Here is a 54,853-nt window from a genome sequence, read left to right as displayed (position 1 = left end):
GGGCCTTGATGCGGTCCTTGTCCCAGCCCAGCAGGACCGGCACGGTGGCGATGTTCTGCGCAACGGTGCGGTGCGGGAACAGGCCGTGGCCCTGGATAGCGTAGCCGATGCTGCGGCGCAGCTCGTAGCCGGGCAGCGTGCGGTTGTCGTTGCCGTCGAGCTTGATGACGCCGGCGGTCGGCTCGACCAGCCGGTTGATCATTCGCAGCAGCGTCGTCTTGCCGGAACCGGAGGTACCGACAATGACGCAAACCGTACGCGGCTCGACGACCATGGACACGTCGTCGACCACGGTCGTCGCGTCATAGCGCTTGGTAATGCCTTCGATCTCGATCATGCCGTTTCAACCCTGCGCCTGGTGGCGGTCATTTCGATCACTGCGTCGAGGATGATGGCCGCGGCGAAGGCCAGCGCCACCGTCGGCACGGCGCCGAGCAGCACCAGGTCCATTGCGGTCTGGCCGACGCCCTGGAAGACGAAGACGCCAAAGCCGCCGCCGCCGATTAGTGCTGCGATGGTGGCCAGGCCGATGTTCTGCACCAGCACGATGCGGATGCCGGTGAGGATCACCGGAAAGGCCAACGGAAACTCGACGCCGAACAGGCGCTGGCCATCGGTCATGCCCATGCCGCGCGCTGCATCATTGGCCGCGCGGGGTACGCCGGCAAGCCCGACCACGGTGTTGGCCACCACCGGCAGCAGCGAATAGAGGAACAAAGCCACGAAGGCGGGCGCGGTGCCGATGCCTCTGATACCGAGCGCTGCGGCACCCGGAACATGCGCGGCGACCCAGCCCAGCGGCGCGATCAGCAGGCCAAACAGCGCGATCGAGGGTATGGTCTGGACGATGTTGAGCACATTGAGCACGCCGGCCCGCAACCGTTCGACGCGGTGGCACAGGATGCCGAGCGGCAGGCCGACGATCACCGCCGCCGCCAGCGACCCCAGCGCCAGTGTGATGTGCTTGGAGCCTTCGGCCCAGAAACTATCGGCGCGGTTTGCATATTCCTTGAGGATCGACAGGCTGTCCCACTGCCCCGATATCAGCAACAAGCCGATGGCCAGCGCCGCGACGACGAGCACGCCGACGCGGGCCGGTGGCGACAGGTTGAGCCTGGTCAGCACGTCGGCGAGCAACAATGTGAAGGCAAAGATCAACAGCCAGAACCCGGAAGCCGGCGAGATGCGGGCGAAGGTGTTGCCGGCCGGCATCAGGAAGGTGCCGGCGACACCGATCAGCATGGCAAGGGCGGCGAGCGCCACGACGCTTGCGGCCAGGCGCAGGACAAGCGGGGTTTTCAGCAAGGCAACAATTGCGGCCACGACGACGATCGCCAGCAGTAGCGGCCCGACTGTGGCCGGCAGCGCCTCCAGGATCGAGCGCGCCTGACCGGGAACGATACGATTGGCGCGGAAGGTGGCGAACGGAGCCAGAAACGCCGCATAGGCAACGATCGCCGCGATAACCATGCCGAGCTTGTCGAAACGCAGGGTCATGGATGCCCCCCATGAGGAGCGATTTTCCACGTTGCGCAGACTACGCTGGTGATCGGCGCAAGCCGACGCGAAGTCCGATCTCCCCCCTTGCGGGGGAGATGGCCGGCAGGCCAGAGGGGGGTGTGAAGGATCGTCAGCTTTCGAGCGTCGGCCTGTTCGGAAGCAACCCTGTCGAGGCACGCACCTGCTACCGGTTGTGAGGTCGGCGGGACAGCACCCCCCTCTGTCCTGCCGGACATCTCCCCCGCAAGGGGGGAGATCAGCAGCTTCCAGAGAGGGGTGTCTCGCACCAGCGTCACGATCAGCTATGCGCTGACTACTTCAAAAACCCGTTCTTCTTCAAAAAGTCCTCGGCGACACCCTTGACCGGCTCGCCGCCGACCTGGACGCGGCCGTTGAGTTCCTGCAGCGTGACGAGGTCGAGCTTGGCGAACACCGGCTTCAACAGCGTCTCGATCTCCGGATGCTCTTTCAGCACCGCTTCGCGGATGATCGGCGCCGGCTGGTAGACCGGCTGCACGCCCTTGTCGTCGGCGAGCACGACCAGGCCGGACGGCGCGATGCCGCCGTCGGTGCCGTAGACCATGGCGGCGTTGGCGCCGTTGGTCTGGTTGGCGGCAGCACCGATTGTCGCGGCGGTGTCGCCGCCCGAAAGCGTGATCAACTGCTCGGGCTTCAGCGTGAAGCCGTAAGTGGTCTGGAACGCCGGCAGGGCTGCCGCCGAATTGACGAACTCGGCCGAGGCCGCCAAAACGACCGTGCCGCCGCCGGCGACATATTTGCCGAAGTCGGTCAGGGTCGCCAGCTTGTTGGTCTCGGCAACCTCCTTGCGCAGCGCGATCGCCCAGGTGTTGTTGGCCGGTGACGGCGACAGCCAGACGATCTTGTTGGCATCATAGTCGAGCTTCTTGGCGGTCTCATAGGCCTTGGCGGCATCCTTCCAGACCGGATCGTCGGCCTTCTCGAAGAAGAAAGCGGCATTGCCGGTGTACTCGGGATAGATGTCGATCTCGCCGGCAGTGATCGCCTTGCGTACCACCGGCGTGCCGCCGAGTTGGATGCGGTCGGTGGTCTTGATGTTGTTGGCGTTGAGCACAAGCTGGATGATGTTGCCGAGCACGCCGCCCTCGGTGTCGATCTTCGAGGAGACGACCACCTGGGCATTGGCGGAGGCGGCCGTGATGCCAAGCGCCAACGCCGCGCCGGCCAGAATCTTGACTGAAAACATTGTGAAAACCCCTTGCTTTGGACCGAAATGCGGTGGCCGCATATGAGCATGGCTTCAACGCCCCGTCGGGGCACACGGTTTCATAACAATGGGTACAGACGCAATAATTTTGTGCGGTCGCCGCGATTTCGGCCACTGGTCTGCTGACAGCAGGGGTATTCCGATCAGGCGGCAACGTTCGGCTTTGCGGCAACTGCCTTTTCGACAATTTCGGGAGCAAGCTCCAGAACCTGCAGGAGCAGGCGGCCAGCGGGATCAGGCTTGCGCCTTCCCTGTTCCCAGTTGTTCATCGTAGATGCCGGAATGCCAAAGCGGCGCTCGAACTCCTTGACGGATTTTGCCACCTTCTTGCGGATAGCACGGATGCGTTCTGCCGGCATAGGATCGACGTTTACGGTTTCGAGCGCAAGCTCACCGCGCTTCCACGCCAAAGCTTCATTCAATCCTTCCTCAAGGGCCTTGCCGAGTTCAGTACGATCATCAGTCATCGGTCAGTTCCTTTACGAGTGCGAGCAGAGCCTTGCGGTCGGAGGCTGAGAGATCCGCCATTTCATTCTTGGCGTAAGCTGTGAGCATCAAGGCGGTATCGTCTGACAAAATAACGAAGTAAATCGCTCGTCCACCGCCGCGCTTGCCGCGACCACCAAGGCCAAAACGCATCTTGCGGATGCCACCCAGCCCCTGAATTACATCGCCGGCGAGCGGATTCGACGCAACGGCCTGTTCCAGTGCCGCCACGTCGGAAGCCGAAGCACCAATCCTCTTCAGGTCTTTCAGGTAACGTTTGGTGCGAACGATTTCCATGGCCATTACTACGCCATTGGCGCAGATCGGTCAAGTATAATACGCCAATGGCGTAATTCTTCGCAGAAATCCGTGCTGACCTAGGGATTGCTTTAACGGGCAGAAATTTTTCCCGAAGCCGTAATCTTCAATGTTACCAGGGCAAGGAAACACAGGGCGACGACGGGGAAAACCAGCCAGTTCAGCATCTCCCAGCCCCAGGCATTGTAGATGGCGCCCGACATTAGCGAGGCGAAGGCGACGGAGCCGAACAGGACGAAGTCGTGGAAGCCCTGCACCTTGCTCTTTTCGGACGGATGGTAGCTGTCGGCGACCATGGAGGTGGCGCCGATGAAGGCGAAATTCCAGCCGAGGCCAAGCAGGATCAGCGCCGTCCAGAACTGCCACAAATGCAGGCCGGACAAAGCCACCGCGGCGCAGCCGATGAGCAGGACCAGGCCGGTTGCGACGATGCGTTCGGCGCTGCAGCGATGGATCAGCGATCCGGTGAAGAAGCTCGGCGCAAACATCGCCATCACATGCCAGGAAATGCCGAGCGTGGCGTCGTCCGTCGACAGGCCGCAGCCGACCATGGCCAGCGGCGCGCCGGTCATGACGAAACTCATCAGCGCATAGCTGCCGACGGCGCAAAACAGTGCCGCGACGAAACGCGGCCGGGTGACGATATCGGACAGCGGCCGGGCGTCGCTTGACGCGACTTGCGCGTGGCCGGGAGCCTTGGCCGGGATGCGCAGGAATGACAGGATGATGGCGCCGGCCGCCGCCAGAACCGGAATGGCCACGAACGAGCCGGCAAACATCACCGGCGCCAGCAATTCGCGGGTGAAGATGACGATCTGCGGCCCGAGAATCGCGGTGATGACGCCGCCGGCCAGCACGAAGGAAATGGCGCGCGCCTTGAATTCGGGCGGAGCATTATCGGCGGCGGCGAAGCGGAACTGCTGGACGAAGGCGCCGCCGACGCCGATCACCAGCAGCGCGAAAGCGAACAGCCAGAAGCTGGCGTGGAACAGAGCCAACGTGGAGATGACGCCGCCAAGCGCGGTGACGATGGTGCCGGTCATGAAACCGCCGCGCTGGCCGAGCCAACGGATGATGGCCGCGGCCGGCAACGCGCCGAGCGCCACGCCGATGTTGAAGCCGGTGATTGGCGCCGTTGCCAGCGACTTATCGGGGCCAAGCAGATATTGCCCGGCCAGCCCGCCCATGGAAATGGCAATCGGCGCGGCCGAACCGATAATCGCCTGCGACGTCGCCAGGATGATCGCCGTGCGGCGCGCGTCCCGTGCTGCGCCGGCGACGGTGCCGGTCACAATGCGTCCTTGCCGCGCCCCTCGCCCCGCACCCGGCGCGACACACGGTCGAGCACGGCGTTGGTCAGCTTCGGCTCGTCTTCCTCGTAGAAGGCCTTGGCGATGTCGACATATTCCGAAACGATGACGGCCACCGGCACGTCGTCGCGCTTCATCAGTTCGTAGACGCCAGCGCGCAGGATGGCGCGCAACGTCGAATCGAGTTTGGACAGCGGCCAGTCTTCCGTCAGCGCCTGGCGTATGATCGGATCGATGGTCGTCTGGTTCTCGACGACGCCGGCCAGGATGGCGCGGAACCACTGCGCGTCGGCCTCCCGATAAAGCGCGCCGTCGACTTCCTTGCCGAGCCGGAACGCCTCGTATTCGGCGGTGATCTCGAAGACGCCGCTGCCGGCCACGTCCATCTGGTAAAGCGCCTGCACGGCGGCCAGACGGGCGGCGCCACGCTTGTTGGCGTGGCGTATCGCGGGCTGGCCGGGCGAAGCGGGTTCGCTCACGATTGCGCTCCCAGCTTCTCCTTGAGCGCGATCATGGTCAGCGCCGCGCGCGCGGCAAAGCCGCCCTTGTCGCCCTCCGAGCGCTTGGCGCGCGTCCAGGCCTGCGCGTCGTTCTCGGTGGTCAGGATGCCGTTGCCGATCGCAATCGCTTCCTGCACCGAGAGATCCATCAGCGCGCGGCTCGATTCATTGGCGACGATGTCGAAATGATAAGTGTCGCCACGAATGATGGTGCCGAGCGCGACAAAACCATCATAGTCCTTGCCGCCCTCGCCCATGCCGTCGAGCGCAAAAGTGATCACTGCTGGAATTTCCAGCGAACCGGGAACGGTGACGACGTCATAGGTCGCGCCGGCTTCGTCGAGCGCGCTCGTCGCGCCGTCGAGTAGCGCGTCGGCAAGATCGTCATGAAAGCGCGCCTCGATAATCAGAAGGTGGGCCTTCTTCTTCGGGCGAATGAACGCTTTGCCGTGTTGGGATGTGCCTGCCATGAATGTCTCCGGGGGTAGCCGGTGACTTAGGCCGAAGCGGTCACATTCGCAAGCTTTGTCCGACGCTCAGGCCCGGTCTAATTTCCCAGGGGGGCTCAAAGCCCCTCTTTCACCGCCTTGACCAGTCGCGCGGCGTAGCGGGCCATGGTGTCGATCTCCAGGTTGACCTTGTCGCCCACCTTGCGCTCGCCCCAAGTCGTCACGGTCAGCGAATGGTGGATCAACAGCACATCGAAACGGGCGCCTTCGACCTTGTTGACGGTAAGCGAGGTGCCGTCGAGTGCGACGGAGCCTTTTGGGGCAATGAATTTTGCCAGTTCGCGCGGCGCCTCCAGCGTGAAGCGAACGGCATCGCCTTCATCCTTCCGCTCGGCGATTTCGGCCATGCCGTCGACATGACCCGACACGATGTGGCCGCCGAGTTCGTCGCCGATCTTCAGTGCCCGCTCGAGATTGACCTTGGTGCCTGATTTCCAGCCCGACGCCGTGGTCAGCCTCAGTGCCTCTTCCCAGGCTTCGACCTCGAACCAGCGGGCGTTCGAGCCGCCATCTGGCAGCGCCGTCACCGTCAGGCAGACGCCGCCGCAGGAGATCGAGGCACCGATGGCGATCGTCGCGGGGTCATAGGCGGTGTCGATGCGCAGGCCGACGCCTTCGCTCAGCGGCTTGACGGCCGCGACGGTGCCGATATCGGTGACAATTCCAGTGAACATTTCAGATATCTCTCACCCATTCGGCATAGCTGTCTTCCCCGAAGCGCATCTCGCGCAATTTGCGGAAGCCTGCCGGGATATGGTTGGCGTCGATGGGCGATGCAATGCCGCCCTCGCCGATCGCTTCCGGTCCCTGGAACAGCACGATGCGGTCGACCAATCCCTCGGCGAGGAAGGCGCTGGCCACCTTGGCGCCGCCTTCGACCAGAACGCTGGCCATGCCGAGCGCGCCGAGATCCTCGAGCAGTTCCGGCAAGGCAATGCCGCCTTCATGGGTTTCGGTGCCGATGAAGCGCACACCGGCACGCTCCAGCACCGACCGCCGCAGCGGGTCGGCCTCCAGGCTCGCGGCGATATAGAGCGGCACCCGGTCGATGCCGGAGACCAGCTTCGAGGCTTCGGGCAGCCTGATCTGGCGGTCGAGCACGATGCGCGCCGGCGAGCGGTTCTCCAGCCCCGGCAGCCGCACGGTGAGCGCCGGATCATCCTCCAGCGCCGTGCCGATGCCGACCAGGATGCCATCGGCTTCGGCGCGCATCAGATAGACTTCGCGGCGGGCGACATCGCCGGTGATCGCGACCTGGCCGGCGCCATGCCTGCCGATCTTGCCGTCGCTGGAAAGCGCAAGCTTCAGAGTCACTTCCGGACGCTTTTTCAGGGATCGAATCAAATAGCCGGCCATCTGCTCGGCGGCTTCCTCAACCAGCACCTTTTCGACCACTTCGATGCCGGCGGCGCGCAGGATGGCATAGCCCTTGCCGGAGACGCGCGGATCGGGATCGCTGGCGGCGCCGATGACCCGCGCCACTCCGGCATTGACCAGCGCGTTGGCGCAAGGCGGGGTGCGGCCATGGTGGGCGCAGGGCTCCAGCGTGACATAGGCGGTGGCACCGCGGGCCAACTCGCCGGCTTCAGCCAGCGCCTCGGTCTCGGCATGCGGCCGGCCGCCAACAGCGGTGACGCCGGTGCCGACGATCATCGGCCCGGCGCCATCGTCGCGAACGATGATGGTGCCGACCGAAGGGTTGGTCGAGGTGCGGCCGGCATTTCGGCGCGAGAGTCTCAGCGCTGCCGCCATGAAACCGCGATCGAGAGCCTGCTGATCGGCCTTCCCTGACGTTTGGGTTGCCATGCTCAGCCGGCGTCCTCTTCGCTCTTCAGCTCGTCGCCCTTGAGCTCGTCGCCTTTGAGCTCACCCAGCACATCGTGGAAATCCTTGGCCTCACGGAAATTGCGATAGACAGAGGCGAAGCGGACATAGGCGACGTCGTCGAGCGACTTCAGCGCTTCCATGACGAGCCGGCCGACCTCGCCCGAGGCGATTTCCGTCTCGCCGGAGCTTTCGAGCTGGCGCACGATGCCGGTGACGGCGCGGTCGATGCGCTCGGGATCGACATTGCGCTTGCGCACCGCGATCTCCACCGAACGCAAGAGCTTGTCGCGGTCGAACGGCACCTTTCTGCCGGACTTCTTGACCACAACGAGATCGCGCAGCTGGACGCGCTCGAAGGTGGTGAAGCGGCCACCGCAATCGGGGCAGACGCGCCGCCGGCGGATCGCCGCGCCATCCTCGGCGGGGCGCGAATCCTTCACCTGCGTATCTTCGGACTGGCAATAGGGACAGCGCATGGAGAGCCTTCAGGTTGGCGATTCTGGCGGAACGATAGGCTTAGAGGTTTTTGCCGGGACGGCAAAGGTTCGGCAACGGCCGCTGGCGCCCTCAGAGATAGCGAGGCGGGAGGAAAATTGCCAGCCGCGCCAGATATGTCAGGGGGCGACGTCCTTGGTCGGGAAGCCGCAGGACGTTCCGAGGTTGCGGTAGGCCTTGGTGAAGCCGTCCATAGGGATGCTGGCGACGGCTTGCTTGCCGAACGTCACGTCGAGCGAGATGACCTGGCGCATGGCCCGCAACAAAGCGAGACTGGTCTTGGCCTGGTTGTCGACGGTCCAGCTCGGGCGGCCGGCATCATTGGAATAGACGGTCGCGGAAACCTTGACGCCGGGGTCACCGAAGGTCGCGGCGATCTTCTTGCCGGTCGGCAGCTCCTTGTTGGCGACGGTGAACATGATCGCCGGATAGGCATCGGGCGGCAGGGCGTCGCCAGTCGAGATCGAAAGCGTCAGCGTGCCGGCATTGCCGCCGCCATCGACAAAGGCCGTGGAGGCAGCGCAGGTCTTGTGGGAATCCTGGCCGGTGTCGAGCGCATCGATGATGGTGGTCCACCTGCCAAAGGTGTTTGTGGCGGGGATATCCGTGCCCGGCTGCGGCTGCTCCTGGGCGATCGCGCCCGACACGGCGACAGCGGCAAGCGAGCCGATGAAGGCCAGAACGGCAGGACGGAACACGCGCATCGTCAGATCTCCAACAGGCCGCGCCGCCCGAACAGCAAGCGGCGCAGAGCGCGGGATAAAAGACGATGCGCCGCTGGCGGTCAACCGAGATAGGGATAGAGCGGGAAACGATCGGTCAGCGCCACGACCTTGGCCTTCACGGCTGCTTCCACAGCCGCATTGCCTTCGTCGGAATTGGCGACCTTCAGCCCGTCCAGCACCTCGGCGATCAACTTGCCGATCTCGCGGAACTCGGCCTGGCCGAAGCCGCGCGTGGTGCCGGCCGGCGTGCCCAGACGCACGCCCGAGGTGACGAAAGGCTTTTCCGGATCGAACGGGATGCCGTTCTTGTTGCAGGTGATGTTGGCGCGGCCGAGCGCTGCCTCGGCGCGCTTGCCGGTGGCGTTCTTGGGCCTGAGATCGACCAGCATCAGATGGTTGTCGGTGCCGCCGGAGACGATGTCGAGGCCGGTTTCCTTGAGGCTCGACGCCAGCGCCTTCGCGTTGGCGGCGACACTCTCGGCATAGAGCTTGAAGCTCGGCTTCAGCGCCTCGCCGAAGGCGACCGCCTTGGCGGCGATGACATGCATCAGCGGGCCGCCCTGCAGGCCGGGGAAAACCGCCGAGTTCATCTTCTTGGCGATGTCCTCGTCATTGCACAGGATCATGCCGCCGCGCGGGCCGCGCAGCGATTTGTGCGTGGTCGTGGTCACGACATGGGCGTGCGGCAGCGGTGACGGATGCACGCCGCCGGCAACCAGGCCGGCGATATGGGCCATGTCGACCATCAGATAGGCGCCGACCGCATCGGCGATCTCGCGAAAGCGCTTCCAGTCCCAGATGCGCGAATAGGCGGTGCCGCCGGCCAGGATCAGCTTTGGCTTGGTCTCATGTGCGGTCTTTTCGATCGCGTCCATGTCGAGCAGATGGTCGTCCTTGCGCACGCCGTAGGAAACGACTTTGAACCATTTGCCGCTCATATTGACGGGCGAACCGTGCGTCAGGTGGCCGCCGGAATTCAGGTCGAGGCCCATGAAGGTGTCGCCGGGCTGCAGCAGCGCCAGGAAGACCGCCTGGTTCATCTGGCTGCCGGAATTCGGCTGGACATTGGCGAAGTTGCAGCCGAACAGCTTTTTGGCGCGCTCGATAGCGAGTTCCTCGGCGACGTCGACGAACTGGCAGCCGCCATAATAGCGCTTGCCCGGATAACCCTCGGCGTATTTGTTGGTCATGATCGAGCCCTGCGCCTCGAGCACGGCGCGCGAAACGATGTTTTCCGAGGCGATCAGCTCGATCTCGTGACGCTGGCGGCCAAGCTCGTTGCGGATCGAGCCGAAGATCTCCGGATCGGCATCTTCCAGCGTGGTTTCGAAGAAGGATTCGAACTTGTTCGACGCTGCCGCTGCAGTTGCCATGGCCTGAAATCCTTCGGTTCGGGGCATCTATCTATGCATATCGCTGCCCCGAAACCGCTGCACGGTTCCGGGCGACATGCATTGCCGCGCCATTAACACAGTTGTTTTCGCCTCGCCACGTTTGCAGCGCGAAATTTGCTGGCCGGATTGCGCCAGAGCGGCCCTGAACCGCTATTTTCGCTCCTGCCGCCCCTGCAGCAAGGCTTCGGTGAGCGTGATCTCGGTAAACAGCGCCCGCGCCGTATGGTCGTTGATCGCGCCGCTGCTTAACATGTCGCGCACGGCGATGCGCTCGGCCTCGATGCCGGCAAGCCGCATTTCGAGCTCCAGCCGCCCGGCTTCGCGGGCCTCTGCCCGGGCGTCGTCGGCCTCGTCCGAAGTGGCGATCCGGCGCCGGTAGCCGGCGACGATGTTTTCGGCGGCGGCAAGCCTGGCGCCGGGCACCTCGCCCTGGTCGTCGTCGCTGGCGCCCGCCATGCTTTCGACGCGGGCGATGGCCGCCTTGGCGGCGCCGATGCGGGCGAGACGCTCCTCGATGGCGCTGCCATCCTCGCCCGGCTCGACCAGCCCGCGCGCTATCTTCGGCAGCGCCACGCTGGCGATGGCGAGCGAACAGATGATGACGCCGGCGGCGAGGAAGATCACCAGGTCGCGCGCGGGAAAAGGCGAGCCGTCCGGCATGGCGAGCGGGAGCGACAGGATGCCGGCCAGCGTGATCGCGCCGCGCACGCCCGCCACCGAGCCGGCAAGCCGCACACGCATCCCGAACGGCTCGGCCTTGCGCTTTCCCCATTTTGCCTTGAGGCCTGCCGCGATGTCGCCGACCCAGATCCAGAGGAAGCGCAGCGCGATCAGGCACAGCGTCAGCGCAATCACCGTCGCGACCGGCTGGATGATCGGGTAATGGCCAGTCAGTTCGGGCGGCACGCGGCGAATGATTTCGGGAAGCTGCATGCCGAGCACGATGAACAGCGCGCCATTGTAGACGAAGGACAAGGTTGTCCACAGCGAGATCGTCTGCATGCGCGCCGAGACGCCGAGGAAGCGGAAGACGCCGGAGCCGCCGGTCAAAAGCCCGGCGGTGACCGCCGCCAGAATGCCTGAGGCATGCAGATGTTCGGCGACGAGATAGGCAATGAAGGGCAGCAGGACCATGACCAGAACCTGCGCCTCGGCCGGAACGCCGCCGATGCGATTCAGAAGCTGCAGGAGCCTGGCGGCGATGAACAACGCGGCGATGCCGGCCAGGATGCCGATGGCGACGGCATAAAAGAAGCTCAGCGATGCATCGGCGGAGGAAAAGCTGCCGGTCACGGCGGCGGCGACGGCGAAGCGGAACATGACCAGGCCCGAGGCGTCGTTGAGCAGCGCCTCGCCTTCCAGAATATGCATCAGCCGCGCCGGCACCAGGCTTCTGTCGACGATCGAGGACACCGCCACGGCGTCGGTCGGGGACAGCACGGCAGCGAGCGCGAAGGCGACGACCAGCGGGATGCTCGGCACCAACCAGTGCAAGGCATAACCGAAGCCGACAATGGTAAAGAAGACCAGCCCGATGGCCAGATCGAGGATCGGTCCGCGCAGCGCGATCAGCTCGCGTTTGGGCGCTCCATAGGCATCGCCGAACAAAAGCGGCGGGATGAACACCAGCAGGAAGAGTTCGGGGTCGATCTCGACATGGATGCCTTTCACCGGCCAGGCGAGCGCGGCGCCGATGGCAATCTGCAGCACCGGCAGCGGCACCCGAACCAACCGCACCAGTGCGCCGGAAAGAGCGACGAAGACCAGCACGGCGAGGATGAAGATTGCGACCTGCATGGCGCGATTCCGGCTGTTTTGAGGACCATGCGCAATTGCCGTTAGTCCGTCCAGATGGGCCTGCGGCGCAACGTCCGGCAGTGTTCATGGCCTGCATGGCTGGCGGCCACCAGTCTTCTTTCTGTTGGGATGTCGAACGGAAAAGGCCACCTTGCGGTGGCCTTTCCTGAAGGAGATCAGCCGCTTAGAGCGAAGAGGTGATCTGCAGTTCGCTGGCGCCATCGAGCGCGTAGACGTCGTCGCGGAACTGCACGACGCCCGGACCCGTCGACCAGGCCGACACATAGAGGAAGTGGACCGGAACCGGGTTGACGACCTGCACCGGCGTGTTCTCGCCGGTCTTGATGGTCGCCTCGAAATGCTGGCGGTCCCAGCCGGGTGTGTCGCGCAGGACCCATGTGACGAGGTCGCGCACGTTCTGGACACGCACGCAGCCCGAGGAATCGAAGCGCATCATCTTGCCGAACAGGCTTTGCTGCGGCGTATCGTGCATGTAGACGCCGTCGGGGCTGGGGAAGTTGATCTTCACCGAGGCCATGGCGTTGCCGGAACCCGGATCCTGGCGGAAGCGGTATTTTGCGGCATCATCCGTCGACCAGTCGACAGTCATCGGATCGACTTCGCTGCCATCAGGCGCAAACAGCCGGATGTGGCTGTCCTTGAGATAGTCGGGGTTCTTCCGCATCAGCGGAATGATGTCCTTGCGCACGATCGAGACCGGCGCGTTCCAGTAAGGATTGACGATGATCTCGTTGATCTTGGAATTGACCACCGGGGTCTGGCGGTCGATCTTGCCGACGATTGCGGTGTGGCGCAGCACGACGCGATCGTTCTCGACCGCCTCGATCTGTGCCGCCGGGATATCGACCAGCACATAACGGCTGCCCAGCGTGCCGGCCTTTTCGCGCAGGCGCTCCAGGTTGGTCTGCAGCTGACCGAGGCGGATCTGCGCCGAAACGTTCATCGCCGCATAAGTGTATTTGCCCATGGCGCCGTCGGCCGGCAGGCCATGGCGCGCCTGGAAGCGCTTGACCGCGGCGTCGACGTAGGAATCGAACGACGTCGAAATGCCGGCGCTCTGCGCCAGGTCGCCCGAAATCATCAGCCGCTTGCGCAGCGGCACCACGTCCGGATCGTCGACGCCAAGCTGCAGCTTCTTGGTCGCCGGCACCTCGCCCCAGCCGCCCTGGGCGACGATGTTCTGATACTGCGCCACCGCCTGTTCGGTGAAGGCGACCGTCTGCAGGCTGAAGATCGGCAGCGTCGAGGCGACCTTGCCGCCTTCCGAGGCGCGGGCGTCGAACTGGTCGTCCCAATTGCCGCGGGCCGAAGATTTCAGGATATCGTCGATGACATCCTGCGCGCTGGCGGCATTGGCAACCATGGCGACGGCGAGCGCGGAGGCTCCAGAAAGGAAAAAGCGGCGGCTGGTTCTCATGGACGTTCCAGACATTCTTGTCGTGTTTGGCTTGTAGCGTTTGGCTGTTGCAGCGTTCGGCTACGTGCTCGATGTTGGGCGATATCGCCCGCACTTTAAAGTTGGCACTGTTAACAATTAGCCAACCATGACCTGCGTCACCTGGCCGTCAAAAGCGGACGGCGATGCGACCTTACAGGCGCGCGAACAGCTTTCGCCGCCGCATACCCACACCCCTCGCTTCCACCGCGAATATGGCGGCAACGTGGCTTTGCGCCGAATTGGAAGCGCAGGCGGCTCGAAAAAGAAAAGGCCGGTGCTTTTCGGCACCGGCCTGTTGGCTGAGACTTGCCTCCGGCCGCGCTTCTTCCGGCGCAGCTGCTATTCAATGGCCCGCTGATTACATCCTGTAGGCAATCGTGTCGTTCCAGAAGCGGTCGAGGCGCTGCAGCGCGCGGTTCATCTGCTTGAACTCTTCGCTGTTGATGCCGCCGACCTGTTCGATCGAGCCGACATGGCGCTCATAGAGACCGGCGACGACTTCCGCCACTTCATTGCCCTTCGGCGTCAGCGAAACGCGGACCGAACGGCGGTCGATGCGCGAGCGCTGGTGGTTGATGAAGCCGAGATCGACCAGCTTCTTCAGATTGTAGGAGACGTTCGAGCCGAGATAGTAGCCACGCGAGCGCAGCTCGCCGGCGGTCAGTTCGGAATTGCCGATATTGAACAGAAGCAGCGCCTGGATGGCATTGATGTCGGAACGGCCGTTGCGGTCGAACTCGTCCTTGATCACGTCAAGCAGACGGCGATGCAGACGCTCCACCAGCTGCAGCGATTCCATGTAAAGCGAACGGATAGCCTCGCGGCGATCGTCGGATACGTTGGCGGTCTTCGCCGCCGGACGCGAATTGATCATTGTCTTTGCCTCTCGTTTGTCGCCCTGGTGATTTTTTGTTTTTCACCTTGATTGCGACACTATCGAATACTCATAAAATTCGACTTAAACGCTAGGGCTAACAAGAGCTTACCGGTAATAGGTTTCGCAAGACGCTTAACGAACGGTCACCCGAGCAAGGATAATTAACCTAAAGATTTACCCAATGGCTGCGGGGCGGCGTTTCAGGCGCGCGCGGGGCGCTTGCGCATCCAGATAACGGCGCGGAAGGCGATGTAGAGCAGCGCCACCGCGGCATGCGAGAAGACGATCAGCGGCCGGTGGCCGTACAGATCGGGGAAGCCGGCATACATGATGGTCTCGGTCACCGCGCAGATGAACCAGATCACCGGGCCCCACGACGCCAGCATCCAGAGGCCGGCGGCGGCGAAGGGGAAGAACACGGCCAGCAGCACCGCCACGACCTGCCAGTGCACCGGCATCAGGTCGAAGCGCCACAGCGGGCCGGGATAAAAGCCGATCAGCCGGATCCAGTACAGGATGCCGAACAGCAGGCAATAGCCCGCTATGACGCGCTGGAACCAGGCGAAGATGATCTCGACACCCGAGGGCTGCAGCACGATGCGCCGCGACGTGACCTCGCTCACAGTTCGAGCTCCCGTTCGAGCGGCGCGAAATAGGCGTCCACCGAAGCAGCGTCGACCTCGGCCAGGCTTGCCGGCCGCCACTGCGGCGTCGAACCCTTGTCGACGAGGACGGCGCGGATGCCTTCATAGAAGTCGTGCCCGGCCAGCATGCGGTTGAGGATGCGGAACTCCATCTTCATGCAGGCTTCCATCGACAGCGTCAGCCCGGCGCTGATCTGGCGCCACGCGACATTGAGGCTGGTCGGCGAGCGGGTGCGGATGGTGGCCAGCGTCTTGGCGGCAAACTCGTCGGCGCCTGCCGCCCGCTCCAGGCTCTCGAGGATTTCGGCGAGCGAGGGTTGGGAAAAATGCCGGGCAATGGCTTCCAGCACCGGCTGGCCGGTCTCCCGCCTGGCCGGCACGAAAAAGCCGCGCAGCACCGATTCCGGATCGCCATTGGCGCAGAGCCGATCGAGAAAGGCAGCCTGGTCGGCGGCCTTGATGGTGTGGGTGGCCAGGCCAGACCACAGCGCATCGCCATAGCGAATGCGGTTGCCGGTCAGCGCCAGATACATGCCGAAGCTGCCGCCAAGGTCGGGCAGAAGATGGCTGCCGCCGACATCGGGGAAGAAACCGATGCCGACTTCGGGCATGGCGAACTGGGCGTTCTCGGTCAGCACACGCTGCGAACCGTGGAAAGAGATGCCGACGCCGCCGCCCATAACGATCCCGTCGATCAGCGCGACATAGGGCTTTTTGTAACTGTTGATGCGGGCGTTGAGCCGGTATTCGTCGGCGAAGAACTCGACCGGCGGCTTTCCGGCGCGGGCCTCGTAGACGTGCATGATGTCGCCGCCGGCGCAAAACGCCCTGCCCTCGGCCTTGACGATGACGACATCGACGCCGGTATCGCGCTCAAAAGCGTCGAGCGCCTTGTCCAGCGCCTTGATCATGCGATGTGTCAGCGCATTGAGCGCCTGCGGCCGCGTCAGCGTGACGACGCCCGCCTTGCCCAACCGTTCGAAGCGGATCTCGTCGCCGCCGCCAAAAACCATCGTCAGAGAATCCCCTCCCCGCGCCTGCGGGACTGAAGTGCTAAAGGTGGCGCATGGGTGCGTCAACCGGCGGGCGCGGTTTGGATTTTCGCAAGGGAACGCGACCGTGCTTTGCCCCCGACAGAAATGCGCGCAAAATTGCCGGGCAAAACAGCCTTTCTTCTGATGCAGGGACAAACGCATGACGCTTGAAACCGCAGCGCCGAGCCATGGCTGGGAGATGCCGAAAAAGTTCGACCCGGATGATGTTCTCAGCCGCCCGCTGATGGCCAATCTGGCGACCGTGACGCCTGACGGCGCGCCGCGCAACGCGCCGATGTGGTTCATCTGGGAGGACGCTGCGATCTGGCTGCTCGGCTCGACCGGGGCAAGTGCTGTCAAACACCTCGAACGTGACCCGCTGCGCCGTGGAGATCGTCCATTTCGACAATGAGGCCGGCATCCTGCTGCATCTCGGCCTGCGCGGCGTCGCCACCATCGAAGCGATGGCGCCGAACCGCTTCAAACGGCTGCTGCACAAATATCTCGGCCCGGAGGCGACCTGGAACCGCTGGTTCATCGACAATGTGGCCGACATCGACCATCCGGACGGGCGCCTGATCCGGCTCGCCCCGGAGAGCATCTTCACCAACAATGTGTCGTTCTTCAAAACCGGCCCCGAGCTGGCGTGGCCGCCGAAGCCGTAAGCAGCGCGTTATCGACTGGCACAATCGTGTCGCATTGGTCAGAGGCAAGGCCTCGTGGTAAAAGCCGCCTCGACCCGGAGTTTTTGCGATGAACAAATTCACTCCCGCGACGAGCAACAAATTCGCACCGGCAAAGCCCGCCGGTGCGCGCAGCGTCGACGAGATCACCGGCAGCCGCCGCTTGCGGCGCATGCGCAAGGCCGACTGGTCGCGCCGCCTGGTGCAGGAAAACCGGCTTACCGTGGACGATCTGATCTGGCCGATCTTCGTGATCGACGGCAAGAACACGCGCGAGCCGATCGCCGCCATGCCCGGCGTCTTCCGCCTGTCGCTGGACCTCGCCGTCAAGGAGGCCGAGCGGGCCGCTAAGCTCGGCATTCCGGCGATCGCCACCTTCCCCAATGTTGAACTCAGCCTGCGCGACCAGACGGGATCGCACATCCTCGACCCGGAAAACATCATCAACCGCGCCACCCGCGCCATCAAGGACGCGGTGCCGGAGATCGGCATCATCACCGATGCGGCGCTCGACCCGTTCACCTCGCACGGCCATGACGGCATCTTGCGCGACGGCATCATCGTCAATGACGAGACAGTGGAACAGGTGACCGCCGCGGCCGTCATCCAGGCAGCGGCCGGCGCCGACATCATCGCGCCGTCCGACATGATGGACGGCCGCATCGGCGCCATCCGCGACGCACTCGACGCCAATGGTTTTCAGGATGTGGCGATCATGTCCTATGCGACGAAATTCGCCTCCGCCTTCTACGGCCCCTACCGCGAGGCGGTCGGCACCGCCGGCCTGCTCAAGGGCGACAAGAAGACCTACTATCTCGACCACGCCAATTCCGACGAAGCGGTGCGCGAGGCCGAGCAGGATATCGCCGAGGGCGCCGACATGCTGATGGTCAAGCCCGGCCTGCCCTATCTCGACATCATCCGCCGGCTGAAGGACGAGTTCCAGATGCCGACCTTCGCCTACCAGGTGTCAGGCGAATATTCGATGATCAAGGCGGCGGCCGCCAATGGCTGGATCGACGGCGAAAAGGCAATGCTGGAGAGCCTGCTCGCCTTCAAGCGCGCCGGCTGCGACGGCATCCTGACTTACTTCGCGCCGGAAGTGGCGCAAATGCTGAAGGGATAAATTCACTCCAGCACATAACTCTCTTTGACATTTCTTGTTTCGAAGTCCAGCCGACCACGCCCGCAAACCGACATGTCTTGGAACAAGTCGGGCTTCTTGATGCCTGCTTCAACACAGGCTTCTCTCAATTTGGGGGTGCAAATGACAATGCCCATGTTCTTCTGTTTGAAGATATGCGCATCGCCAACAATCTCCTCCTTGAAATAGAAGCAGGCGCCTCCGGCGCGGTCGTAGTGGACGCCTCCATTCTCGCCGATCAAAAGCCTAAACTTCGACGATTCGAGATCCACGGCATCAATCTTGCGAACGATGTCGCAAAGGTAGTGCTTTGGTTCGATCGGCTTTCCGCTCAAATAGAATACGTCGCAGTCGTTAAACACGACCCCATCGGGGTCGACTGACTGCAGAACGTCCTTCAGGCGCTCGGATACAAGCCAGTAACAATGAAAATCTTCTAAGTCTTTTGGTGGCCTGCAATAGGCTGTCGCTTCAGGCCGTAGCCTGGGCGTCTCCGGGTACTCAGGAAAGCCGTATCCCCCAAACTCCGTCGGCCCGAGCAGTATGCGGGGTGGCGGCACCAAAGCTTGGGCGTTTTCCAGCTGAAGACAATGGGACCCGCCGCGATATGTCGGTCCGATCTGGAAGAATTTTCCATGTTTCTTGAATTTCGCCTCTTTGCGGAAAACCCGCTCTGGGACTTGAGCTGGCCTATTCTGCGGGCGGTTCCGGTTGGCAAACAGTTTTGCAATGAGTGAAATAATGGTCACGTGCGCGCCTGCTCAGTTTACCGACTTTCGAGTTCAAGACTAAATCGCGTGAGAGTACCCGTCCACCTGCTTCGCGCCCGAAGTGGCGCAAATGCTGAAGGGTTAGCCGGAACCCTGATACACCGGGTTCCGGCTTTTCCTCACGCCTTCGGCAAATAAGGGATCGTTCCAGCGAGATCGGTATCGTCGATCAGTTGGAAGCGGCTGTCGCTGCCCTTCCGGCGCTCCGCCACAAACGGAGCGTATTGCGGATCGTTGGTGAAGGCTTCGGCTGCCTTTGCCGACGGAAACGCCATGATGGCGATCAGGCTGGTGTCGAGCGGCTTGCCCTCCAGCGTCTTCACATTGCCGCTGCGGGCGAGATACTTGCCGCCATGCTTGTGGACGAGGTCATGCACCGAAGCGGCATAGGCCGGCACCCATTTGTCGTCCTTCACCTTGATGTCTGCGATCACGTAAGCGGTCATTGTCCAACTCCTCATGGATCGGCACCGGACTGCCCGGTGACGTGACCGCTGCCTCGCATGGCGGCGCCGGACCGCTCCAGTCACAGAACTGTACCGGGGGTGCCAGTACAGCTTCTGTACTGGCTGAACTCAGGTTTTCTGAATAAGGTCCGGCAACATCTTTTGGAGCTCACCACATGACACAAGCCGGTTACAAGCAATTCTGCCCGCTCTCCATGGCCGCCGAGCTGCTCTGCACACGCTGGACCATGGTGCTGCTGCGCGAACTGGTGGCGGGATCGACCCGCTTCAACGATTTGCGCCGCGGCGTGCCGAAAATGTCGCCAACCCTTCTGTCGCAACGGCTCAAGGACCTCGAGGCCGGCGGCATCGTCGAGCGGACCGAGATCGCGACCGAGAAGGGCGTGTTCGAATACCGGCTGACCGAGGCGGGCCGGGATTTGCGCCCGGTTGTCGAGGCGATGGGGTTTTGGGGCCAGAAATGGGTCGAGGCCAGGCTGTCGCTCAAAAACCTCGATCCGTCGCTGCTGATGTGGGACATGCGGCGCAATCTGAACCCCAGTCCGCTGCCGGACGGGCGCACCGTGATACAATTCCTGTACCATGACCTGCCGGCGTCAAAACGATCGTGGTGGCTGATCGTCGAAAAGCAGGGCGAGGTCGATCTTTGCTGGTACGATCCGGGCTTCGACGTCGATCTCTACGTCTCGACCGATCTGTGCACCATGACCTCGATCTGGATGGGGCTGACGACAGTTCACAAGGAACGCGACAAGATCAGCCTGACCGGCGATCTCGACGTCGCCGGCAAGATGCAGATCTGGCTTGGGCTCAGCCCGTTTGCGGTGATGCCGAAGCGCGTGGCGGCTTGAGGTCCCTGCGCATTCCACAGATCGGCTTGCCTCTAAAAATACTAGTTGCAAAATGCAATCAGTTTGAATACTGATTGCAAATCACAACTGGTCACCGAAAGGGAGTCTCCATGTCCAAACTTCGCGTCAATGCCTTCACCTTGTCGCTCGACGGTTTCGGCGCCGGTCCTGACCAGGACCTGCAAAATCCGCTCGGCGTTGGTGGCGAATATCTGCACAAATGGATGACCGGCACCCGCACCTTCCATGAGATGGTCGGCAAGGATGGCGGCACCACCGATGTGGACGACCGGTTCACTGTCCGCAGCTTCGACAATGTCGGGGCCTGGATCCTCGGCCGCAACATGTTCGGCCCGATCCGTGGCGAATGGCCAGACGAGAGCTGGAAAGGCTGGTGGGGCGACAACCCGCCCTATCACGTGCCGACCTTCGTGCTGACCCACTACAAGCGCGACCCCATTGTGATGGAAGGCGGCACCGTTTTCCACTTCGTTGCCGGCGGCATCCACGCCGCGCTCGAACAAGCAAAGGCCGCGGCCGGCGGCAAGGATGTCCGCGTCGGCGGCGGCGTTTCCACCATCCGGCAATATCTGCAAGAGAAGCTCATCGACGAGTTGCATCTGGCGGTGTCGCCGGTGTTGCTCGGGAGGGGCGAGAGCCTGTTTGCCGGGCTGGATATGCTGAAGCTGGGTTACCAGTGCACCGAGCAGGTGGCGACAGCGCTCGCCACGCATGTGACGATCAAGCGGGTGTAGTGGCGAAGTGATAGGCGCAGGCTTCTTTCTCCCCGTTCTACGGGGAGAAATGCCCGGCAGGCAATGAGGGGCAGCGCTGCTTTTGGAGGTTAGCAGCGTCCGACGGCTGTGAATTCGTCGGGTTGTGTGCGTCAAGTTCTGCAAAAAGGGGCGGCCATGATGCTGGTCATGCGGCTTGGCGCAGAGCGAGCTTCTTGTGCTCGCGCAGGTCGTCCATGTTGATGTATCGGTTGGCCTCCATCCAGTTTTCATTGGTCTCGACGGCCAACGACCTGACCAGGCGCAGGCAGCTTTCGGTATTGGGGAAGATGCGCACGACATAGGTGCGCCGGCGGATTTCCTCGTTGAGCCGCTCCAGCATGTTGGTGGATTTGAGATGCTTGTGGTGCTGTCTCGGCAGCCTGAAGAAGGTCAGGGTTTGTTCGATGGCATCCTCGGCCCAGCCTGTCAGGCGCGGATAGCGTGCCGACCATTTGGCAAGCCATGCGGCAAGATCAGCCCTGGCCTCTGCGAGATCGCGCCGGTCGTAGAGCCAGCGCAATTCCTGCAGGCAGTCGTCGCCGTGCTTCCTCGGCAGATGATCGAGCGCGTTCCTGAGGAAGTGCACGTAGCAGCGTTGCCAGGCGGCTTCGGGGATCACCTCGCCGATCGCTGCCACCAGGCCGGCGTGATCGTCGGACACAACCAACTCGACGCCCTTGAGGCCGCGCGCCTTGAGGCCGACGAGGAAGTCCCTCCAGGCCGAGCGGCTCTCGCGATTGGCCATCTCCACGGCCAGGATCTGGCGCCTTCCGTCCCAGTCGATACCGACCGCGATCAGCACCGCCTGGCTCATGACAACACCGGCTTCACGCACCTTCTCGTAGCGCGCATCGAGGATGAGGTAAGGAAACGGCTCTTGAAGGGGGCGCCTGGCAAAGGCAGCGAGGCTCTCGTCCAGCCGCTTGTTGATGGCCGAGATCGACGAGGCCGAGAAGGCATGGCCGCACAGTTCTTCCGTGATCGCCTTCACCTTGCGGGTCGACACGCCCTGCACATACATCTCCGCCATTGTCGCCACCAAGGCCCGCTCGGAACGCTGGTAGCGCTCGAACAGCTCGGTGGAGAAGCGCCCGGCCCGGTCCTGCGGAACCCGCAGCTCGAGCTTGCCGACCCGCGTCACAAGGGTACGGCCGTAATAGCCCGAGCGATAGCCAAGCCGTTCGGGCGTGCGCTCGCTCTTCGAGGCACCCAGCGCCTCGTCCATCTCGGCCTCAAGCACCTCCTGCATCACCGCACGGAGCACTTCGTGCAATCCATCCGGGTTCGAAAGCAAAATGTCTTTGACGGCAGCGCTGGCGGTCTTAACTTCAGTCTTGGTCATGGTGGCGTTCCTTCGCGGGAATCAGGTGACGTGAACAATCACCAGCCTGCCATGACCGCCCCCTCTCAGCGAATTTGCAGAACTCTCAGCACACTACCATTCGTCGATGCCGGCGCTGCCCCTCATCCGCCCTTCGGGCACCTTCTCCCCGTGAAACGGGGAGAAGGAAAAGTGCTCAATACTTCTCCGGCACGTAAAGCTCGCGCGGCAGGACCTGGCGCTCGTACTCCGGGTTGAACACCCGCTCGGGCAGCGTGATTTCTTCGTGCGGCACGTCCTCATAGGGCAGCTGTTTGAGGAGATGGTCGATGCAGTTCAGCCGCGCCCGCTTCTTGTCGTTGCCTTCGACGATGTACCACGGTGCCTCTGGGATGTTGGTGCGGGCAAACGTCTCTTCCTTGGCCTTGGTGTACTGCTCCCAGCGCACGCGCGACTGCAGGTCCATCGGCGACAGCTTCCACTGCTTCATCGGGTCGTGGATGCGCATCATGAAGCGCATCTGCTGTTCCTCGTCGGTGATCGAGAACCAGTATTTGACCAGCGTGACGCCGGAGCGGACCAGCATGCGCTCGAACTCCGGCACGTCGCGGAAGAACTCTTCGACCTGATCGGGTTCGGCAAAGCCCATCACCCGCTCGACGCCGGAGCGGTTGTACCAGGAGCGGTCGAACAGCACGATCTCGCCGCCGGCCGGCAGATGCGGCACGTAGCGCTGGAAATACCACTGCGATTTTTCGCGCTCGGTCGGCGCCGGCAGCGCCACGACGCGGCAGATGCGCGGGTTGAGGCGCTGGGTGATGCGCTTGATGACGCCGCCCTTGCCGGCGGAATCGCGTCCTTCGAAAACCACCACCAGCTTCTTCTTGTGGTAGGCGACCCAGGACTGCAGCTTGATCAGTTCCGACTGCAAGCCGATCAGGTCGCGGAAATACTGCATGCGGTCGATCGACGGCGGATGCGCGTTCTTGTAGATCTTGGAGATCTCCAGCGACAGCGCCGGCTCCGACATTTCAAGCTCATAGTCCTCGTCGAGCATGTCGGCGAGTTCGGCTTCCAGCCAATCCCTGGCCGGAGAATTCTGCTTCAACTCGGTCATTTCCACTGCTCCGCTTGCCGGCTGGCATGAAACCCTGAGCCGACTCGATATAGGCCGCCAATGACGGTTTTATTGCAAGCCGCCGGCCAGCCGGTCATCACTGCAAACCAGCGAGCATTGCCGATCCATCGCCCTGGGATGGCGACAAGCCGCTCAAATTGTCCTACAATTGGCGGACCCCTTCGGGCTTCCCCGCCCTTTCCTGCTAAAACCGCCTCCCCACCAAAACTACGAGGATCTGACATGGAATACCGCACGCTTGGCCGTTCCGGCTTGAAAGTTTCGGCGCTGACCTTGGGAACCATGACCTTCGGCGGCAGCGGGCCGTTCGCCGCCGTCGGCAATTCCGATCTCGCGGAGGCCTCGCGCATCATCGACACTTGCATCGATGCCGGCATCAATCTCATCGACACCGCCAATGTCTATTCCAACGGTCTGTCGGAAGAGATCATCGGCGAGGCGCTCGGCGGCAAGCGCAAGAACGACGTGCTGATCGCCTCCAAGGCGCGCATGCGGATCGGCAAGGGCCCCAATGACGAAGGCCTGTCGCGCCATCATCTGATCCGCGAATGCGAGAAGAGCCTGAAGCGCCTCAGGACCGATGTCATCGACATCTATTTCCTGCACGAATGGGACGGCGCGACGCCGCTCGAGGAAACCATCTCCGCGCTCGACACGCTGGTTGCCCAGGGCAAAATCCGCTATGTCGGCTGCTCCAACTATTCCGGCTGGCAGGTCATGAAGGCGCTCGGCATCAGCGACAGCCAGCACCAGCCGCGTTTCGTCACCCAGCAGATCCACTACACGCTGGAAGCACGCGAGGCCGAGTATGAGCTCTTGCCGATTTCGGTCGACCAGGGCCTTGGCGTGCTGGTGTGGAGCCCGCTCGCCGGCGGCCTGCTGTCGGGCAAATACCGCCGCGACAGTCCGACGGCGCGCCAGATCGGCGGCTGGTCGGAACCGCCGATCCGCGACGAGGGCCGGCTGTGGCGGATCGTCGACGTGCTGGTCGACATCGGCGCCACTCGCGGCGTCTCGGCGGCCCAGGTGGCGCTGGCCTGGCTGCTTGGCCGGCCGGCCGTCAGTTCGCTGGTGATTGGCGCACGCAACGAGGCCCAGTTGAAAGACAATCTCGCCGCGGCAAGCCTGACGCTGTCCTTTGATGAACGCCAGCGTCTCGATGCCGTCAGCCGGCCGCCGGTGCTCTATCCCTACTGGCACCAGCAGTTTACGGCGAAGGACCGCTTCGGCCCGGCCGATCTGGTTATGGACCGCAGCGTCATCTGACTTAAGGGCGCCGGAAGCCGCTAGCCCGCGATAAACCGCCAGACCTGCGGATCGGGCTCGATCTGGCCGCTGAGCACGAAATATTTGTAGAGCACGAGCAGGCAGATCGCCTGCTCGGCCCGCTCGTCGGCGAATTTGCGGCAATAGGCGTTGGCCGCCGCAACGATGCGCTGGGCCTCGGCCGGATGCTGCTCGAGATGATGCACCCGCTCGGCCAGATCGCTGAAGTCGGGCGCCAGCGGCACATAATGGACATCGGGCTCGAGCTGCCCCTCGGCGAACCAGGTCTCGTAAGTCGGCGGCGGCATCAGGCAGAGCGAGTTCGAGCTCATGATCCATTTCAGATTGGTCGCGACATCATTGCCTTCGAGCGAGATGATGTAGCGGTAGCGGCGCTGCTGATCGATGCTGAGATAGGGCTTGCGGTATTCCGCAGGTGCTGTCGCCCTCGGCGTGCCGACATCGCAGAACGGCAGATTGCGGGCTGCATCCAGCAACAAGGTGCGGATCGGATTGTTGAGTTCGCCGCGCCAAACGACGAGCGGATGCTTGTCGGCGAAGGCGACATCGTCGGCCGGCATGTAGAAATGACGGAACTTGTTCAGCTTGAACAGGACGCCGTTGCCGTTGTCGCCGGCTATCGGCCGGTCCTTGACGATCGACGGCATCTTCGGCACTTCGATGACGTCGCCGAATTCCAGGTCGATGCGCAGATCTGGGTCGAAATAACGGGTGAACTCCTTCAGATCGTAATAGTACATGCTGCGGTCCGACGGCAGCCGGCTGACCGGCACGGCCTCGGGGCTGGGGCTAAAAGGCTCCCGCAGCGTGTTGTAGTAATTGAGCCGCTGGCGGACCGATGCGTCGGAAAGCCTGGCCTGATCGAGCAGCCGGCCGAGCCGGCGCCGGAAAAGAACCGGCGGCGCGATGTCGCGCATGGCGTTGCGCGCATAGTAGATCAGCTTCTGTGCGTTTCTTTGAAGCGTGGCCATCGGTCGTTTTGATTCGAAATCGGTCGGCGGCGGCTCCAGCAACTGTCCCGCAGCCTTTTCTAAACCATTGTGTTCGCCATCACGCAAGTCCAGAACCGCTGGCATCTGCCCTCGCGGCGCTGTTGTGTTTGCCGGCCAATGCTTCTAGGCAGGATCAGGCACAGCGAAAGGAAACGATATGGCTCGACCACCGAATTACGGTCAGGAACGCAAAGAGCGCGACCGGCAGAAGGCCGCCAAGAAGGCGGAGAAGCTCGCCGCCAAGGTCGCGGCCAAGGAGCGCGCCGAGCCTGAGAACGAGGCAAGTTCGAAAACCGACACCGAAACAGAAAAATAGGCAAGACAGGATCACCGGCCCACGAAACGGGCCGGATCCTGGCAAAATGCCGGTCTGATCAGGCCGATGTGATCAGGCCGGGGCCTTGTCGCTGACGAAGACGTTGACCTCGCGCGCGGCGGCGATGAAGGCGCGTCTTGCGATCATCGCCGGCTTGTCGCCGGCCAGCGCGTCATGGCAGGCCTGCAGCGCTTCGCGGTGCTTGGGGCTGCGCTTGCCGGGCCAGCTGTTGAGCAGGTAATCGGAAGCCTCGCGCACCGTACGCAAGAGCTGAGTGCTTCCCTCCGTGCCCGACTTAACGGTCACGGGTGTTTCAAATCGGTTGTTTTCCATGGGCGCCTCTTACGCCATCGGCGTCCGCGAAGCGAGGCCGAAAGCGGATCGCGACGGCGTTCTTTCGTTTTCGTGACCAGTATCAAGCGGCGACGACGGCAAAACCCCTGGCGCGCAGGCCGCGCCGGTCATTGTGCAACGACGTCACCAGGCGAGCGCGGCTGCCGGCGATATGGGCGGAAAGTCGCGCCGCCGCCGCATCGGCATCGCCGGCCCGCACCGCCGCCAGAATGGCGTGATGCTCGCTCCAGGCGCGGCCAAGGGCCGCCTCGTCGCGCACCTCCAGCCAGCGCGCCCGCGACAGCCGCGTCATGGCATCGCGCACGGCCCGAAACAGGAACTCGTTGCCGGAGAGCCGCGCCAGTTCGATATGGAAATCCATGCCGACGCGGTGCCATTCCTCGCGCGGCGTGGCAGTGTCGCAGGAGTCCAGCATCGCCTCGATGACATCGGCTGCGCTCCTGTCGGCCAGCGCCGAAGTCAGCCTGACCGCCGCGACCTCGACCGCTTCGCGGTACACCGCGATCTGTTCCAGTTCGGCAAGGTTGATCGGCGACACGGTCCAGCCGCGCCCGTCACGGCAGATCAGCCCTTCCGTCTCCAGCCGCAGCAGGGCTGCCCTGACCGGCGTGCGCGAGGCGCCGAAGCGGCTCTCGATCCAGCGCTCCGTCAGCCGCTCGCCAGGACCGACCTCGAGGCCAAGGATCATCTCGCGAAGCGCTTTTTCGACGATCTGCATCTGCGACATAGTTGCTTCCATTGCTGGCGATCGGCCTTGCCCGTTGGTCTTGCCGATCACATTGAGAGCGCCTGATTGACAGCAGCCGGGCTTTGCGTCCATGAGGTACCAAGTTGGTATCCCACAATGGTATCCGCAGCAAGCGGACAGGACAGGACATGCCGCAGGACAGTGCAGCGCAGGCCGCCGAAGCGCCTTCCACCTACAACATTCATTGGCGGCGCAACCTGCTCGTGTGCTTTGCCGGATCGTTCAGCACGCTTGTGGCGATGACGCTGTTGCTGCCGTTCCTGCCGCTCTATGTCGAACAGCTGGGCGCCCTGGGCCACGCGGCGATCGTGCAATGGTCCGGCATCGCCTTCGGCGCCACCTTCCTTGCCGCGGCCCTTGTCGCACCGCTGTGGGGGCGGCTCGGCGACCGCTACGGCCGCAAGGTGATGCTGGTGCGCGCCAGTTTCGGCATGGCGATCTGCATGTCGCTGACCGGCATGGTGCAGACCGTCTGGCAATTGGTGCTTTTGCGCCTGTTGATCGGCTTTGCCGGCGGTTATTCCTCAGGCTCGACGATCCTTGTCGCCATGCAGACGCCGAAGGAGCGCTCCGGCTGGGCGCTTGGCGTGCTGTCGGCCGGCATCACCGCAGGCTCCCTGGTCGGCCCGTTGCTTGGCGGCGCGCTGCCGCCATTGATCGGTATTCGCGCCACCTTCCTCATCGCGGGCGGCGTCATTTTCCTGGCGGCGCTGGCGACGACGTTCCTGATAAAGGAGATGCCTCGCCCGCCAGTACAGGCAAAACGCGAGGAGAAACCAAAGGGAAGTTGGGCGCAGATCCCCGACAAACGCCCTGTCGTGGCCATGCTGGCGACCGGCATGCTGTTCACCTTCGCCAACATGTCGATCGAGCCGATCATCACCGTTTACGTCCAGCAACTGGTCGCGGAGGCAAGCCGGGTGACCCTGGTCTCAGGTGTCGTCATGTCGGCGGCGGCGCTGGGCGCCATCCTGTCGGCGTCACGGCTGGGCAAACTCGCCGACCGCATCGGCCACTGGAACGTCATCGTCGCATCGCTGGCCGTCTCGGCGCTGCTGTTGATACCGCAGGCCTTCGTCACCGAGAGCTGGCAGTTGGTCGGGCTGCGGTTCCTTATGGGTCTGGTGCTGGGCGGGCTGTTGCCCTGCATCACCAGCGTCATCCGCCACAATGTTCCCGATGGGGTCGGCGGCAATGTGCTGGGCCTGGCAATCTCGGCGCAATATGTCGGCCAGGTTGCGGGGCCGCTGCTGGGCGGCTTCGTCGGCGGCCATTTCGGCATGCGCGCGGTGTTTCTCGGCACGTCGTTGCTGATGGCGGGCGGTGCCGCGTATAATTGGCTGGCCCAGGCGCGCCGCACGCGCGACATGCTGGCGATATCGGAAAAATCCTGACAGACAGGTCGCGCCGCCTATCGTCAATCACGGAGCCCGAGACATGAGCATCGCCGAGTCAGCACCAGCAAACAGCGCGCGCATCCTCGTTTTCGCCGGCGGCATTGCCGGCGCGGCGGGCGTGGCGCTGTCGGCGGCATCAGCGCATCTCGGCGGCGCCTTCGTCGGCACGGCCGCATCCTTCCTGCTCATGCATGCGCCGGTGTTTTTGGCCGTCGGCCTCGCCGGCGCAAACCGGATCTTGCGGATCGGCAGCCTGGTGCTGCTCGTCGGGCTTGTTCTGTTCTGCGGCGATCTGCTGGCACGGGATTTCGTGGGATCGCGGCTGTTCCCGATGTCGGCGCCGATCGGCGGCACCTTGCTCATCGCGGGCTGGCTGGTGATCGCGGCCTCGGCGCTCGTGCGGCAACGGTCCTGACGAGCCAAGAACCCTGTCCCATCAGATATCACACGAGGCTTAATCCTGCCGGTTTTGCGGCAGCAGGTCGCGGTTGCGCTTGGCAGACTTGGTCGGCCGCCGCCTTTCCGGCTGCTCCGTGGCAGGCGAGATACCCCAGTAATTGCGATAAATGTCTTCGAACAGATGCTTCACGGGATGCATGTTCGTCTCCTCTTCAAGAACTTGAATCGATCCAATCAGCTGGCACGAAAATGCCGGGGCCGATCAGCTGCGCTTGCGTTTCACAAGGTATTGCAGGTCACGCCTCCACGGCCCGACCTTGTCGCGGCGCCTGCGGGTGGCGGCGTCGGAGACTATGCCCCAATCATTGCCGTAGATGTCTTCGAACAGATAATTCACGGGATGCACCGCACCCTCCTCTTGAATCGATCCAAGTTATACTTGGTGAATCCCTTGGATCGATTCAAATATAGACCCTCTCCGCCGTCCGATCAAGGGAAAATTTGAACCGATCCAACGAAAGTGCTAAACAGGCTCCGGTTCAGGAGACGAAAATGACGGCATTGACCTCCGGCAAGACGAGACCAGTGCGGCTTGCCGACATCGCCAAGGCGGCCGGGGTCTCGCACGGTACCGCGTCCAACGTGTTCGCTCGCCCGGAAATCGTGCGCGAAGAGGTCCGCGAGCGGGTCAAGGCGGCGGCGGAAGCGATGGGCTATGCCGGCCCGGATCCCAAGGGCCGGCTGCTGCGCGCCGGCAAGGTCAACGCCATCGGCGTGGCAACGGCGGAACCATTGTCCTATTTCTTCGACGATCCCTTTGCCCGCGTCATGATGGCCAGCATTTCGCAGGCCTGCGACGCCACCGGCGCCGGAATTTCGCTGGTCTCGGCCGCCAACAGCGAGCAGCTCGCCTGGAACATCCAGAGCGCCCTGGTCGACGGCTTCATCGTGTTCTGCATCGAGGGTGGGTCGCGGCTGGTCGAACTGGCGCGCGAACGCAAACTGCCTTTCGTGGCGCTTGATCTCGATTCGGAAAATGAGGCGGTCGCTGCGATCGGCGTCGACAACGTCGCCGGCGCGGGTCTGGCGGCGCGCCATCTGGCCGAGTTCGGCCATCGCAGCTTTGCCGTACTCGCCCTGGAATCTGCCGACGCTGGCTTTGGTCCCGTCACGCAGGAGCAAGTCGAGACGACATCCCTCTACTCGGGCACACGCGACCGTCTGCGTGGCTATTTCGGCGAGCTCTCCCGCTTCGGCATCGACGTCTCGCAAGTGCCAATCTACGAAACCCTCAATGACGAGGCGAGCGTTCGGGCCGGCCTCGATCATATTTTCGCGCTGCCGCAGACGCCGACGGCAATCCTGGCCATGTCGGACAAGATCGCGCTGCATGCGCTCGACTGGCTGCGCGAGCGTAACATTGCCGTGCCGGGCGATGTGTCAATCGTCGGCTTCGACGGCGTGCCGGAAGGCGCCGACTCCGAGCCGCCACTAACCACTGTCGCCCAGCCGATCGCCGAGATGGGCCGGCTGGCCGTCAAGGCGATCCTCGAAAATGACGGCTCGCAGCACCGGCAATTGCTGCCGGTCGATCTTGTGGTGCGGGGGTCGTCCGGCCCCTCGCCTGCTAGCTAGGCGGCTGATGTGGGATCACCGGCTTAGCCTTGGCATCGCGGGCATGCCGAAGGTCTGGTGAACGGCTGGCGCTTCTTTGCGAACCGGCTTTTTGCCCAAGCCGATGCCGGACAGCCACTCAAGATAGAAGGCGAGCGCGAATTGCATGGCGATGCCGGCCGAAATCAGCAAGACGTCATAGGCAAAGCCGCCCGGATTGATCAGCTTCATCACCTGCGCCGCCATGGCGATCAGCGTGCCGGCGAGGAACACCGGCAAGGAGCGCTTGCCGAGCAGGGCAAGCGGATGGTCCGGGCTGAGACGGAACAGGTTCGAGAAAGCCGGCAGGGCGACGATCAGATAGCTCACCGCCAATATGTGCAGGAGCCGCGGCAGCGACAGGAACGTCTTGTCGAAGCCGCCGATCACCACGGGCAGGTTAAACCACGTTATCTCGCCCCAGAGCGGGCTGTGCACCCAGACCGCCGCTGCCGCGACATAGGTCGCCGCGGCGCCCACCAGCCAACGATTGACGGGAATTGTGCCGCCGCGCCTGACATGCAGCATGCCGGCAAGGCCGATGTTGAACAGGAATTGCCAGGACAGCGGGTTGAGGAACCAGAAGCCGGGCTCGGGATAGTTCGGCGGCGCGATCTGCCAGAGGCCGGCGACGAGCCACAGCGCGCCGGAAAAGACCAGCGCCGGCAGCGGCCGGTAGCTGACGAAGAGCAGGAAGAGCGGCGCCATCAACAGCAGCGCCGCATAGACCGGCAGGATGTTGTTGTAGCCAAGCTGGTGGCCGAGCGTGACAATGCCGATCATGACCTCCGGCGTGTTCTTCATCAGCGGCTCGATGTTGATCAGCTTGAGCAGTTCCGGCCGCCGGCCGAACACCGCCGCGGCGCAGAACAACGCCATCACAACCATGGTGGTGACGATGTGGGCGCTGTAAAGCACGCCGGCCCGGCGCCACATCTTCAACATCGCCAGCAGCCGGCCGCCCGGCTGGAACTTGGTGCCATAGGCGAGTGCGACCGACATGCCGGAAATCAGCACGAAGGCTTCCGCCGCGTCCGAGAATCCGAAATTCTTGTAGGTCAGCGTTTCGAAGACGGTGCCCGGCACGTGGTCGATATAGATGGTCAGGAGTGCGAGCGCACGGAACACGTCAATGCGCGTGTCGCGATCGGGGATACGCGGAGCGCGATCGGCGATACGCGGAGCGCGATCGGCGATACGCGGAGCGCGATCGGCGATACGCGGGGCGCGATCGGGCGGGACTGGCAGGGTCATCGACAAAAGGCCTCAAAGGAGAGCAAGGATGCTCGCGTTGTTCATGCCGGGATGCGACCATCGGCGCACACCGCTTCGATTCCTCCCGCAGGGAGCATATCGGCGCAGAAACGGTCTGAAATGAGCCTGTTGCAATCACATTTGGCGGAGCGTGAAAATATTCCGTTTTGAAGCTGGCAAAGGACCAATGTCTCCGTGAAAACAACGAGATATGAGCGTGGATCGATATAGCGACGAGAACGCCTTTCTGCACCAGGATCTGGCCTTTCCCTACCGCCTCCTCAAGCCGGAGAATGCCGGCGGCGAGAGCCTGTTTTTACTGCACGGATCGGGTGTCGACGAAACGACGATGGTCCCGATTGCGAGGCAGATCGCCCCTAACGCCACGCTGGTCGCGGTGCGTGGCCGCATCCGCCAAGAAGACGGCTTCCGCTGGTTCGAGCGGATCACGCCGACCAGTTTCGAACAGGCGAGCATCCGTGCCGAAACATCGTACTTTGCCGCCTTCGCAAGCGAGGCCGCAAAGCGGCACGGGCTCGACCTCGCCCGGGCGACTTTCCTCGGCTATTCCAACGGCGCCAATCTGGTTTCCAGCCTGATGCTGCTCAACTCCGGCCTCGTCCGAAAAGCGGCGTTGCTGAGAGCAATGCCCGTGCTTGACGATGCGCCGGCAACCGATCTGACAGGAAGGCGCGTCCTGATTGTCGCTGGTGCCGCGGACGAGACCTACGGGCCGTTTGCGCCGCCACTGGTGAGGCTGCTCAACAAACATGGCGCCGAGGTCGATGCGCGCATCGTGCCTTCAGGTCACGAAATCGGCGACCCGGATGCCGCCATCGTCCGGCAATGGCTGGCGGGACCAGCATTGGTCGCACGCCAGGCAGGCTAAGAGACCTTGGTAGACCGCATCGGCGCCCGGCGGAACGGCTGAGCAGATGCTCGTCGCCTAGCCCTGTCCCATCCGGTTCCAGGCATCGAGCCCGGCGATCTTGTAGGCTTCGGCCAGCGTCGGATAGTTGAAGGTGTTGTTGACGAAGAAATCAACCGTGCCGCCGAGGTTGATCACCGCCTGGCCGATATGGATCAGTTCGGTGGCGCCTTCACCGACGATGTGGGCGCCGAGCAGGCGGCGCGTTTCGACCGAGAACAGCAGTTTCAGAAAGCCGGAGTTGACGCCCATTATGTGGCCGCGCGAGGTTTCGCGGAACCGCGCCAGACCGACTTCATAAGCAGCGCCGCTCTCGCGCACCTGCTCCTCCGACTGACCAACGGTGGAGATTTCCGGCACGGCGTAGATGCCATAGGGGAAGGTTTCCGGCGGCGGTGGCAGTTGCACGCCGAAGGCGTGGCAGGCGGCCACCCTGCCCTGCTCCATCGATGTCGAGGCAAGGCTGGGGAAACCGATGACGTCGCCGGTGGCATAGATGTTGGGCGCACTGGTCTGGAAGGTCTGCGGATCGACCTTGATGCGGCCCCGGGAATCGGCCTCGATGCCGACCACGTCGAGGCCGAGGCTGCCGAGATTGCCGCTGCGGCCGGCGGCGTAAAGCACGATCTCGGAGCGGATGGTGCGGCCATCGGCGAGCGTCACTTCGGCATAGTCGGGTTTTGAGACGATTTCCTTGACCGTACTGCCGAGGCGAATGGTCATGCCGCGGTCGCGCATCTGGTGGATGAAGTCGTCGACGATCTCGCGGTCGACGAAATCGAGGATGGTGTTGCGCGGCTCCACCAGCGTCACCGGTACGTCGAGCGCCGAAAAGATCGTCGCATATTCAACGCCGATGACGCCGGCGCCGATCACCGTCAGCGTGCGCGGCAGATGGTCGAGTTCCAGCATCTCATCGCTGTCGAAGACGCGGATCTTGTCGAAAGGCACGTCGCGCGGCCGGTGCGGCCTGGTGCCGACCGCGATCAGCGCATTGGTGAAACCAACCTCCGAGTAGTCGCCATTGTCTGCCGTCAGGCTGACCTTGTTTGGGCCGACGAATTTCGCCATGGCGCGGACGCTTTTGACGGCGTTGCGCATAAACTGGTGCTGCAGCACCTCGACCTCGTGGTCGAGCGTCTTGTGCAGCCGCTCGACCAGGTCGGCGATGGAGATGTCCTGCTTGACCCGGTAGCCGCGGCCGTAAAAGCCCCGCTCGCGCCAGCCGGACAGGTTCAGCACCGTCTCGCGCAGCGTCTTCGACGGGATGGTGCCGGTGTGCACCGAGACGCCGCCGAGGCGCCGGCCCCTGTCGACCACCAGCACCGATTTGCCGAGCTTTGCCGATTGCACCGCGGCGCGGCGCCCGGAAGGGCCGCTGCCGATGACCAGCATGTCGTAATCCATGTAACCCCGTCCCCTCGGCGTCTTGTTGCGCCGCAGCAAGCTAACGCCATCCGTCCACCAAATTCAATCGGCTCAACCGCGCCACACTGCCGAGCAGGACCGATGGACGAACCGATCTTGATTCCGCCCGCGGTCTTCACCATTTCAGTGGCGGCGCACCCTAGCGTGGCGCCTGTTACGAGGACATGACATGAACGCGCGCGTACTTGACGGCGAAATCATCACCAGCAGGCTCGACGACGTCAGGGCCTATGACGGTGTGCGCACGCGGCGCATCCCTGCCTTCATAATCGACTATTGCATCGTGGCGCTGCTCACCATTCCGTTCGCGATCCTGGTGGCCGTGCTTGGCCTTTTGACATTCGGTCTTGGCTGGGCGCTGTATTCCATCCTCGTGCCGGCGGTCGCCATTCTCTACATCTGGAACACGCTGGGCGGTCGCAACCAGGCCACATCAGGCATGAAGATCATGGGCATTCGGCTCGATCGTCTCGACGGCAGCCGTATCGACGGCCTCACCGCCGTTGTCCATTCGGTGCTGTTCTGGGCGAGCACGGTCATCCTGACGCCGCTCGTCCTCCTGGTGACGCTGTTTTCCGATCGCAAGCGCACACTGCACGACCTGCTGCTTGGCACGGTCGTCAGCCGTAGCGACCGTTGAACCGGCGTCCAACCGACGCCAACAGGCATTTGTGCGCAAATGTGAAGGGGTCCGTTCAACCCCGCCTTCACAATCCTGTTGAATTTTTCGCCAGCCAAGCCAAAGGTAGAGCGATTCGCAGGAGTGTTCCCAAGGTTCGATGACGCACCATCCGACCCAGTCGCCGCAGTTCTTCCTGACCGCGCCATCGCCGTGCCCGTATCTCGAGGGCCAGTTCGAACGCAAGGTGTTCACGCATCTGGTCGGCGACAAGGCGCCGGAGATGAACGATCTGTTGACGCAAGGCGGTTTCCGGCGCTCGCAGAACATCGCTTACCGTCCCGCCTGCGAGACCTGCCGCGCCTGCGTCTCGGTGCGTATCCTGGCGCAGGAGTTCACCGCCAGCCGCAACATGAAGCGGGTGATCCAGCGCAATTCCGATCTGATCGGCGCCATGCATGACGCGCAGCCGTCGACCGAGCAGTATTCGCTGTTTCGCGGCTATCTCGACGCTCGCCATCGCCGCGGCGGCATGTCCGACATGACGGTGCTCGACTACGCCATGATGGTCGAGGATACCCATGTCGACACCAAGGTGATCGAATACCGGCGCCGCGGCCCCGACACATTCATCACCGGCAAGGGCCAGGGCGAGCTGATCGCCGTGGCGCTGACCGACAAGATGGCCGATGGCCTGTCGATGGTCTATTCCTACTTCAATCCCGAGTTCGAGGACCGTTCGCTCGGCACCTTCATGATCCTCGACCATATCGCCCGCGCCCGGGCCATGGGCTTGCCCCATGTCTATCTCGGCTACTGGGTCAACGGCTCGCGCAAGATGAACTATAAAATGCGCTTCATGCCGCAGGAGCATCTCGGCCCGAAGGGCTGGGAACGCTACGACCACGAAGCGGTCACGCGCTGATTTTTCTTCTTACCAGATCCTGATCTAAACATTTTCAGCCGAGACGATGCTGGTCTTCCGCCCGTTGGCGGGGCGATTGCGCCGACCGGCATCTGCTCAAATCATTGCGAAAGCCGTTGCATGTCCTCTCACAATGCCCACACCAAAGGACTCCTGCTCACCGCGCTTGGCGGGCTGGCGCTGACCATCGACATTCCCCTGATCCGGCTCGCCCATGGCGAAGCCTGGACGATCCTTTTGCTGCGCACCGGCTGCACCTTCGTGGCAGGGCTGATCGTATGGGCCATCTGGCGCTCGTTCAGCAAGAATGCTCCGCAGCTGATACCCGGCTGGTCGGGGCTCGTGGTCGCCACACTCTACGGGCTCGGCGCAATCGCCTTCATCACTGCCGTCTACAACACCTCGACCGCCAATCTGGTTTTCATCCTGGCCTTCTCCACCATGTTCTCGGCGCTGCTGTCGTGGCTGTTTCTGAAGGAGCGACCGCAGCCGCTGACGCTTGCGGCAATGGCGCTGATGATCGTCGGCATCGCCATCATCGTCGGCGATTCCGTCGGCACGGGATATCTGTTCGGCGATGTGACGGCGCTGTGTTCGGCCTTGGCGATTGCCTGCGCCATCACCGTTTCGCGCGCCAGCGGGAGGGATATGGGGTTCACCGCGCTGACCGGCGTCCTGCTGCCGTTCGGGCTGGCGGCGCTCATGGTCTCCAGGACCGGTTTCCAGGTGGAGGCGCCATGGTGGATCGTTTTCAACGGCGCCGTCATCATGCCGTTCGCCTTCTTCTGCCTGGCCAACGGGCCGAAATACATTTCAGGCCCGGAAGTGGCGATGTTCTATCTCCTGGAAACGGTTCTGGCGCCGGTCTGGATATGGATGATCTTTGCCGAGACGCCGTCGCGCAACAGCCTGATCGGCGGCGTGATCCTGATCGTCACGCTGGTCGCGCATTCCCTGTGGCAGTTGCATGAAGGGCGCAAGCGCCGGGCAGCGCTCGCCGTCGCTTACCCAGCCTGACTTTTCTTCGCGGGGCCGGCGACAATCTCGATCTGCGGCGGCCCGCCTTCGAGCTCGGCCGCCGTGTCGGGAACGGTGTCTTCGGCCAGTTCCACCTCGCGCAGCCATTCGCGCCAGATCGCCACCAGCAGCGCCATCAGCACGGGGCCGATGAACAGGCCGAGAAAGCCCATCGTCTTGACGCCGCCGATCAGGCCGAAAAAGGTGGGCAGGAAGGGCAATTTGATCGGTCCGCCGACCAGCTTCGGGCGCAAGGTCTTGTCGACGATGAACAGTTCCACCGCGCCCCAGATGAACAGCGCCAGACCCGCCATCGGCGAGCCGCTGGCGGCGAGGTAGATCGACACAAGCGTAAACGACAGCGGCGCGCCGCCGGGGATCAGCGCCATCACGCCGGTCAATGCGCCCAGCGTCACCGGCGACGGCACCCCGGCCAGCCAGTAGGCGATGCCGAGCACCAGCCCCTCGCCGATGGCGATCACGGTCATGCCGGTAACGGTCGAGGAAATGGTCGCCGGCACGACGCGCGAAATCCGCTCCCAGCGCGTCGGCAGGATGCGTTCGCCGAGCCGGTCGATCTGGCTGGCAAAGTGTTCGCCGTCGCGGTAGGCGAAGAACAGCGCGATCATCATGAACAGCAGCGTCAGCAACAGGCCGAAGGCGCTGCCGCCGGCAGCCAGCACGCCGCGATAGATGCTGCCGATATTAGCGCCGCTGACCAGCTGGATCAGCTCGCCGATGCCGCCGGGATGGCCGAAATTGTCGATCCACTGTTCGTTCAGCCACTCGCCGACGACAGGCAGCGAGGTGATCCAGTGCGGTGTGACCGCGCCGTGCCTGTTGGTCTCGATCGCCCAGCCGACCCATTCGCGGACCTCGTTGATGGCGTAGGTGCCGGCGAGCGCTATCGGCACCACCAGGAAGGCGAGGATGAACAGGATGGCGAGCGTCGCGGCGACGGTGCGGTTACCGCCGACACCGGCAAGCAGCCGGCGGTAGAGCGGCCAGCTGGCAAAAGCAATGACGAGGGCTGCCAGCACGGGAAACAGGAACCCGTGGAAGAAATAAACGCCGGCGGCGACGATCAGCACCAACAGCCAGCGCGCCGCCGACAGCGGAGGAATGACAGCTGATCGCAACGGAGTCGACAGGCCGAACAGGCGCTGCTGACGCTCAGGCTTCTGGATCTTCGCTTCCTTCAAACGGTCAATTCTCCCCGGCCTAACAGCGTTTATGCACTGTTATAGTGCCGCAATCGTGACGATAGTCCAAATGGTTGGTGAAGCTGCCAATCTCCCCCCTTGTGGGGGAGATGTCCGGCAGGCCAGAGGGGTCGCGAAGGATCGCCAGCCTGGCACCCGACATTGAAGACCCAAGAGTTGCGACCGAGTGGCGAGCCATGACCATTTGATGCGCTGGCGGGACAGCGCCCCCCTCTGGCCTGCCGGCCATCTCCCCCACTTGGGGGAGATCAGCAGCTTCAACCAAATTTCCCGGTCCGCGGGAATCCCTTCGGCACCATGCGACCGGCCGACGCTCTCGCGCCGATCCATTCCGCCAGCTCCTCGCGCGACCTGACGAAGGTGCGGTCTGCGGAATCCTGCCACGACAGGCCGCTCGCCAGCGTGAAGGGTTTCAGGTCGAGCAGACCGCCATCCTTGTATTTCTGCAGGCGAACGCCCTTGCCGCGGCCCATCTCCGGAATTTCGGAGAGCGCAAACACCAGCATCTTGCGGTTCTCGCCGACAATGGCGAGATGATCGCCTGACACGGGGACGCAGGCCTTGGCCTCGTCGGGCGCCTTGACGTTCATCACCTGCTTGCCCTTTCGGGTGTTGGCGACGACCTCCTCCTCCGGCACGACGAAACCATTGGCATCGTAGGAGACGAGCAGCAGCTTGCGCTTCGGGTCGTGGACGAAAGCGGTGACGATGTCCTGGTCGTTGTCCATGTCGACGATGATGCGGATCGGTTCACCATGGCCGCGGCCGCCTGGCAGCCGGTCAGCGCCGATGGTGTAGAATTTGCCGCCGGTGGTGAAGACCAGGATCTTGTCGGTGGTCTGGGCATGGAAGGCGAGCTTGAGGCTGTCGCCTTCCTTGAAGGTGAGCGTGGAATGGTCGGCCAGATGGCCTTTCATCGCTCGCAGCCAGCCTTTTTCCGAGACCACCACGGTGACCGGCTCGCGCTCGATCATGGCGTGCGCAATGTCGGTCAGGTCATGCTCCGGCGCGTCGGCGAACTGGGTACGGCGCTTGCCGAGTTCGGTCTCGGGGCCGAACTTGTCGCGAACCTGCGTGACTTCCCATTTGATCGTCGACCATTGCTTGGCGTCGGATGCCAGCAATGCCTCGATCTGCTTCTTTTCGGTGGTGAGACCGTCGAACTCCTTGCGGATCTCGAACTCTTCCAGCTTGCGCAAGGCGCGCAGCCGCATGTTGAGGATGGCTTCGGCCTGGGTGTCGGTGAGCGACCAGCGGGCCATCATCACCTGCTTGGGCTCATCCTCCTCGCGGATGATCCTGATGACCTCGTCGATGTTCAAATAGGCGATCAGGTAGCCGGCAAGGATTTCCAGCCGCTTCTCGATCTCGCCAAGCCGATGCTTCGAGCGGCGGATCAGCACATCGCGGCGATGGTCGAGCCACTCCTTCAGCACGCCCTTCAGCGACAGGACGTTAGGCACCTTGCCCCGCGACAAAACGTTCATGTTGAGGGGAAAGCGGCTTTCAAGCTCGGTCAGCTTGAACAGCGATTCCATCAGAATGCCGGGATCTACTGAACGGCTCTTCGGCACCAGCACAATGCGGACGTCCTCGGCGCTTTCATCCCTGACATCCTCGAGCAGCGGCAATTTGCGCGCGATCAAAAGCTCGGCGATCTTTTCGATCAGCCTGGCCTTCTGGATGCCGTAGGGGATTTCGGTGACGACGATGCTCCAGGTGCCCCTGCCCTGGTCCTCCTGGCCCCATTTGGCGCGCACGCGAAAACCGCCGCGGCCGGTCTCATAGGCCTCCAGGATGGAAGCGCGGCTGTCGACGATGATGCCGCCGGTCGGGAAATCCGGTCCCTGGACGAACTCCATCAGCTTTGTCACCGGCGCGTCCGGCTGCTCGATCAACTGCAGCGCTGCGTTGCAAAGCTCGGCGGCATTGTGCGGCGGGATGGACGTGGCCATGCCGACCGCAATGCCGGAGGAACCGTTGGCGAGCAGATTCGGGAAGGCGCCGGGAAGCACTACGGGCTCCTCGTCCTCCTCATTGTAGGTTGGCCGGAAATCGACGGCGTCCTCGGTGATGCCGGCAAGCAAATCGCTCGCCACCTCGGTCATGCGCGCCTCGGTATAGCGCATGGCGGCGGCGTTATCGCCGTCGATATTGCCGAAATTGCCCTGCCCGTCGACGAGGGGATAGCGCATGGAGAAATCCTGCGCCAGGCGCACCAGCGCGTCGTAGATCGACTGGTCGCCATGCGGATGGAACTTGCCCATCACGTCGCCGACGATGCGGGCGCATTTGGCAAAGCCCTGGTCGGGGTTGAGCCTGAGCAGCCGCATCGCATGCATGATGCGGCGATGCACAGGCTTCAGCCCGTCGCGCACGTCAGGCAGCGCCCGGTGCATGATGGTCGAGAGCGCATAGGCAAGATAGCGCTCTTCCAGCGCCTTCTTCAGATCGACCGGTTCGATGTGGTCACCGCCGCCATTTTCAGGCGGCAAAATCCTTTTTCCCATGCGGCTGGACTAGCCGAGCGGGTGATTCGCGGCAAGGCGGGGCTGCGGAAATCCGCACTTTGCAGCCTTTGGGCTTACGAGGGCGGCTCAAGGTCCGACAATGGATGTGACGGACTTCATGTTCCCCCTTGCCGTCCCTGTGCAACAGCAACGGTAGCAGTGCTGTTGCCAACCAACATCAATCTGTTACACGCCCTCTCTAAGGCAGGAGACGGTACGCAGGGGAGCCCGACCTTCATGACATATTCACCGCATCGGGCGAAGGCTCCCGCTCCGATTTGCCTTTCGCCGTGATTTTCGACAACTCTGCGGGAAAGCGCCTTTTTCCCGTCCAGTTCGTCACGGAATGGTGATGGCGTAGAATTGAGAAAACACTTTTTCAGGACTCTCTCAGGGAACTCGCGATGACAATCCAACGTTCGACACTCAAGAAACTTGCTTTTTCGACCTTTTTGCTGACGCTGCCGCTGAATGCCGCCTTTGCGCAAGACACGGCGGTTGCCGACCGACTGAAGGCCGCACTTGCCGTCCAGGGCGTCGATATCACCTGGACCGGCGTTACCGGCGACAATTCCAGCATGGTGCTGCAGGGCGTGTCGGTCAAACCGGCGGCCGAAAAGGAATCGCTGCCGATCGGCGACGTCAAGCTCGAGGGCGTGACCGAAGCCAATGGCGGCTTCGATGTCGCGACCATCACGACTTCGGCCTTCGAGCACAGCAAGGACGGCGTCACGCTCAACCTCACCCCCTTCGTCATTCATGACGCCAACATCCCGGCCGAGGGCGCTACGGGCCCGCTCGGTTCGATGATGATCTACAAGTCGGCCGAACTCGAAAACCTGACGGTCAAGGTTGCCGACAAGACCGCCTTCTCGGTGGATGGGCTTGCTGTCCAGATCGCGCCGCCGGCCGACGGCAAGGCGATGGAGTTCTCCGCCACCACGGAAAAGTTCAACGCCGACCTGACCCTGGTCGACGATGCGAAGTCCAAGGAAGCCATCGAGGCCCTCGGCTACCAGAACATCTCGGGCAATATCGAGATCGGCGGCACCTGGCAGCCGAGCGACGGCAAGATGGACCTGTCGAAATACGACATCTCGGTCGAGAATGCCGGCACGCTCGGCATGACCTTCGGCCTCGGCGGCTACACGGTCGACTTCGTCAAGTCGCTGCAGGAGATGCAGAAGAAGATGGCGGCGCAGCCCGAAGGCGCCGACAATTCGGCGCAAGGCATGGCCCTGCTCGGCCTGTTGCAGCAGCTCTCCTTCAACAGCGCATCGATCCGCTTCGATGACGATTCGCTCACCGGCAAGGTGCTTGAATATGTCGGCAAGCAGCAGGGCATGTCGGGCAAGGACATCGCCAACCAGGCCAAGGCGATCGTGCCGTTCGGCATGGCACAGCTCAACAATCCCGAACTGACCGCCGAAGTGACGGCGGCGGTGAGCAAGTACCTCGACGATCCGAAGAGCCTCGAGATTTCGGCCGAGCCGCCCGCAGCGGTGCCGTTCGCGCTGATCATGGCCGGCGCCATGTCCAACCCGGCCGACCTGACCAAGACGCTGGGCGTCCACGTCAAGGCCAACGAAGACTGATCGAAGTTAGCTCCCTTCTCCCCGTCACTGTACGGGGAGAAGGTGCCGGCAGGCAGATGAGGGGCGGCGCCAACGCGTGCAAATTGTAGTTCGATGCTGAACCGATTGTCAGAAGGCGCCAACTGCTAAGGCCGTTCGCCAATCGCCTGCATGCGTGCTGCCCCTCATTGTCCTGCCGGACATTTCTCCCCGTATAGAGACGGGGAGAAAGGGCAGCTGCAACGCTGCTGTCAGTCCTTCTTCACTGCCGCGACACGCAGCGACAGATCACGCAACTGCTGCGGCGAGGCTTCCGAAGGCGCGTTCATCAACAAATCGTAGGCCTGCTGGTTCATCGGGAACATGGTGATCTCTCGCAGGTTCTTGGCGCCGACCAGCAGCATGACGACACGGTCGACGCCGGCCGCCATGCCGCCATGCGGCGGGGCGCCATACTGGAAGGCGCGGTAGAGGCCACCAAAGCGTTCTTCCACCGTGGCGCGGTCGAGGCCAACCGTCTCGAACGCCTTGACCATGGTTTCCGGTAAATGGTTGCGGATACCGCCAGAGGCGATCTCGAAGCCGTTGCAGACCATGTCGTACTGGAAGGCCTTGATGCCGAGCAGGTCGTCGCCGTTGAGCGCGTCGATACCGCCTTGCGGCATCGAGAACGGGTTGTGGGCGAAGTCGATCTTCTTCTCCTCCTCGCTCCATTCGAAGAACGGGAAGTCGACGATCCAGCACAATTCGAAGCGCTCGCGGTCGACAAGGTTCAGTTCTTCGCCGGCACGCGTACGCGCGGCACCGGCGAAGGTAACGAACTTCTTCGGATCGCCGGCGACGAAGAAGGCGGCGTCGCCATCGGCAAGGCCGAGCTGCTGGCGGATCGCCTCGGTGCGCTCCTCGCCGATGTTCTTGGCCAGCGGACCGGCGCCTTCAAGCTTGTCGCCTTCCTTGCGCCAGAAGATGTAACCCAGTCCCGGCTGGCCCTCGCCCTGCGCCCACGAGTTCATGCGGTCGCAGAAGGCGCGGCTGCCGCCGGTCTTGGCCGGAATGCCCCACACTTCGGCCTTCGGATCGTTGGCCAGAATGTTGGCGAAGACCTTGAAGCCGGAATCGCGAAAATGGTCGGAGACGGCCTGCATCTCGATCGGGTTGCGCAGGTCCGGCTTGTCGGAGCCATATTTGCGCATGGCGACATCGTAAGGAATGCGCTGGAATGTCTGCGTCACCGGCTTGCCGTTGGCGAAGGTCTCGAAGACGCCGCGCATCACCGGTTCCATGGTCGACAGCACGTCGTCCTGCTCGACGAAGCTCATTTCGAGGTCGAGCTGGTAGAATTCGCCGGGCAGACGGTCGGCGCGCGGGTCCTCGTCGCGGAAGCAGGGCGCGATCTGGAAATAGCGGTCGAAGCCCGAAACCATGATCAGTTGCTTGTACTGCTGCGGCGCCTGCGGCAGCGCGTAAAAGGTGCCGGGATGGATGCGCGACGGCACCAGGAAGTCGCGCGCGCCTTCCGGCGACGAGGCCGTCAGGATCGGCGTCGAGAATTCGGTGAAGCCGACATCGGTCATACGCTTGCGCATCTCGGCGATGATTTTCGTGCGCGCCACGATGTTCCTGTGCAGCGTCTCGCGGCGCAGGTCGAGAAAACGGTACTTCAGGCGGATGTCTTCGGGATAGTCGGGCTCGCCGAACACCGGCAGCGGCAATTCCTTGGCTGCCGACAGCACCTCGATCTCGCGGGCAAAGATCTCGATCTCGCCGGTCGGCAGGTTGGCGTTGGTGGTGTCCGGCAGGCGCGCCTTGACCTCGCCGTCGACGCGGATCACCCATTCGCCACGCAGCGTCTCGGCCACCTTGAAGGCGGGCGAATCCGGATCGGCGACGATCTGGGTCAGGCCGTAATGGTCGCGCAGATCGATGAACAGCAGGCCGCCATGGTCGCGCACGCGATGCACCCAGCCCGACAGGCGAACCGAAGAGCCGACATCGCTCTTTCTCAACTGGGCACAGGTGTGGCTGCGGTAACGATGCATTGTCATGTCAAAATTCCGGGGTGCTGGGTTGTGGGTCGAGCATCAAAGCCCGGTCCAAAATTTGCGCGAAAAGCGCATGGGAGGCCCGATTTGTCAAGGCAAGCGGGGTTTGGGTCGCCGCCCTATGCGATCGTCAGCATAAAGTCTTTGCCAGGCTTGGCGCATTGCCGCCAGGCATGTTTCTCGCGACAGTGCCGTCCTCAAGCAATCTGGAGATGCTTCATGCCGAAACGCACAGTCCCGTCGGGCGTCGGGCCACATAATGGCCGCGAGTTGGCACTGATGCTTCAGGGCGACAAGCCGATGGCCCTGTTCGGGGCGGAGCCGGGTATGGACGCCGAAGATATTGGCGATACGGGCTTTGCACCGTTTGTCGACGAAGGCCGCATCCTGAAGTTCACCCACTTTGATCCAGAGACGTCCGTGGAAGATCGCCGCTACTGCCTGCCGACAGAGGAATGGCGCTGCAAACTGAGCTTGTTGATCTCCAGAATGTGCCGCAGCGGAGAGGCCTTTGACATCTTCACATCGAATGATCTGGCGAGGCTTGAAGGAGCCCTTCTCGGTTATTCAAAGGAAGATGTCGAAGTGTTCGTCGCCCATGCTGCGTCCCGGACTGCCCGCGCGCCGAGCTCCGTTTAAGCCAAATGGATTTCGGCGCCCTGGCGTTCGAAATCCGCGAGGATCGCGGCCGGCGCGGTCTTTTCGACCACGAGGTGGCGGATCGCCTCTGGCCTGGCGACCCGGTAGGGTGCGGCTGTGGCTAGCTTGTCGTTGGTTACAGCGATGACGATGCCTGCGCTGTTCTTGGCCATCGCCCGCTTTACCTCGGCCTCAGCCGAATCGAAGGCCGTGACGCCGCGCGACGCATCGAGACCGCAGGATCCGAGAACAAACAGGTCCGCGCCAAGTTGCGCGACAGCGGCAAGCGTGTCGGCGCCGACGCAGGCGCCGAGGTGGCGGTCGAACCGGCCGCCCAGCACAATCAGTTCGACCAAAGCGTGGTCTGACAGGACAGAGGCGATTTCGAGGGAATTGGTGGCGACGGTCAGTTCGAGGTCGCGCGAAATGGCCCCGGCGATCGCGGCATTGGTCGAGCCGCTGTCGATGAACAGGGTCTGTCCGCCCGAAAGCAATGCCACGGTCGCGCGGGCCAGCCGCGTCTTTTCTTCGACCGCATGGCCGGCGCGCAGGCCGACTGGTGTCGATGCGAAGGGTGCGGGCGCGACCGCACCGCCATAGACGCGGCGGCATTGCCCGGCCTTGGCGAGTTCCCTGAGGTCGCGGCGAACCGTGTCCTCCGAAACGCCGAAGCGGCTTGCCAGCTCGCCGGCCAGCACCCTTCCCTCGACGGCGAGGCGATCGCGAATGATTTGATGCCGCTGATCGGTCAGCATTGCATGATCCTGTTTTTTCATGCACGTTCTTGCACGATTTGCATGTTTGTGCAAGATGTAAGCATATCAATCAGTGACAACCGTCGACTCTCTTCCCCGAAAGCATCGTCATGACCTTTGGCCTCCGCCTCGCTCCGCAACACCGGGTCTACGCCGGCTTTGCGATCTATTCGTTCGCCATGGGCCAAATCTTCCCGCGGCTGCCCGACATCAAGCACGCCATGGGCATCGGGGACGGCACGCTCGGGCTAAGCCTGATCGGGACGCCAATCGGCACCTTGACCGCGCTGACGCTGACGGCGCCGATCCTGGAGCGCGTCGGCTTCCGCCGCGCGCTGCTCGGGCTGGTGCCGCTCTTGTCGGTTGTCTTTGCCATTGCCGTGCATGCGCCTGGGCCGCTTGCGCTGTTCCTGATGCTGTTTCCGGTCGGCCTGATGATCGGCAGCGTCGAGATCATTCTCAATGTCGAGGCCGACAGAACCGAATTCCTGCTCAAGCGCCGGATCATGAACCGGGCGCATTCGTTCTGGAGCATCGGCTTTTTCGGCGCCGGCCTGTTCGGCGCCGCGCTTGCGCATCTCGGCATTTCGCCGCAACTGCACCTGGCGATTGTCGTACCGATGGTGGCGACAGGAATCGCGCTGTTTCTCGGCGGTTACGAACCGGCGCCGAGCCGCTTCGCCGGCAATGATGAGACGGCGCCAACGCTGGCGCGGCCGACGCTGCCGATCCTCGTCCTCGTCGCGGTGACACTGTCGGCGATGCTGATGGAAGGCGCCAGCATCGACTGGTCGGCAATCTACATGCGCACCGTGTTCGATGCGGGCCCTTTCGTCGCCGGCTTCACAGTGGCGCTGTTTGCATTCTCGCAAGCGAGCACGCGCTTCTTTGCCGACTCCTTTGTCGACCGCCACTCGCCGAGCGTCGTGGCGCGGGTGCTGCTGGCGACGATGGCGGTGGGCGTGCTGCTCGTCTTCTTCTCGCCTGCCCCGCTCGTATCGATGCTGGGCTTTGCGCTACTTGGCATCGGCAGCAGCGTGCTCTTTCCGCTGGCGATCTCGGCGGCAGCCCAGCGGACGGACCGCTCCGCGACGATCAATGTCGCGGCGCTGTCGCAGATTTCCTTCGTCGCCTTCCTGCTCGGCCCGCCGCTGCTCGGTTTCGTCTCCGACCATTGGGGCATCCGCTCGGCCTTCGGTATCGGCATCCCGTTCATCATGCTCAGCCTGCTGACCGCCGGCTCGCTTGGCCGAAGGGCTGCCCGGGGCAAGCCTGCGCCGGCGAGCGAAGCTTTGGCGAGGGCCGACGGAGCTTGAACGGCCGCACCTGAAGCCACACACCTGTTGGCGGCGGGACAAGCCACTGGCATTGGCCACACCGATGGTTCAGAACTGTGGAGCCACCCAAGCAACGGTTCCGTATGTCCTCCATCCGCCCGCTGATCCCGCTCCTCATCGCCGCCGGCATCCTGCTTGGCGGCAACGGGCTGCAGGGCACGCTGATCGCGTTGCGCGGCGCGCAGGAAGGGTTTTCGGCCTCCGACATCGGCCTGATGGGCACGTTCTATTTCGCCGGCTTCCTGCTTGGTTGCCTCGCAGTCACCCGCATCCTCAAGGCAGTCGGCCATGTCCGGACGTTTTCAGCGCTCGCCGCCATCGCCGCTGCCAGTACGCTGCTCCTGGTGCTGGTGATCGACCCGGTGATGTGGTGCGCGGTGCGCTTTGCCGGCGGTTTCTGCTTTGCCGGCCTGTTCACCGTCATGGAAGCGTGGCTGAACTCCGGCGTCGAAAACAAGGATCGTGCGCGGGTGCTCGCCGTCTACCGCATGGTCGATATCGGCTCGGTAACCGGCGCGCAGTTCCTGATCCCGATCTTCGGCCCCGGCGGCTTTGCCATCTTCGCCATCATGTCGATGATGATCACGCTGTCGCTGGTTCCGGTGTCGCTCGGCGACCGCTCCAACCCGACGCCGCCGGAAGACGTCAAGCTCGATCTCGCCCGCGTCTGGCGGATTTCGCCGCTCGGCTGCTTCGGCTGCATCTGCGTCGGCGTCACCAACAGCGCGTTCCGCACGCTGTCGCCGGTCTATGCCGAGCAGATCGGCATGTCGGTGGCCGATGTCGTCACCTTCGTCAGCGTCGGCATCTTCGGCGGCGCCCTCATCCAGTATCCGCTGGGCTACCTCTCCGACCGCTGGGATCGGCGCGCGGTGCTTTTGGCCACGACATGCGGCGCCATGTTCGCGGCGCTGGCGCTGGTCTTCGTCGCCGGCGCCGATCCGACCCTCAATTTGATCATCGTCTTCATCTTCGGCAGCTTCGCCATGCCGCTCTATTCGCTATCGGCGGCGCATTCCAACGACCGCGCCGACAAGGGCGAGTTCGTGCTGATCAACGCCGCCTTGATGCTGTTCTATTCCTTCGGCGCCATTGGTGGCCCCTTCGCGGCGTCCGCAGTGATGCAACATTTCGGACCGGGCGCCCTGTTTGTCTTCAGCGCAGTCGTCTACGCCACCCTCATCGCCGTCATTCTCTACCGCATGCAGGTGCGCGGCAGCGTGCCGGCGGGCAAGCGCAGCCGCTTCACGGCGCTGCTGCGCACATCAACCGTCTTCGCGCGGCTGGCGCGCAGGAATGGCGATTCCGACGGATCGGCCGATACTTGACCGGAGGGCGGCTTGACGAAAGCGCCCATGGCTGAAATTGAAAGAGAACCTTACCCGTTAATAAAAAGCGATTTGATGCACGTCATCACCACCCAAAATGAGCTCGAGTCCGTTCTCGCCGCTTTTGAAAAGTCGGATTTCGTCACCGTCGACACCGAATTCATCCGCGAAACGACATTCTGGCCGATTCTGTGCCTGATCCAGATGGCGGCGCCCGGCGTCACCGCGCTGATCGACCCGCTGGCGCCCGACATCAACCTCGCCCCGTTCTTCCGGCTGATGGCCAATGAGGCGGTGGTCAAGGTTTTCCATGCCGCGCGCCAGGACATTGAAATCATCGTCCATCTCGGCGATCTGGTGCCCCATCCGGTGTTCGACACCCAGGTCGCGGCCATGGTCTGCGGCTTCGGCGACAGCGTCTCCTACGATCAGCTGGTGCAGCGCATCACCGGCGCACGGCTCGACAAATCCTCGCGTTTCACCGACTGGCGCCACCGGCCGCTGTCGGACAAGCAACTCGACTATGCCTTGGCCGACGTCACCCATCTGATCGACGTCTACAAGCATCTCAGCGCCGAACTGGAGCGGGAAAACCGCGCCCATTGGCTAAACGAGGAAATGGAGGTGCTGACTTCGCGCGAGACCTACGATCCGCACCCCGAAGACGCTTGGAAGCGGCTGAAGATGCGGCTGCGCAAGCCGCAGGAGCTGGCGATCGTGCAGACGGTGGCGGCATGGCGCGAACGCGAGGCGCGCGAGCGTGACGTGCCGCGCGGCCGGGTGCTCAAGGACGACGCCATATACGAGGTCGCCCAGCAGGCGCCGCGCGATGCGGCAGCGTTGGGCAAGCTGCGCACGACGCCGAAAGGCTGGGAGCGTTCGTCGACGGCTACCGCATTGCTTGGCGCGGTCAACACGGCGCTCGCTTTGCCCCGCGAAGAGATGCCGAAGCTGCCCAAGAGCTTTCAGCCGCCCGAGGGCTCCAATGCCGCCTCCGAGCTGCTGAAGGTTCTGTTGCGGATCGTCGCCGAGAAGGAAGGCGTCGCCTCGAAAGTGCTGGCGTCCAGCGACGACATCGACCGCATCGCCGCCGAGGGCGAGGATGCCGACGTGCCGGCCCTGCAGGGCTGGCGACGCGCCGTGTTCGGCGAAGCCGCACTGAAGCTGGTGCGCGGCGAAATCGGCATCAAGTTCGACAAGCGCAAGATCGCGGTGTTCGATTTGTAGACCCCCACCCCGCTCCGCTGCGCGGAGCGACCCTCCGCACAAGGGGGAGGGTAAACAACTGCCCTACACCGCTCCGAGCAGGTGTAGCGCGAACCAGATCCATGCCAGCAAGAGAATGATCGCGCCGACGTAGAAGGCGCGGCTGCGAAACCGCAGATTGTTGCTGGTGAGGTGGACCCAGGCGTGGCCATAGCGGGAAATCACGAAAATCCACATCAAGGCCAGGGTCAGATAATTGACGCCATTGGTCGCGTGCAGCGCCAGACACAGCACATAGAACAGCACCGGCAGTTCGAACTGGTTGATGAGATTGTTGGCAACCGTGACGCTCGACCCGGGCTCGGTCGTGCGCACCTTGTATTGACCGACCTTGGCCTCGCCCGATTTGACCGCGCCGTAGCGGCGCCGGCCCATCACGACATAGACGATATAGACGAGCAACACCTGCGCCAGCATCGGCCAGAAAATCGCGGTCTGGCTCATGGCGTTGCCCCTGCTCTGTCGTTCATGCCTGTGGACGCCGCTGGGCGGCAAGGATCAAAAACGCGATGACGATGACGGGGATCGCCAGCAGCGCGAATTTGGTGACGATCAGCGACGAGGCGAAAGACAGAGAATCCGGGTTGGCCGACAGCGCATCGGACAGAAGCCGCGCCACCGCAATGTTCTGGGCGTAGTCGGCGCACGTGTAGGGCAGCACGATGACCAGCGCGAACAGTGCCTGAAGCTGCACCGGCATGGCACGAAAACTCTTCAGCCGCCGCCCGGTTGCCAGGATCAAGCTGACCATGGTCAGCGACAGCAGCGCCGGGAAGAGAAGGTCGAAAGTCAAATAGTGCCAGACCAGGATGATCTCGCTGCCGCGCCGGCCGAGTGCCGTCAGCCAGGCCATGCCCTCGTCGGGCGTGAACCCGCCAAGGCGCACGTCGAGCGACGGCAGGCCACCGCTCAGCCGGCGGAAATAGAAGAATTCCAGCAGCGTCATGATGATGAAAACCGCCGCGGCGGCAAAGCACAGCGCGCCGGCATGGCGCGCCAGCCGCAGCACGATCGTCGCCTGGTGGCGCCAGAGCATGTACCGCTCTGGCTGCCGGTCAGGCTCCGCCAGGATAGTTCGGGCTTTCGCGGGTAATCGTGACGTCATGGGCGTGGCTTTCACGAAGTCCGGCGTTGGATATGCGCACAAAGGTGGCGCGTTCGCGAAAATCGGCAAGGTCGCGGCCACCGACATAACCCATAGCGGCTTTTAGCCCGCCCGCAAGCTGGTGCAGCACGCCAGACACAGGTCCCTTGTAGGGCACCTGCCCTTCAATGCCTTCCGGGACCAGTTTCAGCGTGTCGCGAACCTCGGCCTGGAAGTAGCGATCGGCCGAGCCGCGCGCCATGGCGCCGACAGAGCCCATGCCGCGATAGGCCTTGAAGGAGCGGCCCTGATGCAGATAGACCTCGCCCGGGCTTTCGTCGGTGCCGGCCAGCAGCGAACCGATCATGGCCGCACTGGCGCCGGCGGCAAGCGCCTTGGCCAGGTCACCCGAATATTTGATGCCGCCGTCGGCGACGACCGACACGCCTGATCTATGCGCCGTCTCGACCGCCGACATGATCGCCGAAAGCTGCGGCACGCCGACGCCGGCGACGATGCGCGTGGTGCAGATCGAGCCCGGGCCGATGCCGACCTTGACGGCATCGGCCCCGGCGTCGATCAGCGCCTGCGTGCCTTCGGCGGTGGCGACGTTGCCGGCCAGGATGCGGACGGAATTGGAAAGCTTCTTGGCCCGCGTCACCGCATCGAGCACGCGCTGCGAATGGCCATGCGCGGTGTCGATGACCAGGAGGTCGACACCGGCATCGATCAACCGCTCGGCGCGCTCGAAGCCGTCATCGCCGACGCTGGTGGCTGCCGCCGCCCGCAGGCGCCCCTGCGCATCCTTGGTGGCGTGCGGGTTGAGCTGCGACTTCTCGATGTCCTTGACGGTGATCAGGCCGACGCAATTGCCGGACTTGTCCACGACGACGAGCTTTTCGATGCGGTGCTGATGCAGCAGCCGCTTGGCCTCGTCCTGGTCGACATTCTCCTTGACCGTGATCAGGTTCTCACGGGTCATCAATTCGTAGACTTTCTGCCCCGGATCGGAGGCGAAGCGCACGTCGCGGTTGGTCAGGATGCCGACGAGGCGGCCGATCTTCTGGCCGCCGGTGCCGCCATTCTCGACCACCGGAATGCCCGAGATGGAATAGGTGCGCATCAGCGCCAGCGCGTCGGCCAGGGTGGCGTCGGGGCCGATGGTGACCGGATTGATGACCATGCCCGATTCGAACTTCTTGACCTGACGCACCTGCTCGGCCTGTTCGGCCGGCGAGAAATTGCGGTGGATGACGCCGATGCCGCCGGCCTGCGCCATGGCGATGGCAAGCCTCGCCTCGGTGACGGTGTCCATGGCGGCCGACAGGATCGGCACGTTGAGGTCGATGTCGGTGGCGATGCGGGTGCGGATGTCGGTCTCACCGGGCATGACCTCGGAATGACCGGGCTGCAACAGCACGTCGTCAAAGGTCAGCGCCAGCGCGCCGGTGGACGTTTCGATGATTTTTGCCATGGCCAGTCCTCGGATACGAAAAGCGCCGGGAGAATACAAAAAAGCGCTGGACCGAAATGGACAGCGCCGACTCGTTTCTTCCCTTTCAGGATTGGCGCTGGCTGGTAACACGTCGCGGCGTGGTTGAAAAGCCGGTCGTGGCCTATTCGGCGGACTTGCCCAACAGGGCATCGAGCAAGACATGGCGCGGTGACGCGAAAGGATTGACGACCGTTACGCCGCCCCAGGTGAAGCCGTCCTGCAGATCTTCCGACAGCAGCAGCCGGCAACCGGTTTGCGAGGCAACAGACAGGATGGTCGCATCCCAGATGCCGAAATGGTGATCGGTCGCAAGATCAGCCGCGACCGTCATCACCTCCGGCGTCGTGCCGACAACCGGAAACGCGTCGCGCCAGCTCAACAGGGCGTCGCGCGCTTGTGCACGTGATCGTCCGGCCTTGCGTGTGAGAACGGTGAACAATTCGCCGAGCACTTGGACTGGAATGACGGCTGCCACTTGCGCAATGTCGTGCAGCAGGCCGAAAACGATGTCGCGCTTCTCGGCTCCGTTGATCCCCTCGGCATAAACAAGGATGTTGGTATCGAGCGCGACCTTCACCGCTCGTCCTCGTAAAGCTCGTCGCGGCTCCAGCGCCCGGCTTCTACAACAGGCTGGCGTTCGAGGCGCGACAGCAGCGCTGTGCGCGAACGAGACGCCGCAGGGTCGGGCTGCCCTGCAGGCACGATCCGCGCCACGGGGCGCCCATGGCTGGTCACGACATAGCTCTGTCCTTCGCGGACACCGCGCAGGAGGAGCGAGAATTTGCGGTTGGCGTCGGCTGCGGAAACGGCTTCCTCCATGGCATTGTCCATATAGTAGTTATATTCACTACAGCATAGTGAACCCGGTCAATTTTCGCAAGTTCATTCAATGTGGCGAAACGCAGCGACGCCTCTTGTCCGCCCACGGTCGCACAAAAGTGACAGCAAATTAATGCGACATCGCGCCTGAGGCGTGATAACCGCCCGTTTGTATCGGCTTGCCCGCCTTTTCATTGTTTGGATTGGCCGGCAGGCACATTTAGACCAGTTCGGACGCGTTCGTTGAACCGCATCATTCCGCTCATTCTGGCGGTCGCCTTGTTCATGGAAAACATGGATTCGACCGTCATCGCGACATCGCTGCCGGCGATTGCCGTCGACATCCACACCAGCCCGATCGCGCTCAAGCTGGCGCTGACCGCCTATCTGGTGGCGCTGGCGATCTTCATTCCGATCAGCGGCTGGATGGCCGACCGGTTCGGCGCCAAGACCATTTTTCGCGCCGCGATCGGCGTCTTCATCGTCGGCTCGGTCTGCTGCGCCATCTCCAATTCACTGCCGGCCTTTGTCGTCTCGCGCTTCCTGCAAGGCATAGGCGGCGCCATGATGACGCCGGTCGGCCGGCTGGTCCTGGTGCGCGCGACGCCGAAGAGCGAGCTGGTCGCGGCCATGTCGTGGCTGACTGTGCCGGCGCTGGTCGGCCCGCTTGTGGGACCACCGATCGGCGGCTTCATCACCACCTATTTCACCTGGCATTGGATCTTTCTGATCAACGTGCCGATCGGCCTGATCGGCATCTGGCTGGCGACGCGCTTCCTGCCGCAAACCGACTCGATGGAGACGCCGCCGCTCGATTTCGTCGGTTTCGTACTGAGCGGGCTGGCGGCCTCCGGCGTCATCTTCGGCCTGTCGGTGGTCAGCCTGCCCTATCTGCCGCCGGCGACCGGCCTCATCACCGTGGCGGTCGGGCTGATTTCCGGCGTGCTCTATCTCCTGCATGCGCGGCGCGCCAAGAACCCGCTGCTGGCGCTGGAACTGTTCCGCAACCCGGTGTTCCGCTCCTCGGTGCTCGGCGGCTCGCTGTTTCGCATCGGCATCGGGGCGGTGCCGTTCCTGTTGCCCCTCATGTTCCAGATCGGCTTCGGGCTGACGCCGTTCCAGTCGGGCATGATCACCTTCGTCTCGGCTATCGGCGCCATCGGCATGAAATTCGTTACCGCGCTGATCTTCCGGCTTGCGGGGTTCCGCCGGGTGCTGATCTGGGGCTCGCTGATCGCCGCGGCATCGATCGCCATATACGGCCTGTTCACGCCGGAGACGCCTTACGCGCTGATGCTGGCGATATTGCTGGTCGGCGGCTTCATCCGCTCGATGTTCTTCACCGGCGTCAACGCGCTCTCCTATGCCGAGGTGACGGCTGAAGACACCAGCAAGGCAACGCCGATCACGGCGGTGTTCCAGCAACTGTCGATCGCGCTCGGCGTGGCGCTGGCCGGCGGCATCCTGGAAGTCTCGACCTCGATCCATGGCGGACCGCTGGCGCTCGGCGATTTCCACATCGCCTTCTTCATCGTGGCGGCGGTGTCGGCGGCAGCGTCCGTGTCATTCATGCGGCTGGCGCCGGATGCCGGCAATGCCGTGTCGGGACATGGCCGGCTGACGACGCCGAAGACGCTGGAGCCGGTGAGCACGGCTGGGAAGTAAGGGGCGGCGCGACGAAAATCGTCGACGTCGGCGATCCTTCACACCCCCCCCTCTGGCCTGCCGGCCATCTCCCCCGCAAGGGGGGAGATCGGATATCACGCGGCTTTCGCCAATCTTGCAACTTTGAAGGAACGGCGAGGCGGGGGCGGTCGCAACTGCCAATCTCCCCCCTTGCGGGGGAGATGTCCGGCAGGACAGAGGGACGGAACGCTACGAAGCGTCTTTCACGCCGTGCCGTCTCTGCCCTTAAAATCCTTCGCCAGCAGATACAACTCCACCGACTCATCGCGCGACGCCGGCGGCTTGACGTGATGCACTGAGCGGAAGTTCTTCTTGAGCATCGACAGCAGCTCGTTCTCCGCGCCGCCCTGAAACGTCTTGGCCAGAAAGTGCCCGCCCGGCTTCAGCACCGACAGCGCGAAATCGGCGGCCACTTCGCACAGATGCATGGTGCGGATGTGGTCGGTTCGCTTGTGGCCGGTGGTCGGCGCCGCCATGTCGGACAGCACGACATCGGGGTCGCCGCCC

60 protein-coding genes (2 of these 60 only partly in view) are annotated in these 54,853 nt (G+C 63.3%); 21 read left to right on the top strand and 39 right to left on the bottom strand.

Translation table 11 applies throughout. From position 1 onward, the window contains the following. The 15 genes from AC3EML_RS17355 to AC3EML_RS17285 form a co-directional block, all read right to left on the bottom strand. Positions 1-337, bottom strand: the 5' portion of a protein-coding gene (locus AC3EML_RS17355; RefSeq protein ID WP_023689503.1) for an ABC transporter ATP-binding protein. The gene continues 602 nt to the left of window position 1, outside the view; the window shows 337 of its 939 coding nt (coding positions 1-337); it begins with the start codon at positions 335-337; its stop codon lies off the left edge, out of view. Then, entirely contained in the window at positions 334-1,497 is a 1,164-nt protein-coding gene (locus tag AC3EML_RS17350) for an ABC transporter permease (RefSeq protein WP_023752009.1), read from the bottom strand. Before AC3EML_RS17350 ends, AC3EML_RS17355 begins: the two co-directional genes overlap by 4 nt. A 316-nt stretch (positions 1,498-1,813) precedes the next feature. Further along, positions 1,814-2,725, bottom strand: a complete 912-nt coding sequence (gene osmF, locus AC3EML_RS17345) for a glycine betaine ABC transporter substrate-binding protein OsmF (protein ID WP_023689505.1) — start codon at positions 2,723-2,725, stop codon at positions 1,814-1,816. Positions 2,726-2,889: 164 nt separating this feature from the next. Further along, positions 2,890-3,213, bottom strand: a complete 324-nt coding sequence (locus AC3EML_RS17340; protein WP_352521817.1) for a helix-turn-helix domain-containing protein — start codon at positions 3,211-3,213, stop codon at positions 2,890-2,892. Next, on the bottom strand, positions 3,206-3,535 hold the full coding sequence (locus tag AC3EML_RS17335; protein WP_352521816.1) for a type II toxin-antitoxin system RelE/ParE family toxin: 330 nt from the start codon (positions 3,533-3,535) through the stop codon (positions 3,206-3,208). Before AC3EML_RS17335 ends, AC3EML_RS17340 begins: the two co-directional genes overlap by 8 nt. An 86-nt stretch (positions 3,536-3,621) precedes the next feature. Beyond that, a complete protein-coding gene (locus tag AC3EML_RS17330; protein ID WP_352521815.1) occupies positions 3,622-4,842 on the bottom strand; it encodes an MFS transporter in 1,221 nt (406 codons plus the stop codon). Next, complete coding sequence (nusB, locus tag AC3EML_RS17325) at positions 4,839-5,339, bottom strand: transcription antitermination factor NusB (protein ID WP_488473682.1); 501 nt, start codon at positions 5,337-5,339, stop codon at positions 4,839-4,841. The genes AC3EML_RS17330 and nusB overlap by 4 nt, the downstream gene beginning before the upstream one ends. Then, on the bottom strand, positions 5,336-5,830 hold the full coding sequence (gene ribH, locus AC3EML_RS17320; RefSeq protein ID WP_023693260.1) for a 6,7-dimethyl-8-ribityllumazine synthase: 495 nt from the start codon (positions 5,828-5,830) through the stop codon (positions 5,336-5,338). The genes nusB and ribH overlap by 4 nt, the downstream gene beginning before the upstream one ends. A 95-nt stretch (positions 5,831-5,925) precedes the next feature. Continuing rightward, positions 5,926-6,543 carry a riboflavin synthase gene (locus tag AC3EML_RS17315; RefSeq protein ID WP_352521814.1) on the bottom strand — a complete coding sequence of 206 codons (618 nt, stop codon included), beginning with the start codon at positions 6,541-6,543 and terminating at the stop codon, positions 5,926-5,928. Between the two features lies 1 nt (position 6,544). Next, entirely contained in the window at positions 6,545-7,675 is a 1,131-nt protein-coding gene (gene ribD / locus AC3EML_RS17310) for a bifunctional diaminohydroxyphosphoribosylaminopyrimidine deaminase/5-amino-6-(5-phosphoribosylamino)uracil reductase RibD (protein ID WP_352521813.1), read from the bottom strand. A gap of 2 nt (positions 7,676-7,677) precedes the next feature. Next, positions 7,678-8,172 carry a transcriptional regulator NrdR gene (nrdR, locus tag AC3EML_RS17305; RefSeq protein ID WP_023669351.1) on the bottom strand — a complete coding sequence of 165 codons (495 nt, stop codon included), beginning with the start codon at positions 8,170-8,172 and terminating at the stop codon, positions 7,678-7,680. A 138-nt stretch (positions 8,173-8,310) separates the two neighbouring features. Further along, complete coding sequence (locus AC3EML_RS17300) at positions 8,311-8,895, bottom strand: invasion associated locus B family protein (protein WP_023669350.1); 585 nt, start codon at positions 8,893-8,895, stop codon at positions 8,311-8,313. Positions 8,896-8,975: 80 nt separating this feature from the next. Continuing rightward, positions 8,976-10,289 (bottom strand): serine hydroxymethyltransferase, encoded by a 1,314-nt coding sequence (gene glyA, locus AC3EML_RS17295; RefSeq protein ID WP_023669349.1) that lies wholly within the window; start codon positions 10,287-10,289, stop codon positions 8,976-8,978. 171 nt (positions 10,290-10,460) lie between these two features. Next, entirely contained in the window at positions 10,461-12,107 is a 1,647-nt protein-coding gene (locus tag AC3EML_RS17290; RefSeq protein ID WP_352521812.1) for a Na+/H+ antiporter, read from the bottom strand. A gap of 184 nt (positions 12,108-12,291) precedes the next feature. Next, on the bottom strand, positions 12,292-13,545 hold the full coding sequence (locus tag AC3EML_RS17285; RefSeq protein ID WP_023711542.1) for a L,D-transpeptidase family protein: 1,254 nt from the start codon (positions 13,543-13,545) through the stop codon (positions 12,292-12,294). A gap of 127 nt (positions 13,546-13,672) precedes the next feature. Here AC3EML_RS17285 and AC3EML_RS17280 point away from each other — a divergent pair, with 127 nt between their 5' ends. Next, positions 13,673-13,924: a hypothetical protein gene (locus AC3EML_RS17280; protein ID WP_023711543.1), complete on the top strand. Its 252-nt coding sequence runs from the start codon at positions 13,673-13,675 to the stop codon at positions 13,922-13,924. Here AC3EML_RS17280 and ldtR read toward each other — a convergent pair whose 3' ends face one another. From ldtR to AC3EML_RS17265, 3 genes are all read right to left on the bottom strand, one after another. Next, entirely contained in the window at positions 13,925-14,440 is a 516-nt protein-coding gene (ldtR, locus tag AC3EML_RS17275; protein ID WP_023672997.1) for a transcriptional regulator LdtR, read from the bottom strand. It abuts the gene before it with no gap. A gap of 203 nt (positions 14,441-14,643) precedes the next feature. Next, the gene (locus tag AC3EML_RS17270; protein WP_352521811.1) at positions 14,644-15,066 is read right to left on the bottom strand and encodes a DUF6163 family protein; all 423 of its coding nucleotides are present in this window, start codon (positions 15,064-15,066) and stop codon (positions 14,644-14,646) included. Next, on the bottom strand, positions 15,063-16,100 hold the full coding sequence (locus tag AC3EML_RS17265; protein WP_023697452.1) for an enoyl-CoA hydratase/isomerase family protein: 1,038 nt from the start codon (positions 16,098-16,100) through the stop codon (positions 15,063-15,065). Before AC3EML_RS17265 ends, AC3EML_RS17270 begins: the two co-directional genes overlap by 4 nt. A 181-nt stretch (positions 16,101-16,281) precedes the next feature. Between AC3EML_RS17265 and AC3EML_RS17260 the strand changes: the two genes are divergently transcribed. The 3 genes from AC3EML_RS17260 (at position 16,282) to hemB (ending at position 17,930) form a co-directional block, all read left to right on the top strand. Beyond that, positions 16,282-16,533 (top strand): pyridoxamine 5'-phosphate oxidase family protein, encoded by a 252-nt coding sequence (locus tag AC3EML_RS17260; RefSeq protein WP_245260289.1) that lies wholly within the window; start codon positions 16,282-16,284, stop codon positions 16,531-16,533. Continuing rightward, the gene (locus AC3EML_RS17255) at positions 16,493-16,786 is read left to right on the top strand and encodes a hypothetical protein (protein WP_245260449.1); all 294 of its coding nucleotides are present in this window, start codon (positions 16,493-16,495) and stop codon (positions 16,784-16,786) included. The genes AC3EML_RS17260 and AC3EML_RS17255 overlap by 41 nt, the downstream gene beginning before the upstream one ends. A gap of 88 nt (positions 16,787-16,874) precedes the next feature. After that, positions 16,875-17,930 (top strand): porphobilinogen synthase, encoded by a 1,056-nt coding sequence (hemB, locus tag AC3EML_RS17250; RefSeq protein ID WP_023697453.1) that lies wholly within the window; start codon positions 16,875-16,877, stop codon positions 17,928-17,930. Between the two features lie 2 nt (positions 17,931-17,932). Here hemB and AC3EML_RS17245 read toward each other — a convergent pair whose 3' ends face one another. Together AC3EML_RS17245 and AC3EML_RS17240 are read right to left on the bottom strand one after the other, a co-directional pair. Further along, the gene (locus tag AC3EML_RS17245) at positions 17,933-18,697 is read right to left on the bottom strand and encodes an imm11 family protein (RefSeq protein ID WP_023697454.1); all 765 of its coding nucleotides are present in this window, start codon (positions 18,695-18,697) and stop codon (positions 17,933-17,935) included. 140 nt (positions 18,698-18,837) lie between these two features. Beyond that, complete coding sequence (locus AC3EML_RS17240) at positions 18,838-19,164, bottom strand: DUF1330 domain-containing protein (protein ID WP_023673003.1); 327 nt, start codon at positions 19,162-19,164, stop codon at positions 18,838-18,840. Positions 19,165-19,340: 176 nt separating this feature from the next. On the opposite strand from AC3EML_RS17240, the gene AC3EML_RS17235 reads away from it, so the two are divergent. Then, positions 19,341-20,036: a winged helix-turn-helix transcriptional regulator gene (locus AC3EML_RS17235; protein ID WP_023682403.1), complete on the top strand. Its 696-nt coding sequence runs from the start codon at positions 19,341-19,343 to the stop codon at positions 20,034-20,036. A gap of 110 nt (positions 20,037-20,146) precedes the next feature. Further along, complete coding sequence (locus tag AC3EML_RS17230; protein WP_023697456.1) at positions 20,147-20,791, top strand: dihydrofolate reductase family protein; 645 nt, start codon at positions 20,147-20,149, stop codon at positions 20,789-20,791. A gap of 166 nt (positions 20,792-20,957) precedes the next feature. On the opposite strand, the gene AC3EML_RS17225 is transcribed toward AC3EML_RS17230, so the two are convergent. Continuing rightward, positions 20,958-22,154 carry an IS256 family transposase gene (locus AC3EML_RS17225; protein ID WP_488505272.1) on the bottom strand — a complete coding sequence of 399 codons (1,197 nt, stop codon included), beginning with the start codon at positions 22,152-22,154 and terminating at the stop codon, positions 20,958-20,960. A 175-nt stretch (positions 22,155-22,329) separates the two neighbouring features. Further along, a complete protein-coding gene (gene ppk2, locus AC3EML_RS17220) occupies positions 22,330-23,250 on the bottom strand; it encodes a polyphosphate kinase 2 (protein ID WP_023682405.1) in 921 nt (306 codons plus the stop codon). 243 nt (positions 23,251-23,493) lie between these two features. Here ppk2 and AC3EML_RS17215 point away from each other — a divergent pair, with 243 nt between their 5' ends. Beyond that, entirely contained in the window at positions 23,494-24,537 is a 1,044-nt protein-coding gene (locus AC3EML_RS17215; protein WP_023700559.1) for an aldo/keto reductase, read from the top strand. A 20-nt stretch (positions 24,538-24,557) separates the two neighbouring features. On the opposite strand, the gene AC3EML_RS17210 is transcribed toward AC3EML_RS17215, so the two are convergent. Continuing rightward, positions 24,558-25,529 (bottom strand): glycosyl transferase family 90, encoded by a 972-nt coding sequence (locus AC3EML_RS17210; RefSeq protein ID WP_023700560.1) that lies wholly within the window; start codon positions 25,527-25,529, stop codon positions 24,558-24,560. A 178-nt stretch (positions 25,530-25,707) separates the two neighbouring features. Here AC3EML_RS17210 and AC3EML_RS17205 point away from each other — a divergent pair, with 178 nt between their 5' ends. After that, the gene (locus tag AC3EML_RS17205; protein ID WP_023673009.1) at positions 25,708-25,866 is read left to right on the top strand and encodes a hypothetical protein; all 159 of its coding nucleotides are present in this window, start codon (positions 25,708-25,710) and stop codon (positions 25,864-25,866) included. 72 nt (positions 25,867-25,938) lie between these two features. Here AC3EML_RS17205 and AC3EML_RS17200 read toward each other — a convergent pair whose 3' ends face one another. Together AC3EML_RS17200 and AC3EML_RS17195 are read right to left on the bottom strand one after the other, a co-directional pair. Further along, positions 25,939-26,172: a DUF982 domain-containing protein gene (locus tag AC3EML_RS17200; RefSeq protein ID WP_245259900.1), complete on the bottom strand. Its 234-nt coding sequence runs from the start codon at positions 26,170-26,172 to the stop codon at positions 25,939-25,941. Between the two features lie 109 nt (positions 26,173-26,281). Then, positions 26,282-26,947 (bottom strand): GntR family transcriptional regulator, encoded by a 666-nt coding sequence (locus AC3EML_RS17195; RefSeq protein WP_023689520.1) that lies wholly within the window; start codon positions 26,945-26,947, stop codon positions 26,282-26,284. Between the two features lie 149 nt (positions 26,948-27,096). On the opposite strand from AC3EML_RS17195, the gene AC3EML_RS17190 reads away from it, so the two are divergent. Together AC3EML_RS17190 and AC3EML_RS17185 are read left to right on the top strand one after the other, a co-directional pair. Beyond that, positions 27,097-28,362, top strand: a complete 1,266-nt coding sequence (locus AC3EML_RS17190; RefSeq protein WP_023734152.1) for a multidrug efflux MFS transporter — start codon at positions 27,097-27,099, stop codon at positions 28,360-28,362. Between the two features lie 43 nt (positions 28,363-28,405). Continuing rightward, the gene (locus tag AC3EML_RS17185; protein WP_023673013.1) at positions 28,406-28,780 is read left to right on the top strand and encodes a DUF423 domain-containing protein; all 375 of its coding nucleotides are present in this window, start codon (positions 28,406-28,408) and stop codon (positions 28,778-28,780) included. A 39-nt stretch (positions 28,781-28,819) separates the two neighbouring features. On the opposite strand, the gene AC3EML_RS17180 is transcribed toward AC3EML_RS17185, so the two are convergent. Continuing rightward, positions 28,820-28,963, bottom strand: a complete 144-nt coding sequence (locus AC3EML_RS17180) for a hypothetical protein (protein WP_023673014.1) — start codon at positions 28,961-28,963, stop codon at positions 28,820-28,822. Between the two features lie 63 nt (positions 28,964-29,026). Then, positions 29,027-29,170 (bottom strand): hypothetical protein, encoded by a 144-nt coding sequence (locus AC3EML_RS17175; RefSeq protein WP_023673015.1) that lies wholly within the window; start codon positions 29,168-29,170, stop codon positions 29,027-29,029. A gap of 146 nt (positions 29,171-29,316) precedes the next feature. On the opposite strand from AC3EML_RS17175, the gene AC3EML_RS17170 reads away from it, so the two are divergent. Then, complete coding sequence (locus AC3EML_RS17170) at positions 29,317-30,399, top strand: LacI family DNA-binding transcriptional regulator (RefSeq protein ID WP_023682412.1); 1,083 nt, start codon at positions 29,317-29,319, stop codon at positions 30,397-30,399. Between the two features lie 15 nt (positions 30,400-30,414). Here AC3EML_RS17170 and AC3EML_RS17165 read toward each other — a convergent pair whose 3' ends face one another. Continuing rightward, positions 30,415-31,671, bottom strand: coding sequence for an OpgC family protein (locus AC3EML_RS17165; RefSeq protein WP_352522313.1), 1,257 nt, complete (start codon positions 31,669-31,671; stop codon positions 30,415-30,417). 217 nt (positions 31,672-31,888) lie between these two features. On the opposite strand from AC3EML_RS17165, the gene AC3EML_RS17160 reads away from it, so the two are divergent. Next, positions 31,889-32,560, top strand: coding sequence for an alpha/beta hydrolase (locus AC3EML_RS17160; protein WP_023682414.1), 672 nt, complete (start codon positions 31,889-31,891; stop codon positions 32,558-32,560). 57 nt (positions 32,561-32,617) lie between these two features. On the opposite strand, the gene sthA is transcribed toward AC3EML_RS17160, so the two are convergent. Then, positions 32,618-34,006 (bottom strand): Si-specific NAD(P)(+) transhydrogenase, encoded by a 1,389-nt coding sequence (gene sthA / locus AC3EML_RS17155; RefSeq protein ID WP_023682415.1) that lies wholly within the window; start codon positions 34,004-34,006, stop codon positions 32,618-32,620. A 190-nt stretch (positions 34,007-34,196) separates the two neighbouring features. On the opposite strand from sthA, the gene AC3EML_RS17150 reads away from it, so the two are divergent. The 3 genes from AC3EML_RS17150 (at position 34,197) to AC3EML_RS17140 (ending at position 36,588) form a co-directional block, all read left to right on the top strand. After that, positions 34,197-34,667 carry an RDD family protein gene (locus AC3EML_RS17150; protein WP_352522314.1) on the top strand — a complete coding sequence of 157 codons (471 nt, stop codon included), beginning with the start codon at positions 34,197-34,199 and terminating at the stop codon, positions 34,665-34,667. Positions 34,668-34,806: 139 nt separating this feature from the next. Further along, positions 34,807-35,571 (top strand): arginyltransferase, encoded by a 765-nt coding sequence (locus tag AC3EML_RS17145; RefSeq protein ID WP_023682417.1) that lies wholly within the window; start codon positions 34,807-34,809, stop codon positions 35,569-35,571. 120 nt (positions 35,572-35,691) lie between these two features. After that, complete coding sequence (locus tag AC3EML_RS17140) at positions 35,692-36,588, top strand: DMT family transporter (RefSeq protein WP_023730841.1); 897 nt, start codon at positions 35,692-35,694, stop codon at positions 36,586-36,588. Here the strand turns inward: AC3EML_RS17140 and AC3EML_RS17135 are convergent. Both AC3EML_RS17135 and parC read right to left on the bottom strand, forming a co-directional pair. Beyond that, on the bottom strand, positions 36,576-37,790 hold the full coding sequence (locus tag AC3EML_RS17135) for an AI-2E family transporter (protein WP_352522315.1): 1,215 nt from the start codon (positions 37,788-37,790) through the stop codon (positions 36,576-36,578). The genes AC3EML_RS17140 and AC3EML_RS17135 overlap by 13 nt on opposite strands. A gap of 278 nt (positions 37,791-38,068) precedes the next feature. After that, a complete protein-coding gene (gene parC / locus AC3EML_RS17130) occupies positions 38,069-40,321 on the bottom strand; it encodes a DNA topoisomerase IV subunit A (protein WP_023694915.1) in 2,253 nt (750 codons plus the stop codon). A gap of 404 nt (positions 40,322-40,725) precedes the next feature. Between parC and AC3EML_RS17125 the strand changes: the two genes are divergently transcribed. Further along, a complete protein-coding gene (locus AC3EML_RS17125; RefSeq protein ID WP_023700566.1) occupies positions 40,726-41,916 on the top strand; it encodes a hypothetical protein in 1,191 nt (396 codons plus the stop codon). A 230-nt stretch (positions 41,917-42,146) separates the two neighbouring features. Here AC3EML_RS17125 and aspS read toward each other — a convergent pair whose 3' ends face one another. Beyond that, a complete protein-coding gene (gene aspS / locus AC3EML_RS17120; protein ID WP_023682421.1) occupies positions 42,147-43,934 on the bottom strand; it encodes an aspartate--tRNA ligase in 1,788 nt (595 codons plus the stop codon). A 222-nt stretch (positions 43,935-44,156) separates the two neighbouring features. Here aspS and AC3EML_RS17115 point away from each other — a divergent pair, with 222 nt between their 5' ends. Continuing rightward, entirely contained in the window at positions 44,157-44,576 is a 420-nt protein-coding gene (locus AC3EML_RS17115) for a hypothetical protein (protein WP_023682422.1), read from the top strand. On the opposite strand, the gene AC3EML_RS17110 is transcribed toward AC3EML_RS17115, so the two are convergent. Then, the gene (locus tag AC3EML_RS17110) at positions 44,573-45,331 is read right to left on the bottom strand and encodes a DeoR/GlpR family DNA-binding transcription regulator (RefSeq protein ID WP_023823280.1); all 759 of its coding nucleotides are present in this window, start codon (positions 45,329-45,331) and stop codon (positions 44,573-44,575) included. The two genes, AC3EML_RS17115 and AC3EML_RS17110, sit on opposite strands and share 4 nt — an antisense overlap. Before the next feature lie 110 nt (positions 45,332-45,441). Between AC3EML_RS17110 and AC3EML_RS17105 the strand changes: the two genes are divergently transcribed. From AC3EML_RS17105 to rnd, 3 genes are all read left to right on the top strand, one after another. Beyond that, on the top strand, positions 45,442-46,647 hold the full coding sequence (locus AC3EML_RS17105; RefSeq protein WP_352522316.1) for an MFS transporter: 1,206 nt from the start codon (positions 45,442-45,444) through the stop codon (positions 46,645-46,647). A 104-nt stretch (positions 46,648-46,751) separates the two neighbouring features. Then, complete coding sequence (locus tag AC3EML_RS17100) at positions 46,752-47,996, top strand: MFS transporter (protein ID WP_023673030.1); 1,245 nt, start codon at positions 46,752-46,754, stop codon at positions 47,994-47,996. Between the two features lie 75 nt (positions 47,997-48,071). Then, complete coding sequence (gene rnd, locus AC3EML_RS17095; RefSeq protein ID WP_023682426.1) at positions 48,072-49,223, top strand: ribonuclease D; 1,152 nt, start codon at positions 48,072-48,074, stop codon at positions 49,221-49,223. A gap of 63 nt (positions 49,224-49,286) precedes the next feature. Here the strand turns inward: rnd and AC3EML_RS17090 are convergent, their stop codons facing one another. The 5 genes from AC3EML_RS17090 to AC3EML_RS17070 form a co-directional block, all read right to left on the bottom strand. Beyond that, a complete protein-coding gene (locus tag AC3EML_RS17090; RefSeq protein ID WP_023673032.1) occupies positions 49,287-49,706 on the bottom strand; it encodes an MAPEG family protein in 420 nt (139 codons plus the stop codon). Positions 49,707-49,728: 22 nt separating this feature from the next. After that, positions 49,729-50,298, bottom strand: coding sequence for a hypothetical protein (locus AC3EML_RS17085; RefSeq protein ID WP_023673033.1), 570 nt, complete (start codon positions 50,296-50,298; stop codon positions 49,729-49,731). Between the two features lie 19 nt (positions 50,299-50,317). Next, complete coding sequence (gene guaB, locus AC3EML_RS17080) at positions 50,318-51,820, bottom strand: IMP dehydrogenase (protein WP_023673034.1); 1,503 nt, start codon at positions 51,818-51,820, stop codon at positions 50,318-50,320. A 142-nt stretch (positions 51,821-51,962) separates the two neighbouring features. Next, entirely contained in the window at positions 51,963-52,418 is a 456-nt protein-coding gene (locus AC3EML_RS17075; protein ID WP_352520883.1) for a PIN domain-containing protein, read from the bottom strand. After that, positions 52,415-52,660: a type II toxin-antitoxin system Phd/YefM family antitoxin gene (locus tag AC3EML_RS17070; protein WP_023673036.1), complete on the bottom strand. Its 246-nt coding sequence runs from the start codon at positions 52,658-52,660 to the stop codon at positions 52,415-52,417. The genes AC3EML_RS17075 and AC3EML_RS17070 overlap by 4 nt, the downstream gene beginning before the upstream one ends. Positions 52,661-52,903: 243 nt before the next feature. Between AC3EML_RS17070 and AC3EML_RS17065 the strand changes: the two genes are divergently transcribed. Continuing rightward, complete coding sequence (locus AC3EML_RS17065; RefSeq protein WP_023689532.1) at positions 52,904-54,325, top strand: MFS transporter; 1,422 nt, start codon at positions 52,904-52,906, stop codon at positions 54,323-54,325. Positions 54,326-54,549: 224 nt separating this feature from the next. Here AC3EML_RS17065 and AC3EML_RS17060 read toward each other — a convergent pair whose 3' ends face one another. Continuing rightward, positions 54,550-54,853 carry the 3' portion of an RlmE family RNA methyltransferase gene (locus AC3EML_RS17060; RefSeq protein WP_488362072.1) on the bottom strand. 407 nt of this gene lie beyond the right edge of the window, so only the last 304 of its 711 coding nucleotides appear in the window; its start codon lies off the right edge, out of view — the gene reads right to left on this strand; its stop codon occupies positions 54,550-54,552.

The organism is Mesorhizobium sp. P170090 (assembly GCF_057786115.1).
This window is presented reverse-complemented; position numbering and strand designations above follow the sequence as displayed.

Bases quoted from the DNA above. Each gene is read 5' to 3' on its own strand.
- AC3EML_RS17140 (WP_023730841.1), top strand. From the start codon at position 35,692: ATGTCCTCTCACAATGCCCACACCAAAGGACTCCTGCTCACCGCGCTT.
- nrdR (WP_023669351.1), bottom strand. From the start codon at position 8,172: ATGCGCTGTCCCTATTGCCAGTCCGAAGATACGCAGGTGAAGGATTCG.
- sthA (WP_023682415.1), bottom strand. From the start codon at position 34,006: ATGGATTACGACATGCTGGTCATCGGCAGCGGCCCTTCCGGGCGCCGC.
- AC3EML_RS17335 (WP_352521816.1), bottom strand. From the start codon at position 3,535: ATGGCCATGGAAATCGTTCGCACCAAACGTTACCTGAAAGACCTGAAG.
- AC3EML_RS17165 (WP_352522313.1), bottom strand. From the start codon at position 31,671: ATGACCCTGCCAGTCCCGCCCGATCGCGCCCCGCGTATCGCCGATCGC.
- AC3EML_RS17185 (WP_023673013.1), top strand. From the start codon at position 28,406: ATGAGCATCGCCGAGTCAGCACCAGCAAACAGCGCGCGCATCCTCGTT.
- AC3EML_RS17170 (WP_023682412.1), top strand. From the start codon at position 29,317: ATGACGGCATTGACCTCCGGCAAGACGAGACCAGTGCGGCTTGCCGAC.
- AC3EML_RS17145 (WP_023682417.1), top strand. From the start codon at position 34,807: ATGACGCACCATCCGACCCAGTCGCCGCAGTTCTTCCTGACCGCGCCA.
- osmF (WP_023689505.1), bottom strand. From the start codon at position 2,725: ATGTTTTCAGTCAAGATTCTGGCCGGCGCGGCGTTGGCGCTTGGCATC.
- AC3EML_RS17070 (WP_023673036.1), bottom strand. From the start codon at position 52,660: ATGGAGGAAGCCGTTTCCGCAGCCGACGCCAACCGCAAATTCTCGCTC.
- AC3EML_RS17190 (WP_023734152.1), top strand. From the start codon at position 27,097: ATGCCGCAGGACAGTGCAGCGCAGGCCGCCGAAGCGCCTTCCACCTAC.
- ldtR (WP_023672997.1), bottom strand. From the start codon at position 14,440: ATGATCAATTCGCGTCCGGCGGCGAAGACCGCCAACGTATCCGACGAT.
- AC3EML_RS17240 (WP_023673003.1), bottom strand. From the start codon at position 19,164: ATGACCGCTTACGTGATCGCAGACATCAAGGTGAAGGACGACAAATGG.
- AC3EML_RS17090 (WP_023673032.1), bottom strand. From the start codon at position 49,706: ATGAGCCAGACCGCGATTTTCTGGCCGATGCTGGCGCAGGTGTTGCTC.
- AC3EML_RS17225 (WP_488505272.1), bottom strand. From the start codon at position 22,154: ATGACCAAGACTGAAGTTAAGACCGCCAGCGCTGCCGTCAAAGACATT.
- AC3EML_RS17280 (WP_023711543.1), top strand. From the start codon at position 13,673: ATGACCTGCGTCACCTGGCCGTCAAAAGCGGACGGCGATGCGACCTTA.
- parC (WP_023694915.1), bottom strand. From the start codon at position 40,321: ATGGGAAAAAGGATTTTGCCGCCTGAAAATGGCGGCGGTGACCACATC.
- AC3EML_RS17085 (WP_023673033.1), bottom strand. From the start codon at position 50,298: ATGCTCTGGCGCCACCAGGCGACGATCGTGCTGCGGCTGGCGCGCCAT.
- AC3EML_RS17340 (WP_352521817.1), bottom strand. From the start codon at position 3,213: ATGACTGATGATCGTACTGAACTCGGCAAGGCCCTTGAGGAAGGATTG.
- AC3EML_RS17300 (WP_023669350.1), bottom strand. From the start codon at position 8,895: ATGCGCGTGTTCCGTCCTGCCGTTCTGGCCTTCATCGGCTCGCTTGCC.
- AC3EML_RS17180 (WP_023673014.1), bottom strand. From the start codon at position 28,963: ATGCATCCCGTGAAGCATCTGTTCGAAGACATTTATCGCAATTACTGG.
- AC3EML_RS17350 (WP_023752009.1), bottom strand. From the start codon at position 1,497: ATGACCCTGCGTTTCGACAAGCTCGGCATGGTTATCGCGGCGATCGTT.
- guaB (WP_023673034.1), bottom strand. From the start codon at position 51,820: ATGGCAAAAATCATCGAAACGTCCACCGGCGCGCTGGCGCTGACCTTT.
- AC3EML_RS17230 (WP_023697456.1), top strand. From the start codon at position 20,147: ATGTCCAAACTTCGCGTCAATGCCTTCACCTTGTCGCTCGACGGTTTC.
- aspS (WP_023682421.1), bottom strand. From the start codon at position 43,934: ATGCATCGTTACCGCAGCCACACCTGTGCCCAGTTGAGAAAGAGCGAT.
- AC3EML_RS17125 (WP_023700566.1), top strand. From the start codon at position 40,726: ATGACAATCCAACGTTCGACACTCAAGAAACTTGCTTTTTCGACCTTT.
- AC3EML_RS17290 (WP_352521812.1), bottom strand. From the start codon at position 12,107: ATGCAGGTCGCAATCTTCATCCTCGCCGTGCTGGTCTTCGTCGCTCTT.
- AC3EML_RS17110 (WP_023823280.1), bottom strand. From the start codon at position 45,331: ATGCTGACCGATCAGCGGCATCAAATCATTCGCGATCGCCTCGCCGTC.
- AC3EML_RS17195 (WP_023689520.1), bottom strand. From the start codon at position 26,947: ATGTCGCAGATGCAGATCGTCGAAAAAGCGCTTCGCGAGATGATCCTT.
- hemB (WP_023697453.1), top strand. From the start codon at position 16,875: ATGAACAAATTCACTCCCGCGACGAGCAACAAATTCGCACCGGCAAAG.
- AC3EML_RS17260 (WP_245260289.1), top strand. From the start codon at position 16,282: ATGACGCTTGAAACCGCAGCGCCGAGCCATGGCTGGGAGATGCCGAAA.
- AC3EML_RS17315 (WP_352521814.1), bottom strand. From the start codon at position 6,543: ATGTTCACTGGAATTGTCACCGATATCGGCACCGTCGCGGCCGTCAAG.
- AC3EML_RS17205 (WP_023673009.1), top strand. From the start codon at position 25,708: ATGGCTCGACCACCGAATTACGGTCAGGAACGCAAAGAGCGCGACCGG.
- AC3EML_RS17105 (WP_352522316.1), top strand. From the start codon at position 45,442: ATGACCTTTGGCCTCCGCCTCGCTCCGCAACACCGGGTCTACGCCGGC.
- AC3EML_RS17100 (WP_023673030.1), top strand. From the start codon at position 46,752: ATGTCCTCCATCCGCCCGCTGATCCCGCTCCTCATCGCCGCCGGCATC.
- AC3EML_RS17115 (WP_023682422.1), top strand. From the start codon at position 44,157: ATGCCGAAACGCACAGTCCCGTCGGGCGTCGGGCCACATAATGGCCGC.
- AC3EML_RS17235 (WP_023682403.1), top strand. From the start codon at position 19,341: ATGACACAAGCCGGTTACAAGCAATTCTGCCCGCTCTCCATGGCCGCC.
- glyA (WP_023669349.1), bottom strand. From the start codon at position 10,289: ATGGCAACTGCAGCGGCAGCGTCGAACAAGTTCGAATCCTTCTTCGAA.
- AC3EML_RS17265 (WP_023697452.1), bottom strand. From the start codon at position 16,100: ATGGTTTTTGGCGGCGGCGACGAGATCCGCTTCGAACGGTTGGGCAAG.
- AC3EML_RS17285 (WP_023711542.1), bottom strand. From the start codon at position 13,545: ATGAGAACCAGCCGCCGCTTTTTCCTTTCTGGAGCCTCCGCGCTCGCC.
- rnd (WP_023682426.1), top strand. From the start codon at position 48,072: ATGCACGTCATCACCACCCAAAATGAGCTCGAGTCCGTTCTCGCCGCT.
- AC3EML_RS17150 (WP_352522314.1), top strand. From the start codon at position 34,197: ATGAACGCGCGCGTACTTGACGGCGAAATCATCACCAGCAGGCTCGAC.
- AC3EML_RS17215 (WP_023700559.1), top strand. From the start codon at position 23,494: ATGGAATACCGCACGCTTGGCCGTTCCGGCTTGAAAGTTTCGGCGCTG.
- ribD (WP_352521813.1), bottom strand. From the start codon at position 7,675: ATGGCAACCCAAACGTCAGGGAAGGCCGATCAGCAGGCTCTCGATCGC.
- ribH (WP_023693260.1), bottom strand. From the start codon at position 5,830: ATGGCAGGCACATCCCAACACGGCAAAGCGTTCATTCGCCCGAAGAAG.
- ppk2 (WP_023682405.1), bottom strand. From the start codon at position 23,250: ATGACCGAGTTGAAGCAGAATTCTCCGGCCAGGGATTGGCTGGAAGCC.
- AC3EML_RS17210 (WP_023700560.1), bottom strand. From the start codon at position 25,529: ATGGCCACGCTTCAAAGAAACGCACAGAAGCTGATCTACTATGCGCGC.